Below are 57,671 nucleotides of genomic sequence, written 5' to 3' on the forward strand. Positions count from 1 at the left end.
AACCACATCTAATTCTAACAACATGAGCTGTTCGCTGGAATCCAGGTCTCTAGATACATCCCATAATCGATAGATTGCCAGTGAAGCGATATCAGCAGCCAAAGGCTCCAGTTTCGTGCTTTCCAGCAAATCACTATATTGCGAGACCAACTCTTCCGAAGCTGCAAACAAGAGAATTTCCTTACCTTCCGAATTATCCTGGAGGGATACCGTATCGAAAATCGGATCCTCAAACGGTAAATGAATGCTTGTGCCCAGCTCCAAATATAAAAATCCTTCGATTTCATCTTCTTTTATTTCTTCTGGAATCATCATTTTTCGAATCACGACAAACGGGTCCGGCACTAAAAAGCGCACTTGTCTTTTCAAAAGACCCCACTCTTCAACACATTGCTCTACAATCATCTGCAACGTTTCATAATCGAGGATTCTCCCTTCTTTAATGATGCCAGGAGGCAGATAACGTTCACCATAAGCATGCACGATAGGTGGATCCACTTGCTTTAGCTCTACATACCGGATTACATAATCTTTGAAGATCAAATTCACTATTCGGTTTTTTCCGCTAAAAAAAGAGAAAGCCATAGATAGATACCCCTTACTTTAAAGTCATCTTAAAAAGTGCAAATACCACTGTAAAATAGAATCGCCCCAAAAATAGGCAGTTAATGTGCCGAAAACAATATACGGTCCAAACGGAATGGCCGTTTTCTTCTTAATCATACCTGTCAGAATCCCGATGATACCAAGAAACGCACCATAGAAGGTGGCAAATAAAAATGATAACAGCACCAGTTTCAACCCTAGTGCAAAACCCAGTACGCCAAAAAGCTTGATATCGCCGCCACCCATGCCACCTTTACTTGCAACGGCAATCAAAAGCAGCAGGCCAAAGCCAACGACCGCGCCTAGAATGGAATCCCACCATGGAGATAGTGGATAAAATACTCGCAAAAATAAAAAAACCACTGCAAAAAAAAGCAGGATCTTATCTGGTATAAGCATATAAGCCATATCGGAAACGAAGATAATCATCAATAAAGAAATCAATGCCCAGGCCATCCATAATTCACTTGTCCATCCTAGGAATAAAGGAGCGACAGCGAACAAAATGCCTGTCAGTAATTCAACAACCGGATAAAGCGGGGAAATCCGGGCTTCACAGCCACGGCATTTCCCGCCTTGTATTACATAAGAAACGACCGGTATTAACTCGAACGGCGACAAGGTTCGTCCACAAGAAGGACAAGCCGAACGCCGATTCGTAAATGATTTGTTTGCCGGTACACTTAAACCGACTACGTTATAGAATGAACCTAGGATTAGACCTAGGATGAAGAGTAAGAGATAGGTAGTCATTTTTATAAGTTAATATCTTCTCTTTTTAATTCACTTGGGGTTTTGGTTCTTTCATCTGATTTAACGTAATTATGGCTGTCTTTTATCAAAGTAACTACATAGGTAAGATTTCCCGTATCAGAATCTTTTGTAATAGTTACTTTTGTTTCGTCATCATCATATTTATCTCCACTAGGATTATCTACATCTTCTATATACCCTTTAGCTTTTAAATCTTCTAGTGTAATTTCTCCTGTTATTGTTGTCGTACCACTAAACTCTATATCATTCCCCGCAACAGCTGTCCGCGCACCACTAACCATCTGCTGTGCATTGGCAATATGTGCATCTTTCTTCGAGTTATTGATCAATCCCCCGATGCTTGGGATGGCGATGGCTGCGATGATTCCCAAGATAACGACAACGGCCAATAGCTCGATCAAGGTAAGACCACGTTCGTTTTTAAGATGTTTTTTAATAAAATTCATATAAATCCTCCTCTTCTTAATTTCCATTTCGTTACTTTACTGCTACTTTTCTATTAGATTACTATATATTTCTAAAAAAATACAGCGTTTAGGGGTAATTATTCTTACATTTTTTACATATTATCCACTTGGTTGAAGATTTCAAACATCGGCACCATGATCGAGATGACGATCGTGCCGACAATTCCCGCAAGGAGGACGATCATAAGCGGCTCGATAAGCGATTTCAAGCGGTCTGTGCTTGCTTCTACTTCCTTCTCGTAAAAGTCCGCCACTTTCCCGAGCATCGCATCCAGGGCCCCTGTTTTTTCGCCAATCGATATCATCTGGGTGATCAATGGTGGGAACGCCCAATGTTTTTTCATCGGGTCCGTGATCGACTGTCCCCGCTCCAAGGAATCATGTGATTCCCGGATGACTCGGCCGACCACTTCATTTTCAACCACCTGTTCGACGATTTTCATCGCCTGTAAAATCGGTACCGAGCTACTGAACAGGGAACTGAGGGTCCGCGTCATTCTTGCCAATACTGCTTTTTGCATCATCTTTCCGAATAGGGGCATTCTCAGCATTGCAAAATCATAATAGTATTTCGTCTTCGGATTTTTCTTCACAGACATAATCGCAAAGAAAATCAAGAGTACACCCAAGATGACAAGGTACCAGGCTTTTTGCATGAACCCGCTCGCCCCTAAAACAAAGCGGGTTATAGCCGGTAATTCGCCACCAAAATCGCTGAACATATCAGCAAACGTTGGCACAACGGACGTTAATAAAAAGATGACCACGAAAAATGCTACAAAAGCGACGACAACTGGATAGGCCATGGCTGATGTGATTTTCTGCCTCGTTGCCTGTTGCTTTTCAAAATGATCGGCCAGCCGGTCCAGGGTGCTGTCCAAATTACCACCAGCCTCTCCAGCCTTGACCATATTGATATACATCGTCGAAAAGATTTTTTTATGCTTGGCACTTGCTTCAGAGAGTGCCTTCCCTTCCTGTAAATCCTGTTCGATGCTTTCTAGCGCTTTGCTTAAAGACTTACTCTCCGTCTGTTGAGATAAAATGCTCGTTGCGTCAACGACTGTGACGCCTGATTGCAATAATGTAGAAAATTGGCGGATAAAGATAACAAAATGCTGTAGTTTCACTGGGTTTCCGATGGAAAGGTCCCTTGTTAAAAATGTTTCGGGTATCATCGTCATTTCGATGACCCGAATGCCTTCCAGCTTTAACTTTTCCATGGCCTCACGCTTTGTATCGGCTATGACGACTCCCGCTTTTTTTCCTGATTTATTCCGACCTGAATATTTAAACCTAGCCATTTACTCCACCTTGTCCTGTAAAAATGCATGGGCGCTTTCTTTGGATATGAGGCCTTCTGCCAATAGTTCCTTAATGCTGCTTTCAAGGGTATGCATGCCTTGTGCCTTGGAAGTTTGCATAACATTGACGATTTGATGGATTTTTTCATTTCTGATCAAATTGGCCACAGCTGCATTATTGACTAGAATCTCGGTTGCTGCTTTCCTGCCTTTTTTATCGACGGTCGGAATCAAGCGTTGCGAGATGATGGAAACAAGGACGTTAGCAAGCTGGATTCGAACCTGAGGTTGCTGTGCCGGTTCAAAGACATCTATGATCCGGTCGATTGTCGTCGGGGCACTCGATGTATGTAATGTCCCAAACACCAAATGACCCGTTTCGGCTGCTGTAATCGCCGTCTGGATGGTCTCTAAATCTCGCATTTCCCCTACTAGAATCGTATCGGGATCCTGCCTTAGAGCGGCTCTCAGCCCATTTGCGAAATTATTCGTGTCGAAACCCACTTCACGTTGGTCAATGATGCAATTTTGATGCTTATGCAAATATTCGATGGGATCTTCCAAGGTTATGATATGCTTACGCATCGTCTGATTCATATATTGAATCATGGACGCGAGTGTTGTTGACTTTCCGCTTCCCGTTGGTCCCGTCAAAAGGACAAGGCCTTGGGGTTTTTCGACGATTTTCTTTAAAATGGACGGTAACTGCAGTTCATCTAAAGTAGGAATTCTTGTCGGCACGATTCGGACGGCCAACGCCACGCAGGACCTTTGCATATACGTGTTGATTCGAAATCTGGAAATCCCAGGAATGCCGTAAGAAAAATCCAGTTCACCATGTTCTTTAAATTGCTCCCACATCTCTTCGGGGATAATCGCTTTAGCCATCCCTTCCGTATCGGATGGAAGCAACAGTTCTTTTCCGTATTTCTTCAACTCACCATTCAAGCGCATAACTGGTGGCACACCCACCGTTATATGAATGTCAGATGCCTTTAGTTCAAAGCCAGCCATTAGTAAACTATCAATTTTAGCTCTCAAACTGACACCCCTATTCCAGAACTGCTACTCGAAGAATTTCCTCGGTAGTGGTCAGTCCTTGTTTGACTTTCAATAAGCCGTCATCCATTAAGAAAATCGTTTTATATTTCATGGCCACTTCACGGAGCTTGTTAAGCGGCTCGCCATTCATGATCAGTTTTCTCATCTCATCATTGATGACCAATATTTCTTGAAGGGCAATCCTTCCTTTATACCCAGTCATATTACAAGACGTACACCCGCGCCCCCGGTTAATGCTTTCGATTTTCATGCCTCGTTTTGCAAAAATATCGATTTCCCGCTTACTCGGCTCCTGTTTTTCGACACAATCCCGGCACACTTTTCTTACTAATCGCTGCGCCATGATTCCGCTCAAGGAAGAAGCGACCAAAAAAGGTTCGACGCCCATATCTATCAATCTAGTGATCGTTCCTAGTGAATCATTCGTATGGATCGTGCTTAATACTAGATGTCCTGTCAAGGATGCACGGATGGCCACCTCTACCGTGTCCTTATCCCTGATTTCCCCCACCATGATGATGTTTGGATCTTGTCGTAGGATGGAACGTAGACCGGTTGCAAACGTCATGCCGACATTCGTATTGACTTGAATCTGGTTCACACCTTCAAGCTGAAACTCAACAGGATCTTCAATCGTAATGATATTGACTTCCTCGGTATTCAGCTGATTTAAGGCCGCATATAAGGTCGAAGATTTCCCTGATCCAGTCGGACCTGTAATCAGGACAATTCCATTTGGCTGGGCAATCATGGATTCAAATCGCTGTAGGTTCAATTTATTGAATCCAAGTTGTTTCAAATCATTCAACTTATTGCCTAAATCAAGAATCCGCAAGACGATTTTTTCCCCAAAGACTGTGGGAAGAGTCGACACCCGTAGATCGACAGGATGATGGCCGAGGTTCACTTTAATCCGGCCATCTTGTGGAACTCTATGTTCGGTAATGTCCAATTTCGCCATGATTTTGATTCTGGCAATTAAAACGTTTTGCATATTCTTGGGTAACACCTTTTCCAACCGTAATACACCATCCACGCGATACCTGACGACCAATTTCTTTTCCTGGGGATCAATATGAATATCACTTGCCTTATGCGTCACGGCATTCGAAAGCAACTGATTGACAAGTCGTACGACCGGTGAATCCTGATCGACTGTTTCCTCTTGATTATTTACATCGCGATTAAGGGTAACCATCAATTCTTCTAGTCCGTCTTCATCCGTGTAATGTTTAGCAATCGCACGCAAAATATCATCTTTTGTCGCTATGGCTGGTTCGATTTGAAAACCGGTTGAGAGCCGTAGATCATCGATGGCATAAAAGTCCATCGGGTCAGCCATGGCGACATATAGTTTTTCGCCTTCTTTTTTCAAAGGAATCATTAAGTTCCGCTTAGCCATATCCTCCGAAATCAAACTGAAGATATTCGAATCGAACGGGTACCGATATAAGCTCACATGGGGGATACCTAATTGAAATTCCAATACTTCAATCAACTGTTGCTCCGTGATATACCCTTTTTGCAGCAATACATCACCAAGCTTTTGTGACTTACTTTTTTCTTCCAAGGCAATTTGCAGCTGGTCCTCAGAGATCAAACCAGCTTCCACCAATAAGTCTCCAAGCCTTTTTCGGGTTTGAGCCATATTTATCCCTGCTTTACCTTATTTTTGGGGAACGTTGGGATCTTCCACATATTTGGGGTATCCACCCGCTTCCTGGATACTATCACCCTTAACTTGATCACCATCTTGTTTACCTTTTTCGATGTCCTTATTGTTTTCTTTCCTATCGCTATTCCCACTGGCATCTTCGGGCGATTCATTCTCTGTTTCCCCCTGATCCTGCTCAGTGTCTTCGTCAATCCCTTGATCGTCTTTTTCCGTGCTCTCATCCTCCGCATCAGAGGTATCTTCATTATTAGAATCAGAAGGAGGTGGAATGACTTTGAGTTCCAATCCATATACTTCAATTCGATGAATCGGTGCATAGAAATCTTCAGATACGGTTTCCGTCTCCAGAAGATCTCCCGCGGAGGACTCGATGCGACGAAGAACCTTGACTGTTATACCGTCTTTGCCATCCTTTTTCACCTGCATGGCAGCAGGGGCCAACTCATCACTATATTGTTTAATCGTTTTCGGCGTGTATCTTTTTTCATCGGTCGTCTTTACCTCATAGGAATTCAGGAAGGATTGCCCCTTTAATGTGGCCTTTAATTTCTCACCTTCTACCTGAAGTTCAACCCGGTAAGCATGATCATTCGTATTGGCAAAAACCAGATCATGGCCCATTTCAGAATCGATGTGTGCCTCAAATCCCAATTTGGCATAACCAGGAAGTTGATCACTGATATTCCGCTCAAGAATCGTAAAGTTAGTCGGCAGGATCACACCATAAATCGCTGTCGCCAACCGGCTCAATGTGTCTGAGTTATATTTCTTTCCTTCAAGCTCCGACATTTTCTGCAAAAGAGAAAATTGAGTTTCCCCTTTCACTTCCAACGGCTGTATCAAGGGAATCAATTCCTTAATGGCAGTTGCAGCGTCTCCTACATTCACCGTAGCCTCAGCAATTACCTCGTCCTCGCCCACATCTCCATCGATGTAGTTTTCCAGCTCAAGGGTTTTGGTCCCTTCCGTTAAGAACTCCGCACTTACCGCCAGGTCATTGGCAAGTCTATCTATGTCCAACGTAGTAGATGCAAGTGATAAGGACATGTCATATAAATCTTCTAGCAAAGAATCTTTGTCGACCGAGACGACTGCTTTATTTTTCTTGCCTGAAAGCAAAGAAACAACCGTCTTTTCCCTTTGAAAATTGAAAATCCCATTATCTACGGTCATTTGACCTTCCTTATAAGTAATGCCCAAGACCATATTCTGCGTCCACTTTTCAGTTGCCTCGCTCAGTAGCGTACTTACTTCCCGCTTACTTTGACCCTCTATATCCAGGCTCCCAATCGTCGTGTTTTCACCAAATTGTGCTGAATCTTTGAAAATCTGATTATAAGCCGACGCTCCAAAATGCGAAAAACTAAAAATATATGCGGTTGATAAAATAAAGACCAGAAAAATTTTCAGCATTTGTGGATTCTTCACATAAAGGCAACTCCTTTTTATGCTTCAACATTCATGGAAAGCCCGACCAATACACTCGGACCCGCCGATTGTGCGTTAATAATATCCTCTTTCGAAAGAACGCGACCTTCCGAGAAAAGGACTTTTCCGTCTAGGCCCGTTACATTATTCACCAATCGCTTTCCTTGAAGCAATTCAATTTGCTTATTCCTTAAATCAGCTTCCCCATTGGGGTTTTCTTCGCCGGCAGCCACTTCTGCCTCAGGGACTTGTTCACCCATCAACTGTTCCGCCTGCTCGAGGAAGCGGGATGAAGCATCCTCCGTCACGATCAAAATGTCCTTGCCAAAAGTCAAAACAGTTTCAGATGGGAGAATCACTTCATGATCCCCGACTTTCACCTGCATCCCGATGACTTGACCGTTATCTTCATCCGTAAAATACTCGCGGACGCTTCCTAATAATTCACCTTTTCGGGTCATCACTTTGGCATCGGTAATCTTGATCTTTTTATTCACGAGCTGATTTGCAATCGGGATTTCATTTAAATCGATGACAGAGTTTTCGGTTTCGATCGTTAAAGCGTATTCCCCAATCCCTATTACCTTTTTGAAGGGAATGGCCCTTACACTAACCTGCCAATCTTCATGTTCGATTGTGATAAAATCTAGTGAACCTTTTTCAGGATTGATCACTAATGATTTCACCTTTCCAATTTCCATACCTTCTGAAATGCTGATAATGGGCAAGCCTAAAATTTCTGTACTTTTTTTCATATTTTCACCATACCTATCTTCTGATTTTTCATCTTAACAAAAACGGTTTTCCATGAATGCTAACTCTTCTAGAAGAATTGGGTGCGCGCTGAACTTTTCCTTTAACTGCACGATCAATTCACGAAGCTTTTCCGTCTTTTTCGCTGTGATATACGTTTGAATTAAAAATGATGCAAATATGTAATACTGTTGATCCGGTATTTCCGGATGCAAATGGCTCATAACCAGTTGCTCGAACTCGCTATCATTCAACTGATGCTGTGCGATTTGAATATGGGAAACCATCGTTTGAAACATCTGTTGTTGCAATTCGCTGACATGTTCTGTTGGACTCTCAAGAGTTGTTTCTTCAGGCTTAGCAATGACTGACGACGACTCTTGCTCTTCTTTTGCTTTATCTATTTCTAGGACAAGCGCTTCAGGAATCTCTAGAAGGCTTTCCGGTTCTAAAGAATCTTCTAACTGAATATCTGGTTCTTCCACATTCATTTCCTGACTATCTTCACTACCTGTTTCATCGGACGTATTTTCAAGAGTTCCAGGCTCTTCGGGATTTTCCCCTAAACCATTTGATTCTAAGTAACCATGGAAATCCAGTTTCTCTTCCGCAGTATTCACTTCGATAGTTTCTGTGTCATTTTCCGGCTCTATTACTTCCGTTACCCACTCGCGTTCTTCAGGTAATACAGCCAGTTCTTCCATCTCTTCTAGATGAATAGGGTCACTCTCTTCGTCAATCTCCAGCTCCACATACTCATCATCAAGTAGCTTTTCAATCTCGCTTAAATCGTTTTTCATAGGCATTTCTATTTCTGGGATACTTTCTGTTTCTTCAGTTACCGGCTCCATGAAGTCTTCTTCTAGTAATCTTTCAATATCACTTATTTCACCTTTTACCGGCATTTCAATTTCTGGGATACTTTGTGTTTCTTCGGTCACCGGCTCCATAAAGTCTTCTTCTAATAATTTTTCAATATCACTTATTTCCCTTTTTGCCGGTACTTCTATTTCTGGAATACTTTCTGTTTCTTCGGTCACCGGCTCCATGAAGTCTTCTTCTAGTAATCTTTCAATATCATTTATTTCACTTTTTACCGGGACTTCTATTTCTGGGATACTTTCTGTTTCTTCAGTCACCGGCTCCATGAAGTCTTCTTCTAGTAATTTTTCAATATCACTTATTTCACTTTTTACCGGGACTTCTATTTCTGAAATACTTTCAACTTCTTCTAAGTCATTCGTTCTCGTATCCAAAAACTCTGCCTCAAAAACAACGATCTCATCATCAGCGAATTCTTGCTCTTCCTCCGTTTCTTGAACGCGTTCCTTAGATACCGCAACATGATGCTCGCTGCTCTCATATCCCATTTTTTCTTTCTGTTCCGCCTCTGACTCTTCTATTTTGGATAACGAAGCACGATCTCTCGACGTTTCAATCAAAACGGCAGAATCGTTATACCGTTCATAGAAGTCCGACGCTTCTTCTTGATTCGAGAGCATTAATGGCTCGATTTTTTTACCGATAAGGAATAAAGCGAAAAATAACAGCAAAGTCATAAGTAATAAAGCCTGCCAAAGAGGATAGTTATTTGCCACAACTAGACCCGCCAGTGAAACGGCAACAGCACCCCCGATTATGACCAGCTTTCCCTTGAAAGTAAGGGACAATGGTAAAACATAAACAATCGGAATCAATAAAACGAGGGATATTCCAGCAAATACGATCGTCTCCAATAAATCACTCCTATACTATTTTATTATATATTTTCCGTTTTTCGAAAATAGCTCCTTAATTTGGGTAATAAATCCTAAAAATATTGTATAATACTTATAGATATTTTGAAAGAAGGGAAAAGTATGGAAGAAAATATTTTTTCGAAAAATCAAAAGGGATTCACCCTCGTTGAAGTACTTGCTTCTATCGCTATATTAGGAATTATTACCATAACGGTAATGACCTTCTTTACACAATCCTATGATTATACAAAAAGGAACCAGAGTAAGACAGTCGGAATAAATGTTGCGAGAAATGTGATCAATTACTTTGACCAACTTGAGTTTAATGAACTTTATAAACAATATGGAATCGCCTCACTAGACTCAGAAGGCATTAAAATATCTCTACCAGACTGCAACACTCGCCCTTCCCTCTATACAACAAGCTGTTCCGAAATCTTGCAACCTACCATAAATAATTACAAATATGATACAGAAATTACCCTTAAAAAATATGAAAATGTAGCAGTGAAGGATACAGGCTATGATCTTAATAAGAATTTGATTAGAATCGAGGTGAAGGTGGTTTGGGAAGACAAAGAAACAGCTGTCACCGGCCTTTTGAAAAAGTAAAAAAATCTCTCTCGAACGAGAAGGGCCTGAGCCTGATTGAGATATTACTTGCTGTAACCATTACAACCTTCATCACAGGCGTTATCTATTCACTATTCATCACCGGCCTTAGCCTCTATCAAAAAATCCAAATTGAAGGCCAGCTTAGAGAAGATGCGGATTATATTGCCACCATGATTATGAATGAACTGACAACCAACCAGCCTAAATATGTTACCCCTCTTAATGAAGATGGAAAAAACGGCGTTACGTTGAACGTACAAGAAGAGAAAACGGTAGATGGATTCATCATAGAAGATAGCAAGGGAACGGAACCAGTGGATATTTATTTTAAAGATAGCCAGTTCATCATCGATAATAAAGGCGTGTTGACCACTCTTGATCTTTCCACTTCTTCTTTTATTGATATAAACGAAGGTACACAAACGGAAAAGAAAACGGGCATTAGACTCGATACGGATAGTTCTGACTGCACGAGGGACCCCTCAGGGACCTTATGTACGCATAGTACGATTCATGTCACGATGGTCATTGAAAATAATATTCATGCCAAAGGGTTCTTTGTTACTACTGAACCACTTGTATTAGAAAGCTCGTTTGGATTTTAAGGAGTGAAATTCATGAAATGGAATAACGAAGAAGGATATACCCTTTTATCCGTGTTGCTTTCTTTTTTGATTCTGACCACGCTTGGCATGGTACTTCTTGCTGCGAGCATTAATGGAGCAAAGAGAACGGAAATAAGGGAGACAGAGATTGTGGACGATATCGATGATATTAGTGCCGTAAAAGAGGGGGTTTCGATTATTGAGGATCATGTGGATACAATGGAAACACCTCTCCTTTCTGGTAGTAAGTCAGAATACAATAACGATTTAGCAACATTCATAAACGAGGAAAACTTGAAAGGTATTTTCACAATAGAAGATTTAACGAAAAATTATCCAACGATTGATGACCAACATGATAACACAAGAGTCTTTGAGGTAAGCAGCGGCAAATATCATCAAAAGGTCTACATTACGGCGATGCCAAGCTTTCTAAAGTATGCTCTTGGTGCCGGGAAAGATTTGACCATTAATGGTTCTCCCTTTATTGATGGAAATATCTACGCGAAAGAGCAATTTAATATCAGTAACCAAGCTTTATATATGTATAAATCTTCGCTTCTTTCAAGGAAGACAGAATTGCCAGCGGTCCAAGATTATAGTGAGTTGCATGCGAATCGACAAGGGATGAACATGTGTATATCCGCCCCCTCGTGCTACGGTGGTGCAGGACATGACAAGGAAGAGCTGAGATGGCAGCGATTGACTGTTCCTACCCTGAAAGACGCTTTTTTTTCTGGAAATATCCTTTTCAATGATGTCGACGATACATTCAATGATATTGATATAAAAGAAACGTTTATTGATAAACTATCATCTAGTAGTATTGGGATTCCCGGTCTAAATAAGGATATGTCGATTGAAGCCTTGAATCAATCCATTAATCAAAAAGATTCCCCTACAAATACAGAAGTCAGATTCGATGATTTATCGCAGTATGGTACAATATCGCCGATTATTCATCCAGGTGACGCCTATATAGATAGCTTCGATATCGAGCTTGGGGACAAGCAATGGCTAGTCATTTCCGGTAATGCAACGATTGAAAACTCTTTATTGGAATCTATGGATGTTAAAGGCAATATCTTAATTACGGGTGACTTGACGATTAAAGGGAAAGTAAGTTTTGATTCCGTCATCTATGTACTTGGTTCTACTACCCTAAATAATGCAGATATTCCTTGTTACAAAAACAAATGTGGAAATCAACCAGATGATTCGTCTTTAATCATAATGACACAAGGTAAGCTTAGCATTGCACGGATAAATAAATTTCAAAATGAAACCAATACAATCAATGGTTATTTTTATACAGAAAGTAAATCCTCCTGTGACTATCGCTTTGTTTCTGAATGTGGTTCCAAAGAGGTTTCGAATATAGAAGACCCGACGTCTTCTGAGATTTTTGCAGTGGGATCCATTCTGAATATTAATGGTGGGGTCTTTTCTAAGAGTTATTTAACTGTCAATAGTTATCGTGGAGACGTAGAAGATGATAAGGGTGATGGCGATTTAAGCTTTCCTGCAGTAAAAGAAGACGCCGAGTCAAGGTTGACCATAAAAAACAACAAAAGGCTTTTTCTAAATAAGACGCATGCCCTTCCAAAGGTGGAAGGATTGGATGTCATACCCGATAAGCTGAATAAAGAAAAATAAAACAGGGAGCTCCCTGTTTTATTTTTTCAATAGTTTAATAATCCCTTTATGGTCCCACTCTTTAGCGTAATCATAGGCAGTCTTTCCCTCTTTGCTTTTTATTGATTTATCCGCTTTGGCGTCGAGTAATAACTGGACTTGTTCTTTCTCTCCGAACTCGCTGGCATACATAAGGGCTGTCTTACCCAGCTCATTTTTGCTATCAACCGGAATCAATCCCGTACGAGTAAGCAACTTCACTATATCCGTTCTACCACCAATCACCGCTATAGTTAGTAAAGTATTCTTTTCATGATCCTGTATCTTTGTTAGTTCTTTATCGCTTTCTATCAACGCTTGACTAGCTTCGACATTCCCTTCCTGAACGGCAAGCATGAGCGGCGTTTCTCCTGCTTTATTTTTGGTTCCAGGGTTAGCCCCATACTTGATAAAAAGTCGTGCTAGTACATCATCCCCTTTTAGGGAAACGATATGGAGGGCCGTGTTTCCTTGTTCATCCTTTTCTTTTAGCTTTGCTTCAGCTTTTTTCAGCGCCATTTTAAACATCTCATTTTTAACTTTCTGCTTTTCTTCGACTTGCATCTGCTGGTAATGATCTAAAGAATAAGCAAGCTGAATGAATAGAGGGTTATCCGCTTTTGGACTCACATCTGCCCCTTGTTCTAAAAGTGTCCTAGATAAAGAATAAAGTTGCATGTGTAAGGCGTATTCCAATGGGGTCTCCCCTTCTTCCGATTCTTTATTGATGAATGCCTTCGTCTTATTCTTCTTTAACAGCTTTTCCGCTTTTTCTTCTTCGCCTGATTTTATATAGAAAAGCAACGATTCGTACTGTTCTTTCTTCTCCGCTTTAGCAGTCTTGTATTGATACACTCCACCAGCCACAATTAATATAGTTAAAACCATTGAACTGATGAGTATGATTCTTTTTTTCATAAGATGTCCTTTCCCGTTTAATATAAACGAAAACCGGGTTGCCCCGGCTTGATAAACGATCAGTATTTATCTTGATTGTCATTTGAACCTTCTTCTTTTTTTTGTGTAACGGTAACCTTAACGATAGCGTTATACTTTTTCCCAGTATCATCAGCCACCGTAACAGTAATTTCAGTTTTCCCTACCCTCACTCCATGAACGACTCCATTAGATATGGTTATATAATCATTCTTTAAAGGAGAGAAATCCGTTCTATCCACGTTTGTCGCATCTGCTGGACTATGGTGAACGATAATGGGTTGTGAAGTACCTTTTTGTAGCGTTATCTCTGGCACCCTAATTCCCTCAAGAGGTTGGCCTACTTGAACCTTAATTGTTGCCTTTACCTCAGGATTTGATTTTGAAGTAATTTCTATGTTTGCAGTCCCGGTACTGACCCCTTTTATTTTCCCATTTTCCACCACTTCAACAATACTCTCATCAAGTGATTTCCACTCTACTGTTTTATCGGTTGCGTTACTTGGAACGATAATTACTCGAATATCATTAACTACATCAAATTTATTCATGGTAACCGAGGACCGATCCACTTCAATACCTGTTACGGGTACCTTTCTCACCGTAATAATCGAAGTATGTTCTACTAGATTACCATTTGAATCAATTCCCGTAACAGTCATAAGGGTTTCACCAGTCGTTAACCCTGTTATGGTGAAGTCTTCTTTATTAACACGAGCTATGTCATTGTTACCCAATACAATCTCTAAGCTAGACTTGCCATCCTTTGGTGATATATTACTAACGGGTAATGGTAGTGTCTCGCCAACATGTAATGTTAGGTCCGTTAAAGTAAACGAATTGACCGGAATTCTTACTGTCACAGGAACTCTCTTTTCAAAAACATTCCCGAAATTGTCCGTAACTTTCACTTTTAAGAATGTATTTCCTTCTTTTATTACTTTAGCCGTTCCTGAAGCAGGATTTAAATCCAAAATATTTCCTCTGCTTTCTTCACTCCATGAAATACTCCTGACTCCTGCATCTGCGGGCAACTTTTTCAAGTCAATCGAAAAGTTTTTTTCTGTACCCTTACTGAGTACGTAAGAATCAGGAAAATCAATCCCAGTTAAGGCGAAATCCGCATTGAACGTTAATGTATTAAACGTTAACTCCTTTTGGATATTAGTTAAATCCTTATATCTCAATATAGAATTAGCCAATATATACTGTTTTTTTGCAGTTGGCGTGACATGGACACTGAACGTCAAAGGACTAGCAACGAAGTCATTGCCCACTTTTTTGTAGACAATACTCAATGTCTTTTCTAGGGATATACCAGTTGATGCTGTCCCACTTTTCGTACCGTCACTAGTGACCTCCAAATCTGCCGGAAAACTTTCTCTCAATGCCATGGCTTCTAGAGTGACGGAATTGCCAGAAATGGCTTGAGCTTCTATTCCAGTGATTTTTTTCGGTGTTACCGTATATTCGATTTCTACAGGTTGTCCGACTTCCACTAAGTTATTTGATTTCAAAATCCTGCTTACTTCAAGATTGGCATTTATTTTTTGTACTTTTACTTTCACTTCTTTTTCACTGACTGCGCCAGATTGGTCTGTTGCTTGGACCTTGATCGTCACAACTTTACTATCCTGTAAATTATGAGGTAGAGACATATTGATTGTCGATCCATTTATCACATCTTTTTCTTCCGATACTTCTTTCTCGTCCATAAACACTTTAGTGGATAGATTTTTATCTTTTAAATCATAATCTTGTAGTGTGTAAGATAATTCGATGTTCTGGTTTAAAGGGATGACCTGATTTTCTGTTGGAGTATGAATGGTAATTTCAGGTGCATGATTCGACCCTAGGAACGCTCTGTACATCGTGTTAACGAATAACTTTTGCTCATCATCAGGGAAGCTATCACTCCCCCCCTTATGACCTGTTCCAGAGTACGTAATGTTCCCTTTCGAGTAGGTATAATAATGATTCCAGCTATCATTTTCATCCCGACTGTTTCCAGTGATATTATACCAAGGAATTATTTCTGGATCCTCCAAGTCAAGCGTGTAATACTGATTATGGGTTAATGCCACTGATAATTCATTTTTCAATGCATATGGATAGGTTGTCATTAAACCATCATTGATTTTTTTCGTCGTTCTCGAAGTATTGGGTGCACCATATCCAAGATTCGTCTGAGGACTGATTTGACCTGTATCATTCATGAAATTATTTACCCAATTATTATTATTTTCGAAAATGGTATCGTGGGTAAACATGATGCTTTGTTTAGAAGCAATAAACCTTTTCAATGAAGCCACTGCATTTGTATTTATATTCGCCGATCTATTATAAGAATCGGCAAATCCAAAGATGACCATGTCATATTTTCCATTGATGACCTCATGCGAATAACTCGTTTCTTCTTTTTTTGACTTATTAAAAGTGTCCATGCTCGTTGCGTCAATTGAGATACTATATTCGTTACTATTTAAATAGGATTGATTCATATTATTCGGGTTGCTATTCCTTTTTAACGAACTTTTTTCATTGGTGTAGACTTGGAGCACTTTTACTTCCACTTTTTTGTCAACGAACTTAATCATCCCTTTTTCATAACTCTTTAAGTTATTACCGGAATCCACAAGCTCCATTTTCCAATAACGTACCCCTGAATAACCTTTTGGTAGTTTGAAAGAGAGGTTCATTGATTTCGAAGTAACATTCTCTTCCAATACAATTTCATCTGTCGTATATTTGTCGTCAAAGTTGGAATCGATATAAAGCTTGGCTTTTAAGCTCCTCGAGTTGAAATCTGAAGGAGCGACTACATTCATCGTGAATTCCATGTTTTCATTTGGCTGATAAATCTTCTCTTTATCAGGAGATTTAGTTAATGTAAAGCGTGGGGACTGCTTGTACTTATCTCCTTTAAGGAAATTATTAAAAGCCTTTTCCATATTATCTTTATCTGTTTGTGTACTTTCATTATTATTTTTCCCACTTCCATACCAGAATTCGTTCCAGCGATCCCAAAAGCTTCCGCTTGAATTAGTACTAGTACTATCATAGTTGATGACATTACTTTTACTTAATAGATTTTGATCGTTAAACTTCGCTTTTAATTTTGAACCGGTCGCTAGACTTTTGGTATTCAGGATAACCGGTTGCCCTTTATTAATGAAGTCATTAATGATCTCATTCGCCTTTAGATTCGTAATATCATTCATGACCGCTGATGTATTATGTTCTTTATTTTTAACCGGATCAGAAGTATAATTCCCCTCCATAATCGCAATAACATCATATTTGCCATCCAGCTCTTCCCGCTGCGCGACAAACTTCTTCATCGTTATCAATGTATACTCATATGAATTCTCACCTAGGATCCCCCTTAACTGCGAATTTCCTGATGCTACAATCTCAAGGATTCTCAGTTTAGGACCAGACGTTTGAACAGCTGCTTCTAAAGGTTTAGGTAGAAATAGAAACGAAAATAGTAATACCAATGATAAGACTAACCCCACTGATTTTTTCATAATTTACACATCACTCTCATTTATAATTTATCTCTCCTCTGCCTTATACGAAGCAGTTCAGTTCCTGGTAATGTAAGTCTATATGTTTCTCTCTATCGATTGCTTATACCATTATTAGTTATATAGTCTTATTACTTAAGCATATTTTATCAAAAAATGCACAAGAATGGGCAATAAATCCATTAATTTTTAATATTGGTAAAATCACCCTTATAAAAAAGACAAGACTCCAAGGAATCCTGCCTTTTTACCCTCCATATACTGCCACTTTATTTCTCCCAGCTTGTTTTGCGCCTGTATACATGGCACGGTCAGCGTGCCTGATTATCGATTGGGCATCTTCGGCATCGACCGGTGCTGTTGCGACCCCGATGCTTGCTGTAATGGAAATGGACTCTTCCCGTCTATTTTCATTTAAATCCGAATGGACGGTGAAGGGTTTGTTGGCAATCGAGAGTCTGATGAATTCTGCGAATTGATAGACTTCTTCTTTTCCAACATTGGGTAAGAGGATAACGAATTCCTCTCCACCGTACCTTGCTGTTACCCCTAAATGACCAACAATGCCCTCTAGACGCTCCGCCAATTCACAAAGGATTTCATTACCGCTTTGATGCCCATATGTATCGTTAACCGATTTAAAATGGTCAATATCAAGAAGGATCAGCGACAAATGATTGAGTGATTGGTTTTGTAAACGTTCGAATTCCTTATGTAACACACATTCAAAATACCGAAAGTTATATAAATGAGTTAATGCGCATCGTTCACTACTATATTTGGTTTTTTGATAATGGCGAGCATTTTCAAGAGCCACCCATAGGTAGGAGGAGAGAATGTCCATAATCTTCGTTTGATGCGTACCATACGCCCTCTTCTTGGAAGATGTAACAATGATTACTCCTGCCACAACGGAGTTTCGAAGAATGGGAATGGCCATGATGCTTTCCACGTCTTCTGGAAAATTCCCATAATTGGACAGATGCTTCCATTCCTTTTTAGAATGAAAGACCTTGGCTTTTTTCAATTGAAAAAGGGTTGCATAGATTCCTTCTTTTATGGAAACAGGTTGAATCCTTTTTTCTATTTGTACGCCATTTTCTGCATAACGTAATATCTGGGCGTTTTCTTTTTCATCGAATATTTCGAAGACCAGCGTGTACTTAGAAAGGATGATTGCTGAACTACCATCAATAAATAGATCCAGTACCTCGTTCGCCTGTAGCCTTTGAGTCAACTGATGACCAAATTCACTTACCTTTTTTAAATGCCTGTTTATTTCCTTAGTAAAATAGTATTGTTTCATGATATAAGCCAAACTGATCAAAGCCGCCCCTACGAGCAAAATGGCCAAGGTCCCCATTTCGATATATAAAATAAATAAAATAATCCCGATTGGCATGGTCATGAGGCTTAAGAAACCGTCCCATAAAGCATCCTTTGTTTTCATCTCCATCTTTTTCCCATATAACAATGAATGGGAGACGGTGACAGCTAAATGATTGAATAAAAAATAAGAACACAGATAAACGACAATCAACAGAATGTCGAAAATATCAATACCGGAAGTGAAATCATGATCTCCACCTAAGCCATAATAGACCAGTCCACTCAATAGGCAAAATATAAATGACGTGATGGAATTAAGCGGAAACCGATACCAATCCTTTTTGGCTAATCGAAGCCTGACTATAATGAACATGAAGGTAACCTGTGTGACCAGAATTTCGATAGCTAATCCGAACACAAGAAAAACCGCGAGCGAAACGCCCTGTACGACTGTGATCGGGATATTGTTAATCATAATCGGCATCAAGGTCAATACACTTATGAGTACGAGAAAAGCAACAATGTCCCCCGTATTCCCACTCGTGATTGGCGGAAATACTTGAAAAGTCCCGACTAAACCAGCGGGTATAATAAGAAACCACATCACATAGACAGCCATTCTTTTTTTTCTAGAAATAATCATTTATTCTCCCCATCCCCATGAGTATCTTGACACATTAATCATACCAGTAATCAGTTACTTTAGCACTATACCCAAATTAAAAAACTTTAAAACTAATAGGTTAAAAGTCTTTGTTTCTTTGTTTTTGGAACCTAAAAAAACCCTTCTGTCTTAAAAGACAAAAGGGTATAAAGCTAAATATGATAGAAAAAATGGCTGCAATAAGTGGCACATGCTGATGATCACTCAGCACTGTATACAAATTTCCGGACAAGAGAAAGGAAATAGAGGGAACCCGTGATGACCAGTACTTCTCGTGCGTTTGTTCTTTGTTTGCCGATTATGATTGCTTTCTGCCAATCCTTCTCCAATTCCCGTTTCTCCTTAGAACAATGTTCATAAAGCGCTTCCGCGTTCGCTGCCCGTTCATGCTTGAATTCAGTAACGGTTATTTGGCTTGCTTCCGTGTCGAGTAGATGAAGCATTGTAGCATAATCCTTATCACGAAACGAACTGAATATAAACCGATAACTATGATCCGGATAGCGTGTCTTTAACGTGTCAAGTAGCACCTCAATACCGGCTGGATTATGCGCCCCATCAATGATGATCAACGGTTCATCGGAAATTATCTCAAAACGGCCATTCCACTGTGCTTCCCCTATCCCCTTCCGAATGCTTTGTTCATGGATGTCCTCTCTTACAATTGTAGCAGCTGCGATGGCCAGTGCCGCATTATTGATTTGATGGCGCCCTAGCATCTTTACCGCTATATTTTCGATGGTGGTATCCTTGAATGAAAAAGAGAAGCTTTGACCGAGTTCATCCTGCTTAATGGCATGTACATGAACGTCTTTATCGATTTGATAATAGGGAACGTCCATGGAACGTGCTTTATCTTCTATCACCTTTGCTGGCTCTTCGGTTGTCACTCCACTGATGATCGGTGCCCCTTTTTTAATGATCCCTGCCTTCTCAAAAGCAATTTCCCCTAGCGTATTACCGAGGATATTCGTATGCTCCAAAGAAATGGAGGTGATGATGGAAAGAAGTGGCTTGACGACATTGGTGGTATCGAGCCTTCCCCCAAGTCCCGTTTCCAGTAAAACCAAATCCGTGCCTTTTTTGCTAAAATAAGAAAAAGCCATCGCTGTCAGGATTTCAAATTGAGTGGGTCCATTTCCTTCACCATCCATCTCTTGTACGATTGGCCACAGTTCTTGAAATCCAGAGACAAAGTCCTCATCGCTGATTTCCTCCCGGTTTATCTTTACCTGCTCATTCAGTCGAATTAAGTATGGGGATGTGAAAGAAGCCACCCGTAGCCCTTCAGCTAAAAGGATTTCCTTTATGAATTGGAGCGTAGAACCTTTGCCATTGGACCCTGCAATATGTATATATTTAAGCCCTACATGGGGGTTTCCTAATTTAGCTAATAATGTTTCCATTCGTGACAAGCCAAAGTTCATACCTAATTGGACCTGTCTTTCTTCAAAAAATCGGTTGATTTCATTCATGTCCGTTACCATTTATCGATAAGCCTCCTCTTTCTTTATACCGCTCTTATGCGTTAAAATTATTTTATCAATATATTAACGATTTACCTAGATGAAAGGTAGTGATTGACCATGAAATCTTCTTCACTCCATTGTTGGATTGTCGTCAACGGCTATTTGCAACATGAAAAGTTTTCTAGCTTGGCTTTATTCATACAAGAGTCCGCTGAAAGAAAAGGGATATCGGCAACACTTGTCCGAAATTCCGACCTGGTTTCCGTTATTGAAAAGGGAACCCCGTATCTAAAAGGAACTGATGGAAAATTACCAGATTTCGTCCTGTTTATGGATAAGGATATTCATTTGGCACGCCATCTGGAACTGCTCGGCCTCCCCGTATATAACAGCAGCTCGGCCATCGATATATGCGATAGCAAGGCCAAAACGCATCAAGCTTTAGCGGGTCACGGCATCCCGATGCCAAAAACCCTGTTTCCCCCGTTTACTTATGAAGGAATAGAAAGAAAGAACCTGGATGCATTCAAAAAAATCGGCAATGAGCTTGGCTACCCCCTCGTTGTAAAAGAAGCATACGGTTCATTCGGGGAACAGGTGTATTTAATTCCTACGGAGGATGAATTTATGGAAACGGTGAAAAAGCTTGGGCACCGGCCTTTTATTATGCAGGAATTCATTGAGCATAGTAAAGGCCGGGATATCCGTGTCAATGTCGTCGGCAATCAAGTCATCGCTTCCATGCAACGGAAGTCCGAGCATGATTTCCGAGCAAACATGACAGCTGGTGGAACAGCCTTCCCCTACACACCCACCAAGGCAGAAAGTGATCTTGCCATCCGTTGCGCTACTCTATTGGGTGCGGATTTTGCCGGGGTAGATTTGCTGTTCGGAGAAGATGGCCCGCTATTATGTGAAGTGAACTCGAACTCGCACTTGCTTAATATTTACGAATGTACGGGCATTAATATTGCTGACAGCATGTTTGATTATGTGGTGGATGTATTCGAAAGAAAGGGATTCCAATGAAAAAGCATACAGGCTGGCTGATTTATAACCAAGAAGATGCCGCAAAAAACAGGGGATACATAGATTGGATGCTGGAAGAGGCCAAAAATCTCGACCTAGATTTGCGTTTATATTATCGCGACCACCTACAAATCGGTCACCGTTCGAATCAATTGTATGTCGTACATAAGCTCGAACCGATAGATTTGCCTGATTTTGCGATAGTCCGGACCATCGATCCTTTCTTCACCAAACAATTGGAAAGGCTACATATCACATGCTTCAACTCTTCTTTCATCTCGGAAATCGTGAATGACAAAGCAAAGACGCATCAATATGTGACTTCTATCGGCATTCCAATGTCAGATACAGTTTATTGCTATGGTAATCCCTCAACAAGCGATATGGAATTACCATTCATTGCGAAAGACGTTCATGGACGTGGTGGAAAACAGGTTTACTTGATTGAACATGAAAAAGACTTGAGAGAACTGCCTAACGCAAAATGGATCGTTCAAAAACCGGGTGTATTCGGAAAGGATATCCGTGTCTTTGTCATTGGGAACAGAATCATTGCAGCTGTCCTTAGAGAGTCCTCTTCTAACTTCAAGGCCAATTACACGTTAGGCGGATCTGCTTCGTTATATGAGCTGTCAGCTGCCGAACGGACACTTGTAGAACGGGTAATCGCTGCCTTTGACTTTGGCATGGTCGGGATCGATTTCATTTTCGCCGAAGATGGCAGCCTCATGCTCAATGAAATTGAAGATGTAGTGGGAAGCAGAACGTTAAGTGCGCTCAGTAATCTTAATATTGTAAAAGAGTATCTATTGTTTATAAAAGAGAAACTATCGGTTAAGTAACAAATAAAAGGATGAACCAGCTTCTTACATAGCCGGTTCATCCTTTTTTGTTTTTTTAAAGCTGTTTCAATTCATTGATTCTATGAATAACAGAATCACGTTTCTCACTATAGTCTTTTTCTTTGGCACGTTCTTCTTCAATGACACTTGCTGGCGCTTTTTTGACGAAGCCTTCGTTGCCTAGTTTTTTCTGTACGCGTTCTACTTCTTTATTAAGTTTGTCGAGTTCCTTTTCAAGACGTTTCACTTCTTCGTCGATATTGATCAGTCCTGTTAGTGGAAGGATCAGTTCAACACCCGTAACCACAGCTGTCATGGCTTGTGCTGGTTCTTCGACATCGATGCCGATTGTCAATTGTTCAGGATTACAGAAGCGCTCGATATAGCTGCTGTTTTTTTCTAATGTTTCTAAAATGGACTCATCTTTTGCTTTTAGAATCAAGTTGATTTTTTTGCTTAAAGGCGTGTTGACTTCAGAACGGATATTCCGGACTGAACGGATGATTTCAACAAGCAGTTTCATTTCCTCCGCTGCAGCTGTATCCGTTAACTCTTCCTTCACTTCAGGCCATGCAGCAACCGTGATTGATTCGCCTTGGTGCGGAAGGTTTTGCCAAATTTCTTCCGTTATGAACGGCATGAATGGGTGAAGCAATCTCATCGTGTTATCTAGCACGTATGCAAGAATCGAACGAGTCGTTTTCTTCGCCGCTTCGTCTTCGCCATATAGCGGAAGTTTAGCCATTTCAATATACCAGTCACAGAAATCATCCCAAATGAAATTATAAAGCACGCGACCCACTTCACCGAATTCATAACGGTCCGCAAGTCTTGTCACGTTTGAAATCGTTTCATTCAATCGAGTAAGGATCCATTTATCAGCAACGGACTTTTCACCGCTTAAATCGATTTCATCATAGGTCATGCCATTCATGTTCATTAAGGCAAAACGGGAGGCATTCCAGATCTTATTGGAGAAATTCCATACCGCTTCCACTTTTTCCGTGCTGTAACGAAGATCTTGCCCTGGTGAGCTTCCTGTTGAAAGGAAGTAACGTAGCGAATCTGCACCATATTGGTCGATGACATCCATTGGATCGACACCATTGCCAAGCGATTTACTCATCTTGCGTCCCTGTTCATCACGAACAAGACCATGGATCAGAACGTCTTCGAATGGGCGCTCTCCCGTAAATTCAAGCGCTTGGAAAATCATCCGTGATACCCAGAAGAAAATGATATCATATCCTGTTACAAGTGCTCCGGTCGGATAGTAACGTTTGAAATCGATGCTTTCCTTGTCCGGCCAGCCCATAGTCGAGAACGGCCATAGTGCGGAGCTGAACCACGTGTCCAGGACGTCTGTATCCTGTTCCCAGTTCTGTGCATCAGCAGGTGCTTCCTGTCCCACGTATACCTCGCCTGTCTCTTTATGGTACCAGGCCGGGATGCGGTGACCCCACCAAAGTTGACGGGAAATACACCAATCGCGGATATTTTCCATCCAGTGCAGATATGTTTTCTCGAAACGATCCGGAACGAAGTTGACCTTTTCATCCTCGGATTTCTTTTGAAGGTCAACCGATGCATCAGCAAGAGGCTGCATTTTAACGAACCATTGAGTAGAAAGATATGGTTCTACAACTGCTCCGCTACGCTCTGAATGGCCAACAGAGTGAAGGTGGTCTTCAATTTTGAAGAGTACTCCAGCTTCTTGCAAGTCTTTGACGATTTGCTTACGGCATTCGAAACGGTCCATTCCTTCATATTTACCGGCCTTCTCATTCATCGAACCATCTTCATGCATGACAAGGATGCGTTCTAGATTATGACGGTTTCCGATTTCAAAGTCATTAGGGTCATGAGCCGGTGTAATTTTAACGGCACCCGAACCGAAATCCATATCCACATAATCATCGCCAACGATCGGAATTTCACGACCTGTGATTGGCAGACGAACCATTTTCCCGATTAAATGCTTGTAACGGTCATCTTTAGGATGTACCGCAACTGCCGTATCACCAAGCATCGTTTCTGGACGGGTTGTCGCAATTTCAATTTCTCCCGATCCGTCAACTAGCGGGTATTTCATATGATAGAATGCACCTTGAATATCTTTGTAGATTACTTCGATATCAGAAATGGCCGTTTTCGTCGATGGGTCCCAGTTAATGATATATTCGCCACGATAAATCAATCCTTTTTTATAAAGGGTAACGAATACTTCATTGACCGCTTTAGAAAGACCTTCATCTAGCGTGAAGCGTTCGCGGGTATAGTCAAGGCCAAGACCAAGTTTTGCCCATTGTTCACGGATATGGCTTGCATATTCCTCTTTCCATTTCCATGTTTCTTCCACGAATTTCTCACGACCTAGGTCATAGCGGCTAACGCCTTCAGCACGAAGCTTTTGTTCCACTTTCGCCTGTGTTGCGATACCGGCATGGTCCATACCAGGAAGCCATAGCACGTCATATCCTTGCATACGCTTCATACGTGTCAAGATATCTTGTAGTGTTGTATCCCAAGCATGACCAAGATGTAGCTTACCTGTTACGTTTGGTGGAGGGATGACGATTGTATACGGTTCTTTTTTATCATCACCTGTTGTTTCAAAGTACTTCCCATCAAGCCACCATTTATAACGGCCTTTCTCTATCGTTTGCGGATCATATTTTGTTGGCATCGAAATTTGGTTTTCTTCCATGTTGTTTTCCTCCTTTTGGGCATAAAAAAAACTTCCATCATCATAAAAGGACGAAGGAAGTTGTTCGCGGTGCCACCTTTTTTCCGAAAAAGAAAGAAATCTTTTCTCGGCTCTCAAATCGGATAACGGCTCTTCACCGGCCTTCGCTACTAACTATTCACGAAGACTGCTCGCGGACGACTTCTGATGCTGCCTGCTTAGAAACCTCGCACCAATGGTTTCCTCTCTGAAAAGGGCATTTCATCTTACTATTTCCGGTCTTTACATTCATTTATATTCATATGTAAAATCATTAATTGCATATAGTATATAGTACAAAAAAAAGGGGGGTCGAGTCAATCATCTTTTCGTTTACTTTCGTAAGTATGGCCCTATTCACTAAGGGAGGCTCACAAGAACAGAGCGATCTTCCTATTATACCATCAACGTTTCATGATGTTCCGCATTTCTCACATGTTTCGCAGCCCTCCCATACAATAAAAGAAGTCCTACAAAGGAAGGTGCAATCTTGAGACGAAAATACTCACCTTATACGTTGCCACCTTGGATGAAAAAGTTCCGCGGTGTTTGTCAGCAATTCATTGTCCCCTTCATTGTTTTTCAAGGAATACGTACGTTAATATTTCCAACTTTCTTCGATATGCTCCTGTTGGTCGCCTTTATTTTCTTAGCCATGTCTTTATATTTAGAATGGATATAATTATTCCCCTACAACAAAAAAATATACATGATTGGATATTCATCCATTCATGTATATTTAGCTTGGGGGCGATTGTTCCTCTTTGGCCGCCTCGGCAGCCGCTTTTTTCTGTTTTTCGACTTCCTCGACCTTCATCACCATATATTCCACATTCTTCAAAAGCCAGAATTGTCGTTGCAACTTCGTGACATTATCCAGTTCCGTCCTTAGACCTTTACCCTCGGAATAGTTCTTCACCACATCCAGTGCTGATCCCGGGAAAGCCAAATAACTTTGCATCAGCAGCATTTCCTCTTCTTTCAAAGGAAAGAAACGAAGATAATTATAAAGCCAATCGACGCAATCATCACATTGGACTGGATAGGTCCTCGCCGTTTTGACGAGAAAAGGTAGTAAGTCAAAATGGGGAGGGGCCGTATTCGAATTCTCGAAATTGATAAAGTAACCATATCCTCGTTCATCATATACAAAGTGCTTCAATGAAACCTTTCCGTGGGTGAGGACGGTCCTTACTTTTTCACTTTCCTTTGTCTTTTCGAACCATGTTTCAAACTTTTTGATAGAGTAGTTCAATGCCTGGGTGATATCCGTAAAAAAGGTGCAGACCGACATCTCAAATGGAGACATATACCACTTTCTTTCACAGGTGACAATGTACTCCTCCATAAAGTCCTTCTGCGTATTCCACTCACTCAGCGTTCTTTCATAATGAGCTTCCCGCTCCTCTGTATCCACCTCTGTTTCTTTCACAGACAGTGTATGCATCCGTGCAAGTTCTCTGAACATTTGCTTATGTTTCTCATCACGTTCGCCATTTTCTTCATTATTCAACCAAGGCATCAGGTAATATAATCGGCCATTATGAAGCACAGCATAGCGCTGGTCCATCGTTTGGTAAATAGGCACAATTCGGTTATATCCCCGGTGATACAATGTTTGGATATTTCGGATAAAGTCCATTCCATTGTGGGGCGTAATCGATTTCAAGGCAAAGGTACCACGGTCGCTATACACTTTTTTCACTCGTCCAAAGTCCTCGATATATTGTACATAAAGCGCGTATTCTTTTAAGACATAGGCTGAATCACTATCCTGAATATTCTTTTGTTGATTCTCGTTTTCCCTCACGAGACTCACTCACTTTCTTTTTAAAAAAGCTCGCCAATCGTTTGAAATGCAAGATAAAGCAGGAGCAGAGCCAAGGCCCTGCTTTCTGCTTGTGATTAGTTTTTGTAAGCAATGGACTTTGGAATGTAAATGACTTGCCCTTCGGTAACGCTCTGATTGCCTTCTAGTTCATTACTAAGAAGCAAGGATTGTACCGTGACGCCATAACGCTGGGCCAGATCATCTATCGTTTCCCCCTGCTGTACAATACAGACCTTCATCCTGACCAATTCTTCTTCCTGCTTTCTTCCGAAAAGATCCATGATGGTGTGTTGCTTATCCGTATTATCCTGGTTTTCTTTTTCACCTTGTTCGGCATTTTGCTTTTTTCTGCCTTTATAATTTTTCATTTCTTTTGCCTGTTTTTCTGGTTTTTCTCTTCTTTTGAATAGATCGGTCAAAGATGAAAGGGATTCCGGATCCTTTTCGAGGCTTGAGGATTCATTCTCATCACTAAGATTGTCATCTTGCCTATTGACGATGACATCCTGTTCTTGATGAGGCGAACCCGGAATTTTAACCACTGGCACATTTTCCACATCGGTCAAATAAACGGAGCCTTCCTTTTCTTCTTCTATTTCAGCGACTTTTCTTTTCACTTCGGTTTCAATACGTTTTCCTTTTTTATCTTCTATCTCAGCCACTCTTCTTTTGACCTGTTCCTCGATGTTCCCTTTGTTCTCTGCATCTTTTTTTGCCTCGATTTCATCCACTCGCCTATTGACCTGTTCCTCGATACTTTCTCCTTTTCCTCCCTCTATCTCATCCACCCTTCTTTTAACCTGCTCTTCAATTCTTCCTCCTTTTTCTGTCTCAAACGATGCTGGCCACTTTTCCTTGGAAACAGGAGTCTCATTTTTCTCTTCCTCAATTTCAATTACTCTTCTTTTCACTTGCGTCTCTATGTCGTTATCCTGTCTGTTGACCTCGGCTTCCCACTGCATCTCCTCAGGAAATGGGGATACAGGAATTTCAAAAACAGGGGCGTTATGTTGATGGTTGCTTAGGTATACCGGTTCCTCTTCTTCATCCTCTTTTGCTTCCGCGACTCGTTTTGCTTCTGCGGAAAATGGCGTATATAGATCACTTTGCTCGTCATTGCGGAAGACATGATGGAAATCAGGGACGGGTGGTTCTGCAGCCGCATATGGAACGTATGATTCATTTTCGTCATCTGATTCCTCAAGAAACTCAGTCTCCTCGGTCTCTTGCTCTACTTCCATGCGCTCTTCCACATAGGAATCATTGTAAATACCGGTTATCAACAAATCCGCCTGTAATTTTAGGCAGTTATGTTCAGGCAGGGCATAGTCAAAACTCTGAATCGTGATATCGATTTCCTCCAATGAGGAGATTCGGTTATTCGGTATCGTTATATCAACCGGAAATCGGTGTGTGAATTCATTGAGACCATCTGGATGCCTCTCAACCTTTTGAACGGCTTTCGGCAAAAAGCTTTGAGGAAATTCCTCATAATCACCGTTTTGCGAGTCTTTGTATTCACCACTTAAATCTAATGAACCCCGGATAAACACATATTGATCGCTTTCCTGGATCGTCACATTTGGATCGAGGGATATGGAATAGAGCTCAGCCACTTCCTGTCCCTTATGAAACCAAACGGACTCTTCCAAAGAAAATCGCAAATACGATTCGTTTTCTTGCGACAAGACAACTCCTCCTTTCAGCTTCAGAAAAACAGTACCTATACCAATAACAATCTATGAGGAAAGGGAAATGATTATTCCTTTAATCAATGGGAAAAATGGATGAATGAATCGAACAAACGGTTGAACGGAGGGGGGAAATCATCACAAATAAAAAAGGGCTTCCCCGGAATGGGGAAACCCTTACGATTATTTTTTCAATGTAGCGAAAGCTTTTTCAGCTGCTGCGATTGTTTTTTCAATGTCTTCATCGCTATGAGCCGTTGATAGGAATAAGCCTTCGTATTGAGAAGGCGGAAGATAAATCCCTTGGTTCGCCATTTCCCGGTAGTACGATGCAAAAAACTCTAAATCAGATGTTTTGGCTGTATCATAGTTCACTACATCTTCATTTGTAAAGAAAAGTCCGATCATGGAACCGGCACGGTTAAATGTATAGGGAATGCCATATTGTTTCGCCGCTTCTCCGATTCCTTTTTCAAGCATATCGCCTTTACGGGTAAACTCATCATACGATTCAGGTGTCAATTGACTCAGGGTTTCAAGTCCTGCTGTCATTGCAAGCGGGTTACCAGATAATGTACCTGCTTGATAAATATTACCGCTTGGCGCTACTTGCTCCATGATTTTACGTTTGCCGCCGAAAGCTCCGACAGGTAAACCGCCGCCGATCACTTTACCTAGGCAAGTCAAGTCCGGATCAACCCCGAAATAGCCTTGAGCACAGTTATAACCTACTCGGAAGCCTGTCATGACTTCATCAAAGATCAATAAGGATCCGTATTGGGTCGTCAAGTCACGTAGTCCTTCAAGGAAACCAGGTTGTGGCGGTACGACTCCCATATTCCCTGCAACCGGCTCGACGATTATACAGGCGATATCTTCACCAAACTGTTCGAACGCGTATTTAGTGGCTGCAAGATCATTATATGGTACCGTGATGGTATTCTTTGCAATTCCTTCAGGCACTCCTGGACTATCAGGTAAGCCGAGCGTAGCCACACCAGAGCCGGCCTTAATCAGCAAGGAATCACCATGTCCATGATAAGACCCTTCAAATTTCAGGATTTTATCGCGGCCTGTATAGCCACGCGCCAATCTCAATGCACTCATCGTAGCTTCTGTTCCTGAAGAAACCATTCGGATCATTTCGATTGAAGGGACCCTCTCGATGACTAGCTTAGCCAGTTCATTTTCAATCAGTGTAGAAGTACCGAAGCTTGTACCTGATTCAGCTACCTTTTTCAATGCCTCAACTACACGGTCATTCGTGTGACCAAGAATAAGTGGCCCCCATGAAAGAACGTAGTCAATATATTCGTTGCCATCAATATCATAGAGTTTGGATCCTTTCCCCCGTTCCATGAAAATGGGATCCATATCCACTGACTTGAAGGCACGGACAGGACTGTTTACGCCCCCTGGCATCAGGTCTTTAGCTTCGGCAAACGCCTTTTTTGAGTTTTCGTATGAACGCATGTATCCGTCCCCTTTTCTCTAATAAACTATATTATTTTTTCCTCACTTATTATCTTCATCGATCCAACGGGCTACATCTTTTGAAAAATAAGTAATGATCAAGTCAGAACCTGCTCGTTTGAAGCCTGTCATCATTTCCATTACGATTGATTTTTCATCGATCCAGCCGTTTTGGGCGGCAGCCTTCACCATTGAATATTCCCCACTTACGTTATAAGCCACAATCGGAAGTGTGAAGGTATTTTTCATGTCCCTGATGACATCCATGTAGGAAAGAGCTGGTTTCACGATTAAGAAGTCGGCTCCTTCTTCTACATCGGATTCTGCTTCACGGAAAGCTTCTAGACGGTTAGCCGGGTCCATTTGGTACGTTTTCCGGTCGCCGAACTGAGGAGCCCCATTCGCCGCATCACGGAAAGGACCATAAAAAGCGGACGAATATTTCACAGCATAAGACATGATCGGGATATCTTCGTAACCCGCTTCATCTAGTCCTGCACGGATGGCCGCAACAAATCCATCCATCATATTAGAAGGGGCAATGATATCTGCACCTGCTTCTGCTTGGCTGATGGCCGTTTTGGCAAGAAGGTCAAGTGACGCATCATTTAAGATTTTGTCTCCCTCAACTACTCCACAGTGACCATGGCTTGTGTATTCACATAAGCATGTGTCGGCAATGACCATGACTTCAGGGTATTGTTTTTTGATGAGTCGGGTCGCTTGTTGGACAAGTCCATTATGATGAAAGGCTCCAGTGCCTTGTTCATCCTTATCATGTTCAAATGGAACACCGAATAAAATGACTGATTTAATGCCAAGACCCACGACCTCATCCATCTCTGCCGCTAGATTATCCATCGAAAGCTGGTAAATTCCTGGCATGGAGGCGATTTCCGTCTTTATGTTCTCGCCGTCGATGATGAAAATCGGGTAGATTAAATCCTCTTTATGTACGTATGTTTCACGGACCAAAGCCCTCATGCCGGCACTTACACGCAGGCGGCGGTGACGATTGAATAAAATATCTTTCATTTTATGGTTCCTCCTTTAGGATTCTTTTTAACAATATATCGTACTACTTCCTCAACCATCGCTTCTGTTGTATAGACATCAGGACAGACAGAAACATGTAAACCATTTCTCGATGCCGTCCTGGCACAAATCGGTCCGATACAAGCAATGACAAGATCTTTTATGTATGTATTCAATTCATATTGTTCAATGATCTGTATAAAGTGATTCACCGTGGAAGAGCTTGTAAAGGTGATGATATCCACTTTCCCGTTCAAGATTAATTGGACCAGTTGTCTTTCGCTTTCTTGTGGAAGTATGGTGTGATAGATAATCATTTCATCACACGATGCACTCGTTTCATTAATGGCCTCCGCTATGACCGTCCTTGCGAGGTTCCCTTTCGCAAGGAGGACACGTTCACCGGGTTCGAGGTGAGTAATAAACTCCGAAACAAAACTTTCTGCAACATATTCGGATGGAACAAAATCCGCTTCATATCCATACACGTTCAAAGCCTCTTCCGTTTTGGATCCAATGACGGCTATTTTCGGAAGCACCACATGTTGTTGCTTGCCGAGCAGCCTGAACAAAAAATCCACACCATTCTTGCTCGTTAATATGACCCAGTCATAGCTGCTCAATCGATTCAACCGTTCTTGAACCTCTTCCAGATTTTCTGGAAGGGTAAACTCAAGCAACGGCACCATCAGAGGAGTTCCCCCATTTTTTTTCACTAAGGTTTGCAAACCCTCAGCTTGCCCTTTCCCTCTGGTGATTAAAACCTGATAATCTTTAAGAGGCAAAAACGGCTTCATTACTGATCAAGCTCCTCTTTTACACGATCAATCAACTCTTTGCCACCGAATTCACTAATCAATCTAGCAGCTTCAAGGCCAACAGCTTCAGGATTTGGGCCCTCAGCCATTTCTTTATAAATCACTTTACCATCCGGGGAAGCGACTAAAGCTGTTAAGGAAACATCTCCATTGTCTTTTGCAACTGCCAATCCTGCAATCGGCACCTGGCAGCCACCTTCCATTTTATCTAAAAAGGCACGTTCAGCTTCTACGGTCTTTTTCGTATTTTCACACGTGAATTTAGCAAGCTCAGACAATAAATCATGATCATCTGCACGGCACTCAATGGAAAGAGCTCCTTGGCCAACAGCCGGTAAACAAATGTCTTCATCTAAAAATTCCGTTACGACGTCTTTCTTCCAACCCATTCTAGCAAGACCTGCAGCAGCTAGAATGATGGCGTCATACTCTTCATTTTTTAGTTTATCCAAACGGGTATCAATATTCCCGCGAATCCATTTAATTTCAAGATCCGGTCTTCTTGACAAGATTTGGGCACTGCGACGCAAACTGCTTGTTCCAACAATAGAGCCCGGTTTCAATTCAGAAAGCTTTTCATGATTCTTTGAAATCAATGCATCACGGTGATCTTCTCTTGGTGGAATGCAGCCAATCGTCAATCCTTCTGGAAGCACCGCTGGCATATCCTTCATGCTATGTACAGCCATATCAATTTCCTTATTCAGCATGGCCTGTTCGATTTCTTTAACAAATAGTCCCTTACCGCCTACTTTCGAAAGCGTCACATCTAGGATTTGGTCACCTTTCGTGACTATTTCCTTCACTTCGAACTCGTAGGGAAGGCCAAGTTCCTTAAGTTGATTAATCACCCAATTCGTTTGGGTAATCGCTAGTTTACTACGTCTAGAACCGACAATGATTTTTCTCATAGTTTCCTCCTATGTATTCCAAACATGGAATGATGAAAGACTTCCAAAAAGGAAAAAGTTAATTAATACAATCATGAAGAATCCAATATTCAAAAAGGCCAAAGCCCTGCCATAAACCTGTTTTCGGATTTTCAAGTATAAATAAACACTGTATCCTATCAATATAACAAACGAACCGATAATTTTCATATCCAACCAAGAAACACCTGGTAATTTAAGATTGGCCCACTGAATGCCCAGTATCAAAGATACCCCCAATAACGGAACGCCGATTACAGCGAGAACATACGACAGATTTTCAAGCTTCGTCAAATCACCCAGTCGAAGCAACCGCTTACCCCATTTCTTTCGCTTCAATAAGTCATATTGAATCAAGTAGAGTAAGGAAAACACGAATGAAAGAGTAAAAGCACTATAAGATAGTAAGGCAAACGTGATATGAATAAATAAAAGCTCAGAAACCAGCTGTTGTGCAAGGACTTCCGATTCTATCTGGACAGGGGCAAACGTATGGATGGCCATCACCATGAACCCAAGTAGATTAGTAAAGAATACGATAAAATCGACACGTAACAACCGGTTAATGATCAATGATAATGAAACGAGGAGCCAAGCATAAAAATATAGCCCTTCGAAAATCGTCAAGATTGGAAATCTTCCCGTTTTCATTACATAAAGAAATAAAAAAATTGTTTGCAGTACCCAAACAATAGAAAGCAACCAGAAGGCGATTTTATTAGCCTTCTGGTTATTATTTAGAAAATCGAAGAAATATAAAAGCATACTGACGGCATATAACAATACAGTACCTTCATGTAACCTTGTCATTAGTAATTCCATATCTACCTCATTAATGGACAGGAACTGGATTTAGTAGAGAAGACTTCGCATGTGCCTTTTCAGTTTCATTGTCCTCTACCATCTTTTCTTCAACCAATTCCTCTAAATGAAAGATTTTCACAAAATTATTCAATTGTTCTTTTGCATTTGGTTCCTCTGCCAGTTCTTTGGCATATAAAATCGGATCCCTCAGCATTTGATTAATGATGCTCTTCGTATGTTTGTTCAATACTTTTATATCACGTTCACTCAAGTGTGGGAGCTTTCTTTCAATGCTCTCCATCGTTTCCTTTTGAATCGATAACGATTTTTCCCGTAGGGACGAAATGACTGGAACCACACCAAGCAAATTCATCCACTGATTAAATTCAACAATCTCGAATTCAATCATTAAGCCAATCTTTTCAGCAGCTTTCTTACGTTCTTCGATATTCGCTTGTACGATTCCTTCAAGGTCATCGATGTCGTATAGGAATACGTTTTCCAGTTCAGCCAACGTTGGATCCAAGTCACGTGGAACAGCGATATCCACCATGAAGATAGGACGGCCTTTGCGAAGCTTGTTCACAAATGTCATCATTTCTTTTGTGACGAGAAGGTCTTTCGATCCAGTGGACGTGATTAAGATATCCGCTTCCACCAATGCACATTGCAGTTCCTGAAGCTGTTTTGCATCTCCATTAAATCTCTCAGCTAAATCAACCGCCTTCTGATAAGTACGATTGATGACAGTAATGTTATCCGCACCATTACTGTGAAGATTTTGAATCGCCAATTCACCCATTTTACCTGCTCCGAGAATCAGCACATTCTTGCCACTTAAGCTTCCAAAGATTTTCTTCGCCAATTCAACGGCCGCATAGCTCACGGAAACTGCATTCGTATTGATTTCCGTTTCCGAATGGGCTTTCTTGGCCAGTGTAAGGGCTTGCTTGAAAAGATGATTAGAAACCGTTCCTATTGTATCTTCCTTCTGTCCCAACATATAACTCGAGCGAACTTGTCCCAAAATCTGCGTTTCCCCAAGAATCATGGAGTTCAGGCCACATGTAACTGAAAATAAATGCTCAACAGCAGCGTCCCCTTCATAGAAAAACAGATATTTAGAAAACTCCTCTTTATCGATGTGAAACCACTCAGAAAGGAATTCCTTAATATAGTATCGGCTAGTATGAAGTTGATCACCTACCGCATATATTTCCGTTCTATTGCATGTGGAAATAATGACATTCTCCAAAATACTTTTTTTATTTTTAAGAGCTTTCATTGCCTCGGCAAGTTCGGCTTCATTAAACGACAATTTTTCCCGAATTTCTACAGGGGCAGTTTTGTAATTGATACCAACCGCTAGAATATGCATCTTTTCTTTTGCACCCCCAAAATTTTTCATGTACCTTCATTATACCATGTACAAAAACTGAAACAAAAAAATATATGAACAGTTTATGAACGTATGCTACCATAATAAGAAAGCTTGTTCACCAACTAATATAGTGAATGTATAAGCCGTATTTTTATATTAAATACATATTTCGACATTGTGTACAAAAGAACCATATCAAAAATACCAATAAACTTCAAGTAATCGAATTGATAGGAGGATAAAATGAAAAAGCAACGAATTTTTCCCGGAATCATTTTAATCGGTTTCGGACTTTATTTTTTTCTTGAACATTCACGAATTGAAATTTTCCCAGGTTTCTTTAGCTGGCCTACACTATTATGTATTGTCGGTATTGCCTTTTTAATCCAGGCCTACAGTGGGAGTGAGTATGAATCCATACTTCCCGGTGTCATCCTGCTCGGATTCGGCGCCCATTTCCATATCGCCAATAACCTCGAGATTTGGCCGGATAGCCTTGGTATCTTTATTTTAATCATTTCTCTAGGTTTTATTCTTAGGACACGTAAAACGAATACAGGCATGATGCACGGGATGATTTTATTCTTCATAGCGATCCTCACTTTGTTTTATGACAAAATCACCTCATCTTTCGGAATACTGGAAACAGGAACCTATAATATAGAAAAATTTTGGCCATTTGTTTTAATCGCAATTGGTGTGTATATCTTACTTCGAAGAAAATGAAAAAGGCCTCCCCGATGGGAGACCTTTTTTCATTAAGAAGAGAAGGGCATTCCACTTAGGGAATGTCCTTTAGCTCTTACATGTATTTCTTCAAAACGCCCCAGACTTGTTCTTTACCTTCTCCGGTTTCACCTGAGAAAAGAAGCAATTCATCTTCTTTTTCCAGATTAAGCGTTTGGCGTGTGATTTTAAGATGTTTTTGCCATTTCCCTTTTGGGATTTTGTCCGCTTTCGTCGCTATCACGATTCTTGGCAAATCGTAATGCTTCAGGAACTCATACATGGCTATATCATCTTTAGTCGGCGGATGGCGTAAATCAACAACCAGTATCGCTGCACGAAGCTGTTCACGGGAGGTGAAATATGTTTCAATCATTCTCCCCCACGCATCACGTTCGCTTTTAGAAACCTTTGCATACCCGTAACCAGGTACATCCACAAAATGCATGGCTTCATTTATGATATAGAAATTCAGCGTTTGCGTCTTTCCTGGCTTGGAAGAAGTCCGCGCTAAATTTTTTCGATTGATCAATTTATTGATGAAACTTGATTTCCCGACATTGGAACGACCGGCTAAGGCAAATTCCGGAATGGGGGTGTTAGGATATTGTTCAGGCTTAACGGCACTGATGACAATATCTGAACTTGTTACTTTCATTCATCCACACCTACCAATGCATGTTCTAGGACTTCATCAACATGTGAAACTGGAACAAATATTAATTCTTTACGGACACTTTCCGGGATATCATCAATATCCTTTTCGTTATCTTGCGGGATGATGATTTTCGTAAGTCCTGCCCGATGAGCCGCTAAGGATTTTTCCTTAAGGCCACCAATTGGGAGAACCCGTCCGCGTAATGTAATTTCGCCTGTCATGCCTACCTCTTTTCTGATCGGCCTATTAGTTAGAGCCGATATTAACGCTGTTGCAATCGTGATGCCTGCAGATGGACCATCCTTAGGAACGGCTCCTTCCGGAACATGGATATGGATATCGTACTTTTCATGGAAGTTCGTATCGATGTGGAGTTTCTCGGTCTTCGAACGTACATAACTGAAAGCAGCCTGAGCTGATTCTTTCATGACGTCGCCAAGTTTCCCAGTCAAAATGAGCTTTCCTTTTCCTGGTGATAAAGATACTTCGATCTGTAACGTATCCCCTCCGACGGAAGTGTATGCCAATCCATTAGCGACACCGATTTGGTTTTCTATCTCCGCTTGTCCATAATGGAACATCGTTTTCCCTAAAAACTCCTCGACATTCTTATCAGAAATCACGACTCGTTTTTTCTCACCGGAAACGATGATCTTCGCCGTTTTCCTGCAAATACTGGCAAGCTGCCGTTCTAGACTACGGACACCGGCTTCCCGAGTATAATAACGAATGATCTTAGTAAGGGCTTCTTCACGGATTTGCAGTTGTGTCTTCAATAGACCATGATTCTCCAACTGTCTAGGCAGTAGGTGATCCTTGGCGATATGAAGCTTCTCTATTTCAGTATAACCTGCAATCGAAATGATTTCCATACGATCACGAAGCGGTCCTGGAATTGTTGAAAGATTATTGGCTGTCGCAACGAACATAACTTTAGAAAGATTATACGTCTCTTCAATATAATGGTCACTGAAGTTATGGTTTTGTTCCGGGTCAAGCACTTCTAACATCGCGGCCGATGGGTCTCCCCTAAAGTCATTGGACATCTTATCCACTTCATCCAGTAAAAATACCGGATTAATCGTGCCCGCCTTTTTCATCCCTTGGATGATTCTACCTGGCATGGCCCCTACATATGTGCGGCGGTGTCCCCGGATTTCCGATTCATCACGCACGCCACCTAGGGAAATTCGAACAAACTTCCGGTTCAATGATGAGGCAATCGACTTAGCCAAGCTTGTTTTTCCGACGCCTGGAGGACCTACCAAACAAAGAATCGGTCCCTTTAACGAATTAGTCAGCTGCTGGACAGCCAAGTATTCAAGCACCCGTTCTTTGACCTTTTCCAATCCATAATGGTCACGGTTAAGGATTTTTTCCGCTTTATGAATATTAAGATCATCTTTCGTGGCATTCGACCATGGAAGCGATATTAACCATTCGATGTAATTGCGGATAACGGAGCTTTCAGCTGAACTGGATGGTACTTTTTCATACCGGTCGAGTTCTTTTAAAGCCGTTTCTTTAATATGCGCTGGCATATCAGCTTCTTCTATTTTTTCAGTAAGAACGGCGATTTCTCCTGTCTTACCTTCTTTATCCCCTAGTTCCTTCTGGATGGCCTTCATTTGTTCACGTAGATAATATTCTTTTTGTGTCCGTTCCATGGATCGCTTGACACGCTGACCGATCTTTTTCTCCAGGAAAAGGACTTCCTTTTCGTTATTGATGATTTCAATCACCCGGCTTAAGCGCTCTTTCATATCAATGGTCTCAAGCACTTCTTGCTTCTCTTTCAATTTAAGAGGCAAATGGGAGGCGATGATATCAGCCAATCTACCCGGTTCTTCAATATCTGAAGTGGAAGAGAACGTTTCACCGGTTATTTTTTTGGACATCTTTATGTATTGTTCAAAATAATCCAGCAAGGTGCGCATTAACGCTTGATGTTCCGCATCTTTTTCATCGCTGTCTTCATATATTTTAACCTTCGCACCATAGTGTGTCTCATAATCATAAAATTCACTAACCTCTGCCCGGTTTAAACCTTCCACTAAAACACGGATGGTACCATTTGGAAGTTTCAGCATCTGTTTTACTTTTGTTAATGTACCCATGGTAAATAAATCTTCTTCACCAGGTTCATCCAACGTCACATCTTTCTGTGTCGTCAAAAATATAAGATGGTCTTCCACCATTGCTTTCTCAAGGGCTTGTACCGATTTATCTCGGCCCACATCTAAATGAAGTACCATTGTTGGATATACAAGCAGTCCTCTTAGCGGCAGGAGGGGAACGATGATTTCTTGATCAGTCATTTCCTGACACCTCCAAATTTAGTATCGTCGTTGTAAACTAATTACCCAAGTTATCAACCTTTTAACAATTCTATCCTATTTATATAGAAGTGTCTATTTGTTTACCTTAACAGGTATAATTGCTTTTATTATCTCCAATTTCCGAGGAAAAAGCACGCCTGAATTCATGATTATTTTTTTCGGCCAGAAAACGCCCCGGTCTTTTTCAAACCGGGGTTCTCCTGTTATACGCTTTCTTTTTTCGAAGGGTCCAAGGAGGCTAATATCTGATCGGATATTATCTCTTTCTTCAGCGCCCTATCCAATACTTCTTTTACATTCGTAACAGGAATGATCTCGATATCTTTAATTTCCAACAGCAACGGTTGCATGTTTTCAGCTGGAATAATGACAGTCTTTGCCCCAGCCAGTTTTGCGGCCTTTATCTTCGGAATGACGCCTCCGATTGGTTTAACGCCACCATGAATACTAATTTCTCCCGTCATCGCTACCGTATGATCCACAGGCATTTTATAGATGGCCGAGTATATGCCCGTTGCCATCGCTATACCCGCTGATGGACCGTCCACAGGGCTCCCGCCTGGGAAGTTAACATGGATATCGAATTGGTCGGCTGGAACGCCCATGGAACGCAGGACCGTGATGACATTTTCAATCGACCCCTTGGCCATGCTCTTGCGACGAATGGATTTCCCATTTCCACCACCAATGCTTTCTTCTTCGACTATCCCTGTAATATTGATTGAACCTTTATCATCGTTAGCAGCCATCACAGTCACTTCGATTTCCAACAAAGCCCCACTGTTAGGACCATAAACGGCAAGACCATTAACCAGTCCTATTTTTGGACTTGACTCTATTTTCCGGTCCATCCTCTGTGTAAGTTGGCTGCTATGAGCCATCCAATCAATATCTTCTTCCCTGATGTAGCTTCGATTTTCATTAATGGAGATACCGGCCAATGTTTGAATCATATTGACAGCTTCCCTACCATTTCGGGCGTAATCCGAAATCGACTGAAGTCCCTTTTCACTAATAGTGATACCTACCTTATCGGAAGCATTTTTGGCAACGGATACGATTTCCTCACGGTCCAGTTCACGGAAAAACACTTCAATGCACCTTGAACGAATGGCTGGGGCAATTTCATTAGGCGTTCTTGTTGTAGCCCCAATCAAGCGAAAGTCGGCAGGAAGTCCATTTTTAAATATATCATGGATATGGGTCGGAATATTTTGATTTTCCTCTTGATAATAAGCACTTTCGAGAAACACTTTCCGGTCTTCCAGCACCTTTAACAACTTGTTCATTTGAATGGGATGGAGTTCCCCAATTTCATCTATAAACAGTACGCCGCCATGAGCATTACTGACAGCCCCTTGTTTGGGTTGCGGGATACCCGCCTGGCCCATGGCCCCGGCGCCTTGATATATCGGGTCGTGCACTGAACCTATTAACGGATCGGCTATTCCCCGTTCATCGAATCTAGCAGTCGTTGCATCCAGTTCGATAAAGACTGCCGACTTCTTGAAAGGAGACTTCCCATTTTTCTTGGCTTCTTCTAGAACGATCCTTGCAGCTGCGGTTTTCCCCACTCCTGGAGGGCCATAAATGATCACATGCTGAGGATTCGGACCGCATAAAGCTGCTTTTAGAGATTTGATGCCGTCCTCCTGACCGATGATATCCTTAAATGTAATCGGCCTCACCTTTTCCGACAATGGCTCTGTTAGGGAGATGGACCTCATCCTTTGTAGCTGATCCATTTCCTTTCGTGAATCACGGTTAATCGAAACTTTTTGTGTCCGTTGGCCTTTTAATAAATTCAAAAAATACAAACCAATCACAATACCAAAAAACAGCTGAATAAATAACGCTATTCCTGTCCAGTTCATCGTTTTCCCTCCTGCTACTGCCTTGTCATTTCTGATAGTATCTCCTAGGGGAGGGCGAAATAATCCAATAAATATGGGATGTAAATTTTGGTGTTTTGAGATATAAACTTAGAAGCACTGAGGTAATGAAAAAGAACATAAAAAAACTGCCAGAAGAACTGGCAGTTTTTTCACTAATCGGATTAAGCTGATGTCTTCTTCCCTTGTCCCTGAATGGTTGTACCATCTTTCAGGACAAGCTTTGGTGTTTCGTTTTTCGCGATTGTGCTTCCTGTAATTACACATTTGGCAACATCATCACGTGATGGAAGATCGAACATCACTTCAAGGATAATTCCTTCAATGATGGAACGGAGTCCACGCGCACCTGTTTTACGTTCAATCGCCTTTTTAGCAATTTCACTAAGTGCTTCCTGTTCGAATTCCAATTCCACGTCGTCAAGCTCAAGCAATTTTTGATATTGCTTCACAAGAGCATTTTTCGGTTTTGTAAGGATTTCAATCAAAGCGGCTTCGTCCAATTGCTCTAGTGTAGCAATGACAGGAAGACGACCGATGAATTCCGGAATTAGACCGAAACGCAGTAAATCTTCTGGAAGAACTTTAGAAAGCAATTCTTTTTCTGCGATATCATCTTTTTTAACATCAGAACCAAAGCCAATGACTTTTTGGCCTAAACGGCGTTTGATGATTGGTTCAATGCCGTCAAAAGCACCACCACAGATGAATAAGATATTAGTCGTATCGATTTGGATGAATTCTTGATGAGGATGTTTACGTCCTCCTTGTGGCGGAACGCTTGCCACGGTACCTTCAAGAATTTTCAATAAGGCCTGCTGTACACCTTCACCGGATACATCGCGTGTAATCGATGGGTTCTCTGATTTACGGGCCACTTTATCGATTTCATCGATATAAATGATGCCTTTTTCCGCTTTTTCCACATCATAATCAGCCGCTTGAATCAGCTTAAGAAGGATGTTCTCTACATCTTCCCCAACATAACCAGCTTCCGTTAATGAAGTTGCGTCAGCAATGGCAAAAGGTACATTCAATAGACGCGCCAATGTTTGGGCAAGTAGCGTTTTCCCGCTTCCTGTCGGTCCAATAAGAGCGATATTACTCTTGGATAACTCGACGTCATCAACTTTGCTATTGGAATTGATGCGTTTATAATGATTATAAACAGCGACGGCCAAAGACTTTTTAGCCTGTTCTTGTCCAATTACGTATTCGTCTAGTATCGCACGAATTTCCTTAGGTTTAGGTACATCTCTAAATTCTACTTCTTCATCAGTACCTAGCTCTTCTTCAACGATTTCAGTACAAAGTTCGATACACTCGTCACAAATATATACACCTGGACCAGCTACCAGTTTGCGGACCTGTTCTTGAGTTTTTCCGCAAAAAGAACATTTTAATTGTCCTTTTTCATCATTAAATTTAAACATGAACGTTCACCCCTTTAAATACTCTTCCAACTCTAGTGATGTAAAGGTGTCAAATCCACTATAGGAAAGACACACAAATACTTTAGCGTTCCAAAATTCCTAGTATGTTTTGCATTCTATCACGTTCTTGGAAATTTTGTAACAAAAACGCTCACCCACAAGTTGTCCAATAAGTACAAATTTTCATTTCATATGTATGTTTCCATTTACCAGTATGTCCAAACTTTTCGGTTTTTAAAATAAGGTTTTTCTGTATAAATATGTATATGCAGCATTAGAATTAATCTACACTGAAATGAAAAAAAAATCAATCAGAAACTATCCGATAGTTAAAATTACCAACAAATTCTTAATATGTATAAAACAAGGCACGATTACTCGCGCCTTGTTTCTTTGAAGAAAATATTAGTAAACACTTACTTAAAATAAATTATTTTGCTTCAACAGTTTTGCTGTTTTCCACTAAGAAGTCAATTGCTTTCTTAATTTTAAGATCGCCTTTGATGCTTTCTAAGTTTCCAAGAGCTTGTTTGATTGCTTCAACTTCCATGTTGTACATTGTAGCCATTTCTGCAAGTTCAGCTTCAACGTCTTCATCAGTTGCTTCAATTTTTTCAGCTTCAGCGATAGCTTCAAGAGTCAAGCTTGTACGAACTTGTCCTTCAGCTTCTTCTTTCATTTGTGCTTTTAATGCTTCTTCGTCTTGACCTGAGAATTGGTAGTAAAGTTCTAAGTTTAGGCCTTGAGATTGAATGCGTTGAGAGAACTCATTCATCATGCGGTCTACTTCGTTAGAAATCATAGCTTCAGGAATGTCCATTTCTGCACCTTCAACAGCTTTACCGATTACAGTGTTTTGTACGAAGTTTTCTTCTTCGTGTTTTTTGTCATGCTCTAATTTATGTTTTGTTTTTTCTTTAAGTTCAGCTAACGTTTCAACTTCTTCGTCAACGTCTTTCGCGAATTCATCATCCAACTCAGGAAGTTGTTTTGTTTTGATTTCGTGAATTTTCACTTTGAATACAGCTGGTTTACCTGCAAGTTCAGCAGCATGGTATTCTTCAGGGAATGTAACTTCGATATCTTTTTCAGCGCCTGTTTCAAGACCAACAAGTTGCTCTTCGAAACCAGGGATGAATGAGTTAGAACCGATTTCTAGTGAATGGTTTTCTGAAGCTCCGCCTTCGAATGCTTCACCATCAACGAATCCTTCAAAATCAAGAACGACTGTATCGCCTTCTGCAGCTTGTCCTTCTTCTTTAACGACAAGTTCAGCTTGACGTTCTTGCATTGATTTCAATTCGTTATCAACGTCTTCGTCAGTTACTTCAGTATTGAATTTTTCCACTTCAACACCTTTGTAATCTCCTAATTTAACTTCAGGCTTAACTGTTACAGTAGCCGTGAAGATTAGGTTTTCACCTTTTTCCATTTTCTCGATGTCGATTTCTGGACGATCTACAGGCTGAATTCCAGCTTCTTCGACAGCATTTGCATATGCATCAGGAAGGATGAAATCAAGAGCATCTTGATATAATGATTCTACGCCGAATTTCTTTTCGAACATTTGACGTGGCATTTTACCTTTACGGAAGCCAGGTACGTTTACTTGTTTAACTACTTTTTTGAATGCTGCGTCTAAACCTTCGTTTACTTTTACAGCTTCTACTTCGATTGTTAATACGCCTTGATTACCTTCTTGTTTTTCCCATTTTACAGACATGTGTTTCCCTCCAAAAAGATCTATATACTTCAATAATAAGCATTGGATGAATATGCTTTGCAAGTGTTAACAAGTCATCCTTCAAATATACCCAAGAAAAAAATTGGGAATTCGTCAAAATTAGACGATTATACATTACAACCACTACATTATAACACAGGTTCAAACCGTTACAACAGCAATAGGTTAAATAATGGGATAAGAAATTTCTTCGATTTCTTTTATAGTGGCTAGAATATTCGTAACCGCTTCCCCATCAACGGAATAACTATTCGCTATTTCTTGGATCCTATCTTCCCCTGTCATGTACTCTTCGGCTAACGCATGATAGGCAGCCGCCCATGCCGGTATCATATCTGATTCTGGTTCGAATGGATACAATAAAAAGGAATGCCGCTCAATTAGGCTGTGCACCATTTCAAATAAACTCGGATTTTTATGACTGATTTCCTCTTCTGTCAGGTTCGTGATCGTTTTATGGAAGCTTGTTTCCTTCAAGGTCACCAGCTCTTTTGGATTGACAATCTTGGACTGCGTGAACTTCCAAACGGTTACTTCTTCATTATACTCCTGGTCTATAAGGATGTTTAATAGCATCGTTTTAAAAAATGGGTGTCCATCACGGTCTTGAAGAAACTGCTCGATTTGGGGGACAAAAGGTCGAATATTAAGATTCGTAAGTTTAGAAATCACAAGTAGCATTTCTTTATCCGATTTCCCTGCGAATAACTCTTCCTTCTGTAATTCTTCTTCCCGCAGCTGTAATTCCCTTTCGGTTTCCTCTTTTTTATCTTCAAGGGCCCGCTTGCTGAAGTGAAGCATCTTTTCAAAATGCTCCTCTTTGTCGAAGGGGATCTGGTTTTCATCAAATAAAAGTTCAATTGTCGTAATCATTTCCTGATGTTCATTCAATTGGAGTAGCACCATTAAATAGATGTTAATCAATTGGAAATAGTCACCGATTCCTTTATTAAGCATCTCTTGGCACAATTCTTTGGACTCTTCATAATACTCGAGCTCAACCAGGGAAACGACAAGGCCCATACATACTTCATCATTATCCGGCTCAAATTCCCGTGCTTGACTGAAGAGCCGGGCTGCGTCTTTAAAGTTCCTTTTTCCAAGCTCGTCGAGGCCCTTTATGATTAACCTTTCCCCTAGATTAGGAAATGGGACGACCTTCGAATCCTCTGTGCTCTTTCCATGTTTCCCAACCATCATTATTCACCTCGCCGTTCGCTTTTGGAAAATAGTTTAGCATGTAATAGAATGAAATTCAAAAAACAGTCACCTTCCAAGGTATCCATTCCACTTATATGTAATTTAAAACTCCACAAAAAAGAGCTTCCTATTTTAATGGATAGGAAGCCTTTTTTTGAATTCATTACGCATTAGAAACTGCATCTTTTTGCTTTTCATAAGCTGCTATTTTCTCATCATATTGAAGGGTGATCGATATTTCGTCCCAGCCTTTGACGAGCATTTCCTTCCAATATGGATGAATCTCGAAGCTTGCTTCAAACCCTTGGCCATCTTTCACCGTTTGATTCGGTAAATCGACAGTCAGTTCATAATCAGGGGAAGCGGCCCTCTCCATCAGGTACTGGACTTGCTCATGGTTTAATGCGATGGGAACCATTCCGTTCTTCATGCAGTTGCTTTTGAATATGTCGGCATAAGATGGTGCGATGACAATATCGAAACCATAATCTTTCAACGACCATGGTGCATGCTCCCTTGATGACCCGCAGCCAAAGTTTTCACCCGCAATCAAAATCGAGGTATCACGATTTTGAAGCTGATTCAATTCAAAATCAGGGCGTTCATTTCCTTCTTCATCAAAGCGCCAGTTATAGAACAGGAATTCGCCAAAGCCGCTTCGTTCAATCCGTTTTAAAAACTGCTTTGGAATGATTTGATCGGTATCCACATTTTTCCGATTTAGTGCCGCCGCTCTTCCTTTATATATAGTAATGGGTTCCATTTCCATTGTGCACCTCCTATTAATTTGTATTTACTGAACTCTCTCAGCTTTTTTCAAGTTTCTTATATCAACGAACTTCCCGTATATGGCCGCAGCCGCTGCCATGGCTGGACTTACTAAATGGGTCCTGGCCCCTGCCCCTTGTCGGCCCTCGAAATTCCTGTTACTCGTGGAGGCACAGTGTTCACCAGGAGGCACCGCATCCGGGTTCATGCTCAAGCACATGCTACAACCTGATTCCCGCCATTCAAAGCCTGACGATTTAAAAATTTCATCCAATCCTTCATCTTCCGCTTGCTTCTTGACACTTTGTGAGCCTGGTACCACCATTGCTCGAACACCTTTATGAACCGTCCTGCCTTCAATCATTTCAGCAGCCTGACGTAAATCTTCAATTCTGGAATTGGTACAAGAACCGATAAATACATGTTGAACCGGAATATCCGTAATCGCCATTCCTTCTTGAAGTCCCATATATTCAAGCGCGCGGCCGAGTTCCTTCGAATTAGTGATATCCTCTGCAAAAGTCGGTACCCGTTCATCCACTCCACTAGCCATGCCCGGATTTGTTCCCCAGCTGACCATTGGCGAAATCAAACTGCCATCAAGGACGATTTCCCGGTCATAAACCGCATCTGCGTCACTAACAAGTGCCTTCCAGTCCTGAACGCAACGCTCAAACTCTTCACCTTTTGAAACATATTTCCGACCTTTCAAATAGGAGAAGGTTGTTTCATCTGGTGCCACTAGCCCAGCACGAGCACCGCCTTCGATTGACATATTACATACGGTCATTCTTTCTTCCATTGACATGGCATCGAAAACTTCCCCACAATATTCAATGATATGTCCTGTCCCAAAGTCAACACCGAATTTGGATATAACATATAAAATGACATCTTTCGCCATGACTCCATGACCGAGTTTCCCATTAACCTCAAGCTTGAGCGTTTTTGGTTTAGTCTGCCATAGGGATTGAGTGGCCAAAACATGCTCCACTTCACTTGTTCCGATTCCGAAAGCAATCGATCCGAACGCCCCATGCGTAGATGTATGGCTGTCCCCGCAAACAATCGTCATACCAGGTTGTGTAAGACCTAATTCCGGACCGATGACATGAACGATTCCTTGTTCTGGGCTGTCTAGGTCAGCAAGACGGATACCGAATTCCTTACAGTTTTTATCAAGTGCCTCCAACTGTTTTCTTGCAATATCATCCGAAATGAAATGGCGATTTATAGTAGGCACATTATGGTCCATTGTTGCGAAAGTCCGGTCGGGCCTTCTTACTTTACGCCCTTTCAATCTCAAACCTTCGAATGCTTGAGGGGATGTTACTTCATGAATATATTGAAGATCTATATACAATAAATCCGGTTTATTTTCCTCTTCATATATAATATGGCGATCCCATATTTTTTCAATTATAGATTTACCCACTTATATCCACCTCGATCAATTTTATATTTTTTAAAAAACACGGCCTAGATTTAGGCCGTGAAAGAAGGTTATGCATAAGCTCCCATGATGTTGGAGATGGCTTCCTGGTCTAATAGAGTTGCTTTTATTTGGGCAATCATTTCTGTCGTCGTCGTGATTGGTGATTGACCATTAGCAATATCACCTGTTCTTAATCCATAGTTCAGTACCGTTTCCACCGCTTGCTCGACCGCGTCGGCCTCATTTTCCAATCCGAATGATAGGCGTAACAACGATGCTGCCGATAAAATCGTCCCAATAGGATTTGCTAGATTTTTTCCTGCAATATCAGGGGCAGATCCGTGGATCGGTTCATATAAATTGGGACCTTCCGTAGAGATCGAAGCGGAAGGCAACATGCCAAGTGAACCAGTCAAGACGGATGCTTCATCGCTTAAAATGTCACCAAACATATTTTCCGTCACAATAACGTCAAATTGTTTCGGATTCTTTATGAGCTGCATCGCAGCATTATCAACAAGCATGTGTTCAAGTTCCACTTCTGGATAATCTTTGGCGATTTCTTCAGCCGTTTCACGCCACATCCGACTGGATTCCAGGACATTGGCTTTGTCGACCGATGTCACTTTTTTCTTGCGGTCAGAGGCTAATTTAAATGCAAGTTCAATGATGCGCTTCATTTCATCTTTCTGATAAAAAAGGGTATCGACGACCGCATCCTTCCCCTCTCGTTCCACCCGCTCACTCGGCTTCCCGAAATAAAGGCCACCCGTCAGCTCGCGTACAATAACGAAATCGACATCTTCAATGAATTCCTTTTTAAGAGGTGAAGACTCCGACAAGCTGGAATAATAGCTAATTGGCCGGATGTTAGCATAGAGATTCAGGTCTTTGCGGATTTTCAATAAACCACGCTCTGGCCTTAGGTGCGCAGGTTGAGTGTCCCACTTCGGTCCCCCGACCGCCCCTAATAATACCGCGTCGCTATTCTTGCAAATCTCTACTGTCCCGTCCGGTAGTGGCGATCCCGTGTTATCGATAGCGCTACCACCAATTTCGCCATATTGAAATTCAAAATCATGCCCGTACCGTTGAGCAACGGCTTCAAGAATTTCTACAGCGCCTCTAGTCACTTCTTTACCGATGCCATCTCCTTGAAGCACCGCAATATTCCTTTTCATCGAAATCTCCCCTTCCTACTGCATGACTGCTTTTTCTTCTAATTCCTTCATGATGACTACACGGTTCACCGCGTTTAAATAAGCTTTTGCCGAGGCTTCCAATACATCCTGGTCCAGTCCACGTCCACTCGTTTCCACACCGTTGTAATCGATTTTTACGAAAACTTGTGCTAAGGCATCCATCCCAGCTCCCACAGATTGGATTCTGTAATCCTGGAGGTTGATTTGACTACCCAAACATCTTTCAAGCGTGTTATAGAGGGCCTCAACACTACCAGCACCCGTTGCCGCTTCCTGTATTTCTTCACTATCGCCTTTTTTCAACGTAACCGTTGCCGTGGCAACTTGATGGGTACCATGAGATATTTGAAAGGAAATCAGGTCATAAAAACTGATATCCGTCGCTTTTTCTTCAAGGACAAGAGCTACGATATCTTCGTCCGTCATGGTTTTCTTGTTATCCGCCAATTCTTTGAACTGGACAAATAAAGAATTCATTTCTTCATCCGTTACAGAGAAATTCAATTCTTGTAATCTCTCTTTGAAAGCATGCCGTCCAGAATGCTTACCTAGAACAAGCGAATTGGCAGACACACCGACCAGTTCCGGTGAGATAATTTCATACGTCGTTTTTTCTTTCAACATGCCATCTTGGTGAATCCCGGATTCATGCGCATAGGCATTGGCCCCGATAATGGCTTTATTTGCAGGTACCTGCATTCCCGTTAAACGACTAACCAGATCACTAGCTCTTTTGATTTCATTCAAGACAAGACCCGTCTCCGCCTGATAGAAATCCTTTCGGATATAAAGAGCCATCGCCACTTCTTCAAGGGCCACATTGCCGGCACGTTCGCCAATTCCATTTATCGTTCCCTCGACTTGGGTAGCCCCACCTTCAATGGCAGCCAATGAGTTAGCTGTTGCCATTCCAAGATCATCATGGCAGTGAGCCGATAGGCTCACCTTATCGATGGAAGGAACATTTTCACGTAGGTAACGGAAGATGTTTCCGTATTCAATCGGGGCGGCATATCCCACTGTATCCGGAATGTTGATAACCTTCGCCCCCGCCTGAATGACCGCTTCGACTATTTCAGCCAGATAGTCAAGTTCAGTTCGACTGGCATCTTCGGCAGACCATTGTACGATTGGGAAACGCTCTGCCCCATACTTGACCATGGCAACTGATTTTTCAATCACTTGTTCTTTTGACATTTTCAACTTGTATTGACGGTGGATCGGAGACGTGGCGATGAATGTATGCAACCTTGGTTCTGCTCCGACTTTCAATGAGTCCCACGCAGCGTCAATGTCTCCCTTTACAGCGCGCGCCAGCCCTGTAACAGAGCTGTTTCTGATTTTGCGCGCGATTTCCTGTACGGAATTGAAGTCCCCTTTGGATGCTGCCGGAAAACCGGCTTCGATGATATCCACACCAAGCCTTTCAAGCTGATAAGCAATTTCCAGCTTTTCGGTAAAATTCAAGTTCACACCGGCCGATTGCTCCCCATCACGAAGTGTTGTTTCAAAAATATTAATTTTTCGCAACGGCTACCACTTCTTTCTCTGTTTGTTGAGGTTTGACGAATGGCATCATTTTTCTTAATTCACGACCTACCACTTCGATTTGGTGTTTGTTTTCACGGTTATTGATAGCATTGAAGACTGGACGATTCGCTTGGTTTTCTAGGATCCATCCTTTTGCGAATTCCCCGTCTTGGATGTCTTTTAAAATGGCTTTCATCGCTTCTTTTGTCGTCTCTGTCACAACGCGTGGTCCTGAAACGAAATCTCCCCATTGAGCCGTATCAGAGATGGAATAACGCATATTTTCCATACCGCCTTCATACATAAGGTCGATGATTAATTTCAATTCATGTAAACACTCGAAGTATGCAACTTCCGGTTGGTATCCAGCTTCCGTCAATGTTTCAAACCCAGCTTTTACAAGGGAAGTCAATCCGCCACAAAGCACTGCCTGTTCTCCAAAAAGATCTGTTTCTGTTTCTTCTTGGAATGTCGTTTCCAATCCACCCGCTCTTAGTGCTCCGATTCCTCTAGCGTAAGCAAGTGCCAATTCTCTTGCTTCACCCGTCACATCTTGGTAGATTGCGAATAATGCCGGTACCCCTGCACCTTGTTCATATGTACGGCGAACAAGATGTCCTGGACCTTTTGGAGCCACTAATAATACATCCACGTCGGCTGGTGGGACAATTTGGTTAAAGTGAACGTTGAATCCGTGTGCGAACATTAATGCTTGACCTGCATGCAACACAGGTTTGATTTCTTCTTGGTATACTTTTGGTTGCGTTTCATCTGGTAAAAGGTTCATGATTACATCTGCTTGTTCTGCCGCTTCTTTAACTGTATATACATTGAATCCATCTTCTACAGCTTTATCGAATGATTTACCTTTTCTGATTCCGATGATTACATCCACACCGCTATCACGTAAGTTTTGAGCATGTGCGTGTCCTTGTGAACCGTATCCGATTACCGCTACCTTTTTATTGTTGAAAAAATTCTCGTTTGCTTCTGCGTTATAATATACTTTTGCCATTATTAATACATCTCCCTTTTCATATCCATAGTTTTTTTTTGGTTGTTTTTATACGATTGTTGCGCTTTTTGCATGTGACAACTGCATTCCGCGAGGGAAGGCCGCCGTCCCGGTTCTTGCCAACTCTTTGATGCCATACGGTTTGATCAGTTCAATGAAGGCTTCGATTTTGTCTGATTCCCCAGTGATTTGAACCGTCAGGCTATCTTTACTTACATCTATAACAGAGGCCCGGAAAGGCTCAATTACCGAATAGATTTCAGGTCGGGTCTGGCTTGTCACCAATATCTTGATGAGCGCCAGTTCCCTGGCTACAATCGATTGATTCGTGATATCAATCACTTTAAGCACTTCTATCTGCTTATTTAATTGCTTTGTGATTTGCTCAATGACCGTTTCGTCATCAACATCGACCACGAAGGTCATCCTTGAAATGCCCTCCTGCTCGGATTGCCCGACTGTCATGCTTTCAATGTTATAATTCCTTTTCGTGAACAGGTTCGTGATCCGGTTAAGGACGCCTGGTCTATTGTTCACGGTAAGGCTAAGAATTCCCCTCATTGCTTAAACTCCTTCCATTTCATCCAGCCCTTTTCCTGATGCTACCATCGGAAAGACATTTTCCATTTGTTTGACACGGAAATCGATCAAAACCGGTCCATCTATCGTGAATGCTTCATCGAGGCATGCATTGGCTTCTTCCTCGGTAGTCGCTTTAAACCCTGGAATTCCATATGCTTCAGCCAATTTAACGAAATTGGGTTGAGACTGGAAAACACTGTGTGAAAAGCGATTGTCATGGAAGAGTTCCTGCCATTGCCTTACCATTCCAAGCGCACCGTTATTAATGATGATGATCTTAATCGGCAGATTCATTTCCGCAATGACCGAAAGTTCTTGAAGGCACATCTGAAAACCACCATCGCCAGATATCGAAAGAACTGTCGCTTTTGGATTGGCCATTTGTGCTCCAAGTGCGGACGGTAAGCCAAAGCCCATCGTACCTAGGCCACCGGATGTGACCCATGAATTAGGCTTGTTAAATGGATAGTACTGGGCCGCCCACATTTGATGCTGACCAACATCCGTCGTGACAATGGCTTCCCCCTTCGTTTTTTCATGGAGCATTTGAATGACACGTTGAGGTTTCAGCACCCCTTCTTCTTGGGTATAACGTAATGGGAATTCTGCATTCCACTCATTCAACTGTTCAGTCCATTCCGTAATGTCAGGCTTTTTACCACTTTGGGCAATCAACTCCGTTAAAGCTTCTTTCGCGCTGCCGACTACAGGAATCTTGGTTGGTACATTCTTTCCGATTTCCGCTGGATCAATATCGATATGGGCAACAGTTGCATATTGTGCAAATTTGGCTAAGTTTCCGGTCAAGCGATCATCGAACCTTGCCCCCACATTAATCAACAGATCACATTTCGATAACGCCATGTTTGCCGCAAAACTACCATGCATGCCACCCATTCCAATAAATTGCGGATGCTCGGCTGGGAAACCGCCAAGGCCAAGGAGGGTGTGAACTACTGGTATGCCTTGTTGTTCGGCATATTCCTTCAAGAGATGAGATGCCTTTGCATGAAGGACACCTGCTCCAGCAAGGATGACGGGCCTTTTCGCACCACTTACCGCTTCAACAAGCTTTCTTATTTGCAAGTAATTCGGCTTTGTCGTTGGCTGATAGCCTGGCAGGTCCATCACTGGATCCTCTTCCGTCGCTACCCCTTCCAAGATTGCCATGTCTTTAGGAATATCTATTAAAACAGGTCCCGGTCGTCCGCTTGAAGCGATATAAAATGCTTCTTTGATGATACGTGGGAGGTCTTCCGGCTTTCTCACTTGATAGTTATGTTTTGTAATTGGGGTTGTAATTCCGAGTACATCTGCCTCCTGAAAGGCATCCGAACCAATTACGCTAGTAGCTACCTGACCCGAAATAACAACAAGTGGAAGAGAATCAATCATTGCGTCCGCTAGGCCGGTTACAATGTTCGTTGCTCCAGGACCGGACGTGACGATGACCACTCCCGGTTTGCCAGTAATCCTGGCGTACCCTTCTGCTGCGTGGATTGCACCCTGCTCATGTCGTGTCAAGATATGAAAAAGCTTTGAACTATAAAGCTTGTCATATATCGGCAATACAGAACCACCAGGGTACCCAAAGATGACTTCAACATTTTCCTTTTTCAATGCTTCCATCAAAAATTCGGCACCACTATAATGTGTCTTTCCACTTTTTCGATCAGCCACTACTGCTTTTTGTGTCATTCGTAAAGACCTCCTCCGCTTTCTCACTCGATTAAATTCATAATATTCGGATTTTTAGGCATACAAAAAAGCCTTTTCACCCCAAATGTACTTGCACTTAGCAAGTTAAAGGGGTGAAAAGACTTAATCAGCCGCTCCACGGTACCACCCTTTTTCGCATGAACTTCCATGCGCACTTTGAATAGTATACAACTATTCTCTGTTTTGGTAACGGGTACTGGTACGCACCCGTTCAGCCCTACTAGTATAACGTTCAAGCTGAAACTCCAAGGTGAGTTCATCTTTTGGGACAATACCGGTTCTCAGCAACCCGGCTCTCTGTGAATGTCTTGAAAAAAGACTACTTATCCTTTTCAATGTTTTCTCATTATTCATATTTTTTTGAAACGCTAATGTTTGATGTCTTGTATTTGAGATTATCTTACTCGCATTTTGGAGTGTAGTCAACAGGTATTCAATGAATTTTTAGACAATTCTAAATTATAAGTTTTATTGTATGCGCTTTCATCCCTACCATTATCCTATTTTCACATTTTAAAAAAATATTTTTTTAGTTTGAAAATAATGAAAAAAGATACAAACTAAAGCATAATGCATTCCATATTCTTACCAAACATCCAATTTGCCTGCAACCGATGTTTATTTTGAAAGGCTGTTTCTGCATTTTATTGGTAATTACAAGAAGTGGTGTCCCCTTGGCCCCCTCCCCCAGACACTTTATAAAAAACAAAGGGAAAAGGCTGAATACACAGGAAAAGGAATGGTAATCCATTCCTTTTCCTAGAGTCCAGCCCTATATCGTTACTTAGCCAATACATCTTCATATGCTTCATTTTTTTCAAATTGCTTTTGAACGAATGTACATTCCGGAACGATTTTAAGATTTTCATTACGCGCTAGTTCAATCACTTTTTCAACAAGCGCATTCCCAACCTTCTGTCCGCGTAGTTTGTCGGATACAACCGTATGATCCACCGTGATTTCGTGATCACCTGATTTAAAGAACGTAATTTCAGCCAGCTTTTCACCAGAGTCCTTGACAAAAAATGACCCTTCACCTTTTTGGATATCTACCATCTTGATGACCTCCTTTTATATCCCTTATCATATATCATAATCTGGTTACTAAACAAATAATTGGAATTCACATAGACTTTATAAATCTGAGTGAGCCCTCCCCTTACTTCTAACCTATACTAGAGGATTGTAAACAGAAAAAAGTTTTCGTAAAGAAAATAACCCGCAACACCCCATAAAAAAAAGCCCTAACAAATAGGGACAAATGGTTATAGTTTGATAAAAAGAAAATATAAAATGACCATCAATAGTAAGATGAGCATAAAGACTGCAATGAGAATGACTTGGGCCGAGGAAGGCTTGAAGGTCTCCTCATTAATTTGCTTCTTCTTCTGAAGATAACTAACCGTTGCCAATATGGTGATCACTAGACCCAAAAAGCAGGTGAACATCCCAAGCACGATACTGATTAAATCGATTCGGGCATCTCGGTACACACCTATCGTAAAATGCAAACTTGTTGTTAGAAAGCCCACCCCCACAATTGCAATCACGGTTCGGATCCACGCCAAAAAGGTTCGTTCATTGGCCAAATGCTGTTGTGCATATTTCAATTGGTTCTTGTCCATTTTTCATCACCTAATTTTTTAAAAAATCTCCCCTAAAAAAAAGGCTGATATTTAGGAGACTCCCCAATTGTACATAGAGTCACCCCACTATATCAACCCAACCGGTCATTATTCGCTTCTCTTAAGAAGGGAAAAGGCCCTAAACATAGATCCAACGAACATAAGACCCGATCCTCCGAGCAGTAAATATATGCAAACTGTTTTACTGATAACATTCAAGGGATAAAGCAGGGCAAACAATGCGATCAAAACCCCTATTCCCGTTACAAACCAACCAAACTGTTTCATGAGCAACTCCTATAAAATGATTATTTATTAAGCTCTTAGCCTCCATTTTACTATATTCAAAAGACAAATGGTCCAAAATCTTGATAAAGTCAAAGTTTCAACTTTTATTATCGAGCCAAATTAAATAAAGAAGCCAATATAGCCTCCTTAGTTACAAGTATTTATTAAAGGTCCTTATTATCTTTTTTCATATATTCTTTAATTTTTCTTTCTTCCCATTGCGACCCGAAGTTCCCGCTCGCAAACGTTGTTAAACCATGTATAAGGATTCCGATTCCCCAGCCGCCAAGGGGATAGAGAAACCACAAATAACTAGCATCGGTCAATAAGTTTATCATTATAAGCAAAAGATTCACCAAGATGTAAACGATTAAATGGATATAAAAACCCTTTAATTTCTCCACCCTTTTTTTTGCTTTCAAATAGCTTTCATCCTTTTCCATCGCTACGCCTCCTTCATCAAAACTCAAACTCAAACTCACTTTTTCATTATACTTTTAATTTACTTTATTTACCATTATTGAAATCAGATCTATATAACCGACGCCTTCCCGTTACTCACTCAAGAAAGGATTTCATCCCTTTCACACCCTCTTGATGAAATTAGCAGCTGGCCTAATAATATCCTCCTATAATATTTTATTCTGCATGAAATCCAAATTGAGTTTAATTCCCCATGAAAAAAACATGTCTTCCATGTATAATTACCATATCTCAATAATAAGCTATGTATATTCACATCAAGCTTTAGAGGAGGATATATTATTGAACTCTGATTCCGGAAAGGTTGTTTCTTCTATCCAGAACCCTGAAATACATAAAGCCCTACAAGGCGTTTCGGAAAAATTCAATATATCAATGCTTCAGTTACGCGATACCATTGATATATTATTGAAAGATCAATCTAATCTCACACCATTTGAAAATGAACAAGATGTCATCCGAACACCGCTTGAAGAAATAAATACCGCCATAATCAAAAACCGTGAAATCATCAATAAAAACCGCGAAACGTTAAATAAGAATTGAATGAATCAGACACAGAAAAAAGCATCCAACTCGTTGGATGCTTTTTTCCTCTTCCTAACTGAACCGATGGTATTAACTAGGAATGAATTTAAGGATGCCTTCAAGGTAAACGCCTTGATTTTGCGACTTACACTCTCTTAGTTTGATTCTGCCTTCTTGTTCTAACTCCTTGGCCATTTGAACTACTTTGGTTCCATCTTGGGCTATCTCTACTGAAAAGAAATTCCCCCGCGTGGAAGTTTGAATGAATTTAAATAAGCTATCTTTATTCATCTAAACATCTCCCTTATTCTTATACAGTTCGACATAAAAGAGAATCCACCTTCTCTAAAAATAGAAATATAAACAAGTTAGAAAAGAAACTAAAAGGCAATAGATCTATGGCCTCAAATCATTGTCTCCATGATCAACAGTATTCTTCATCCATATCCTCTAGTGAAATGTTCCCCTCTTGAATCCTATGGGAATAATGATAGGGGAAACAAACATATCATTATAAAATGCCATGACAAACCTTTATATAACGAAAAAACAACCAAACCCTTCAAAAGGTCTTGGCTGTTTTTGATAGTGTCCCAGGAGAGATTCGAACTCCCGACCGACGCCTTAGAAGGGCGTTGCTCTATCCAGCTGAGCTACTGAGACATTGTGTACACGTATGTATGAAAATATTAGTCGTTTAAGACAACTCTTATTATAGTGAAATATAATAAGAAAGTCAACATTTTTTTATTTTCACCAGAAGATTTATATTCAATAAAAAAACAGACAAACCCTAAAAGGATTTGACTGTTTGGTAGTGTCCCAGGAGAGATTCGAACTCCCGACCGACGCCTTAGAAGGGCGTTGCTCTATCCAGCTGAGCTACTGAGACATTTTATGATATAAGTTGCGGTAACACTTATGTATTAACCTTACTTAAGATCCCTTAGGACAATTCTTATTATATTAGCATATTAAAAGAAAGTCAATGGTTTTAATATTTTTTTTTGCAGACAGGAAGCACAGAATGCTTCCTGTTCATTATACCTTAAGTCAGTTGGTTTTATAAGCTTTATTTAGTTCCTCGACCGTGTTTCCTTCAAGATCGTAATACGTGATTTCAAGTACGTTTTCTTCAATAGACAAAATTACATACGTTTTTTCTTTTCGCCCCCGAGGCTGGCGAATACTGCCAGGATTGATGAATAACCTTCCATCGATTCGTTCAGATCCCGCTGCGTGAGAATGCCCAAAACAAACGATATCAGCACCGGATTCTTCACTTTTATATGATAAGTTCATCAGTGTCATCTTAA

General features: G+C 41.2%; 49 protein-coding genes, 2 tRNA genes and 2 other annotated features (2 of these 53 running past the window's edge). Of the genes, 8 read left to right on the forward strand and 43 right to left on the reverse strand.

The genetic code is table 11. From position 1 onward, the window contains the following. The 9 genes from pilM to ACIQXU_RS02150 form a co-directional block, all read right to left on the reverse strand. Positions 1-585, reverse strand: partial view of a type IV pilus biogenesis protein PilM gene (gene pilM, locus ACIQXU_RS02110; protein WP_402986450.1) — the 5' portion only. The gene continues 414 nt to the left of window position 1, outside the view; 585 of the gene's 999 nt are visible here — the first part of the coding sequence; its start codon is at positions 583-585; its stop codon lies beyond the left edge, outside the window. Between the two features lie 24 nt (positions 586-609). Further along, the gene (locus ACIQXU_RS02115; protein ID WP_402986452.1) at positions 610-1,359 is read right to left on the reverse strand and encodes a prepilin peptidase; all 750 of its coding nucleotides are present in this window, start codon (positions 1,357-1,359) and stop codon (positions 610-612) included. A 2-nt stretch (positions 1,360-1,361) separates the two neighbouring features. Then, positions 1,362-1,826: a prepilin-type N-terminal cleavage/methylation domain-containing protein gene (locus tag ACIQXU_RS02120; RefSeq protein ID WP_402986455.1), complete on the reverse strand. Its 465-nt coding sequence runs from the start codon at positions 1,824-1,826 to the stop codon at positions 1,362-1,364. Between the two features lie 113 nt (positions 1,827-1,939). Continuing rightward, positions 1,940-3,151, reverse strand: coding sequence for a type II secretion system F family protein (locus tag ACIQXU_RS02125; protein ID WP_402986457.1), 1,212 nt, complete (start codon positions 3,149-3,151; stop codon positions 1,940-1,942). Further along, the gene (locus ACIQXU_RS02130) at positions 3,152-4,192 is read right to left on the reverse strand and encodes a type IV pilus twitching motility protein PilT (RefSeq protein WP_402986460.1); all 1,041 of its coding nucleotides are present in this window, start codon (positions 4,190-4,192) and stop codon (positions 3,152-3,154) included. 10 nt (positions 4,193-4,202) lie between these two features. Then, positions 4,203-5,861 carry a GspE/PulE family protein gene (locus tag ACIQXU_RS02135; protein ID WP_402986462.1) on the reverse strand — a complete coding sequence of 553 codons (1,659 nt, stop codon included), beginning with the start codon at positions 5,859-5,861 and terminating at the stop codon, positions 4,203-4,205. A gap of 18 nt (positions 5,862-5,879) precedes the next feature. After that, positions 5,880-7,316: a VanW family protein gene (locus ACIQXU_RS02140; RefSeq protein WP_402986463.1), complete on the reverse strand. Its 1,437-nt coding sequence runs from the start codon at positions 7,314-7,316 to the stop codon at positions 5,880-5,882. Between the two features lie 17 nt (positions 7,317-7,333). Then, positions 7,334-8,071: a PRC-barrel domain-containing protein gene (locus ACIQXU_RS02145; RefSeq protein WP_402875820.1), complete on the reverse strand. Its 738-nt coding sequence runs from the start codon at positions 8,069-8,071 to the stop codon at positions 7,334-7,336. 33 nt (positions 8,072-8,104) lie between these two features. Further along, a complete protein-coding gene (locus ACIQXU_RS02150) occupies positions 8,105-9,805 on the reverse strand; it encodes a hypothetical protein (protein WP_402986465.1) in 1,701 nt (566 codons plus the stop codon). Between the two features lie 123 nt (positions 9,806-9,928). Between ACIQXU_RS02150 and ACIQXU_RS02155 the strand changes: the two genes are divergently transcribed. Genes ACIQXU_RS02155 through ACIQXU_RS02165 form a run of 3 tightly spaced genes read left to right on the forward strand, consistent with a single transcriptional unit; the run spans position 9,929 to position 12,684 of the window. Further along, the gene (locus ACIQXU_RS02155; protein ID WP_402986467.1) at positions 9,929-10,420 is read left to right on the forward strand and encodes a type II secretion system protein; all 492 of its coding nucleotides are present in this window, start codon (positions 9,929-9,931) and stop codon (positions 10,418-10,420) included. Further along, positions 10,375-11,028, forward strand: a complete 654-nt coding sequence (locus tag ACIQXU_RS02160) for a PilW family protein (protein ID WP_402986469.1) — start codon at positions 10,375-10,377, stop codon at positions 11,026-11,028. The genes ACIQXU_RS02155 and ACIQXU_RS02160 overlap by 46 nt, the downstream gene beginning before the upstream one ends. 12 nt (positions 11,029-11,040) lie before the next feature. Further along, entirely contained in the window at positions 11,041-12,684 is a 1,644-nt protein-coding gene (locus tag ACIQXU_RS02165; protein ID WP_402986471.1) for a hypothetical protein, read from the forward strand. An 18-nt stretch (positions 12,685-12,702) separates the two neighbouring features. Here ACIQXU_RS02165 and ACIQXU_RS02170 read toward each other — a convergent pair whose 3' ends face one another. The 4 genes from ACIQXU_RS02170 to ACIQXU_RS02185 all read right to left on the reverse strand — a co-directional run bounded on the left by ACIQXU_RS02170 (position 12,703) and on the right by ACIQXU_RS02185 (position 20,648). Beyond that, a complete protein-coding gene (locus ACIQXU_RS02170) occupies positions 12,703-13,620 on the reverse strand; it encodes an ankyrin repeat domain-containing protein (RefSeq protein WP_402986473.1) in 918 nt (305 codons plus the stop codon). Between the two features lie 59 nt (positions 13,621-13,679). After that, complete coding sequence (locus ACIQXU_RS02175) at positions 13,680-17,168, reverse strand: DUF5057 domain-containing protein (RefSeq protein ID WP_402986475.1); 3,489 nt, start codon at positions 17,166-17,168, stop codon at positions 13,680-13,682. A gap of 247 nt (positions 17,169-17,415) precedes the next feature. Then, complete coding sequence (locus ACIQXU_RS02180) at positions 17,416-19,140, reverse strand: sensor domain-containing diguanylate cyclase (RefSeq protein ID WP_402986477.1); 1,725 nt, start codon at positions 19,138-19,140, stop codon at positions 17,416-17,418. Between the two features lie 221 nt (positions 19,141-19,361). Continuing rightward, positions 19,362-20,648, reverse strand: coding sequence for a bifunctional folylpolyglutamate synthase/dihydrofolate synthase (locus ACIQXU_RS02185; RefSeq protein WP_402986479.1), 1,287 nt, complete (start codon positions 20,646-20,648; stop codon positions 19,362-19,364). A 99-nt stretch (positions 20,649-20,747) separates the two neighbouring features. Here ACIQXU_RS02185 and ACIQXU_RS02190 point away from each other — a divergent pair, with 99 nt between their 5' ends. After that, positions 20,748-21,659, forward strand: coding sequence for an ATP-grasp domain-containing protein (locus tag ACIQXU_RS02190; RefSeq protein ID WP_402986480.1), 912 nt, complete (start codon positions 20,748-20,750; stop codon positions 21,657-21,659). Then, on the forward strand, positions 21,656-22,501 hold the full coding sequence (locus ACIQXU_RS02195; protein WP_402986483.1) for an ATP-grasp domain-containing protein: 846 nt from the start codon (positions 21,656-21,658) through the stop codon (positions 22,499-22,501). Before ACIQXU_RS02190 ends, ACIQXU_RS02195 begins: the two co-directional genes overlap by 4 nt. Before the next feature lie 55 nt (positions 22,502-22,556). Here ACIQXU_RS02195 and ACIQXU_RS02200 read toward each other — a convergent pair whose 3' ends face one another. Continuing rightward, on the reverse strand, positions 22,557-25,208 hold the full coding sequence (locus tag ACIQXU_RS02200; RefSeq protein ID WP_402958145.1) for a valine--tRNA ligase: 2,652 nt from the start codon (positions 25,206-25,208) through the stop codon (positions 22,557-22,559). Between the two features lie 43 nt (positions 25,209-25,251). Beyond that, positions 25,252-25,479, reverse strand: a binding site (T-box leader). A 276-nt stretch (positions 25,480-25,755) separates the two neighbouring features. Here ACIQXU_RS02200 and ACIQXU_RS02205 point away from each other — a divergent pair. Further along, positions 25,756-25,908, forward strand: coding sequence for a hypothetical protein (locus ACIQXU_RS02205; RefSeq protein WP_402875862.1), 153 nt, complete (start codon positions 25,756-25,758; stop codon positions 25,906-25,908). Between the two features lie 57 nt (positions 25,909-25,965). On the opposite strand, the gene ysxE is transcribed toward ACIQXU_RS02205, so the two are convergent. The 8 genes from ysxE to hemA all read right to left on the reverse strand — a co-directional run bounded on the left by ysxE (position 25,966) and on the right by hemA (position 35,185). Continuing rightward, complete coding sequence (gene ysxE, locus ACIQXU_RS02210; protein ID WP_402958140.1) at positions 25,966-27,036, reverse strand: spore coat protein YsxE; 1,071 nt, start codon at positions 27,034-27,036, stop codon at positions 25,966-25,968. A gap of 95 nt (positions 27,037-27,131) precedes the next feature. Beyond that, the gene (locus ACIQXU_RS02215) at positions 27,132-28,745 is read right to left on the reverse strand and encodes a LysM peptidoglycan-binding domain-containing protein (RefSeq protein WP_402986486.1); all 1,614 of its coding nucleotides are present in this window, start codon (positions 28,743-28,745) and stop codon (positions 27,132-27,134) included. Positions 28,746-28,931: 186 nt separating this feature from the next. After that, on the reverse strand, positions 28,932-30,221 hold the full coding sequence (gene hemL, locus ACIQXU_RS02220) for a glutamate-1-semialdehyde 2,1-aminomutase (protein ID WP_402875844.1): 1,290 nt from the start codon (positions 30,219-30,221) through the stop codon (positions 28,932-28,934). Positions 30,222-30,263: 42 nt separating this feature from the next. Beyond that, positions 30,264-31,256 carry a porphobilinogen synthase gene (gene hemB, locus ACIQXU_RS02225; protein WP_402986488.1) on the reverse strand — a complete coding sequence of 331 codons (993 nt, stop codon included), beginning with the start codon at positions 31,254-31,256 and terminating at the stop codon, positions 30,264-30,266. Then, positions 31,253-32,053: a uroporphyrinogen-III synthase gene (locus tag ACIQXU_RS02230; protein WP_402986491.1), complete on the reverse strand. Its 801-nt coding sequence runs from the start codon at positions 32,051-32,053 to the stop codon at positions 31,253-31,255. Before ACIQXU_RS02230 ends, hemB begins: the two co-directional genes overlap by 4 nt. Next, a complete protein-coding gene (gene hemC, locus ACIQXU_RS02235; protein ID WP_402875850.1) occupies positions 32,053-32,985 on the reverse strand; it encodes a hydroxymethylbilane synthase in 933 nt (310 codons plus the stop codon). The genes ACIQXU_RS02230 and hemC overlap by 1 nt, the downstream gene beginning before the upstream one ends. Positions 32,986-32,994: 9 nt before the next feature. After that, the gene (locus ACIQXU_RS02240; protein WP_402986494.1) at positions 32,995-33,825 is read right to left on the reverse strand and encodes a cytochrome C assembly family protein; all 831 of its coding nucleotides are present in this window, start codon (positions 33,823-33,825) and stop codon (positions 32,995-32,997) included. Between the two features lie 10 nt (positions 33,826-33,835). Continuing rightward, positions 33,836-35,185, reverse strand: a complete 1,350-nt coding sequence (gene hemA / locus ACIQXU_RS02245; RefSeq protein ID WP_402987351.1) for a glutamyl-tRNA reductase — start codon at positions 35,183-35,185, stop codon at positions 33,836-33,838. Positions 35,186-35,431: 246 nt separating this feature from the next. On the opposite strand from hemA, the gene ACIQXU_RS02250 reads away from it, so the two are divergent. Continuing rightward, entirely contained in the window at positions 35,432-35,914 is a 483-nt protein-coding gene (locus tag ACIQXU_RS02250; protein ID WP_402875857.1) for a LiaI-LiaF-like domain-containing protein, read from the forward strand. A gap of 76 nt (positions 35,915-35,990) precedes the next feature. On the opposite strand, the gene yihA is transcribed toward ACIQXU_RS02250, so the two are convergent. From yihA to ACIQXU_RS02335, 17 genes are all read right to left on the reverse strand, one after another. Beyond that, positions 35,991-36,572 (reverse strand): ribosome biogenesis GTP-binding protein YihA/YsxC, encoded by a 582-nt coding sequence (gene yihA / locus ACIQXU_RS02255; RefSeq protein WP_402874633.1) that lies wholly within the window; start codon positions 36,570-36,572, stop codon positions 35,991-35,993. After that, the gene (gene lon, locus ACIQXU_RS02260; protein WP_402986497.1) at positions 36,569-38,890 is read right to left on the reverse strand and encodes an endopeptidase La; all 2,322 of its coding nucleotides are present in this window, start codon (positions 38,888-38,890) and stop codon (positions 36,569-36,571) included. Before lon ends, yihA begins: the two co-directional genes overlap by 4 nt. A gap of 224 nt (positions 38,891-39,114) precedes the next feature. After that, positions 39,115-40,785 carry an ATP-dependent protease LonB gene (gene lonB, locus ACIQXU_RS02265; RefSeq protein ID WP_402874629.1) on the reverse strand — a complete coding sequence of 557 codons (1,671 nt, stop codon included), beginning with the start codon at positions 40,783-40,785 and terminating at the stop codon, positions 39,115-39,117. A gap of 182 nt (positions 40,786-40,967) precedes the next feature. After that, positions 40,968-42,236, reverse strand: coding sequence for an ATP-dependent protease ATP-binding subunit ClpX (gene clpX, locus ACIQXU_RS02270; protein ID WP_402874628.1), 1,269 nt, complete (start codon positions 42,234-42,236; stop codon positions 40,968-40,970). 430 nt (positions 42,237-42,666) lie between these two features. Next, positions 42,667-43,959 carry a trigger factor gene (gene tig / locus ACIQXU_RS02275; RefSeq protein WP_402958127.1) on the reverse strand — a complete coding sequence of 431 codons (1,293 nt, stop codon included), beginning with the start codon at positions 43,957-43,959 and terminating at the stop codon, positions 42,667-42,669. A gap of 186 nt (positions 43,960-44,145) precedes the next feature. Further along, entirely contained in the window at positions 44,146-45,180 is a 1,035-nt protein-coding gene (locus ACIQXU_RS02280) for a tetratricopeptide repeat protein (RefSeq protein WP_402986499.1), read from the reverse strand. Positions 45,181-45,343: 163 nt separating this feature from the next. Then, positions 45,344-45,943, reverse strand: a complete 600-nt coding sequence (leuD, locus tag ACIQXU_RS02285) for a 3-isopropylmalate dehydratase small subunit (RefSeq protein ID WP_402987354.1) — start codon at positions 45,941-45,943, stop codon at positions 45,344-45,346. A 30-nt stretch (positions 45,944-45,973) separates the two neighbouring features. Continuing rightward, positions 45,974-47,383, reverse strand: coding sequence for a 3-isopropylmalate dehydratase large subunit (gene leuC / locus ACIQXU_RS02290; RefSeq protein ID WP_402958123.1), 1,410 nt, complete (start codon positions 47,381-47,383; stop codon positions 45,974-45,976). A gap of 68 nt (positions 47,384-47,451) precedes the next feature. Continuing rightward, positions 47,452-48,564, reverse strand: a complete 1,113-nt coding sequence (gene leuB / locus ACIQXU_RS02295) for a 3-isopropylmalate dehydrogenase (RefSeq protein ID WP_402986502.1) — start codon at positions 48,562-48,564, stop codon at positions 47,452-47,454. A gap of 15 nt (positions 48,565-48,579) precedes the next feature. After that, a complete protein-coding gene (locus tag ACIQXU_RS02300; protein WP_402986505.1) occupies positions 48,580-50,115 on the reverse strand; it encodes a 2-isopropylmalate synthase in 1,536 nt (511 codons plus the stop codon). After that, entirely contained in the window at positions 50,102-51,130 is a 1,029-nt protein-coding gene (gene ilvC / locus ACIQXU_RS02305) for a ketol-acid reductoisomerase (RefSeq protein ID WP_402874610.1), read from the reverse strand. The genes ACIQXU_RS02300 and ilvC overlap by 14 nt, the downstream gene beginning before the upstream one ends. A 48-nt stretch (positions 51,131-51,178) precedes the next feature. Further along, entirely contained in the window at positions 51,179-51,691 is a 513-nt protein-coding gene (gene ilvN, locus ACIQXU_RS02310) for an acetolactate synthase small subunit (RefSeq protein ID WP_402874607.1), read from the reverse strand. Positions 51,692-51,694: 3 nt separating this feature from the next. Continuing rightward, the gene (ilvB, locus tag ACIQXU_RS02315) at positions 51,695-53,410 is read right to left on the reverse strand and encodes an acetolactate synthase large subunit (protein ID WP_402874605.1); all 1,716 of its coding nucleotides are present in this window, start codon (positions 53,408-53,410) and stop codon (positions 51,695-51,697) included. Between the two features lie 106 nt (positions 53,411-53,516). Continuing rightward, positions 53,517-53,776 (reverse strand) — a binding site (T-box leader). Positions 53,777-54,211: 435 nt separating this feature from the next. Then, positions 54,212-54,487: a GNAT family N-acetyltransferase gene (locus ACIQXU_RS02320; RefSeq protein ID WP_402874602.1), complete on the reverse strand. Its 276-nt coding sequence runs from the start codon at positions 54,485-54,487 to the stop codon at positions 54,212-54,214. 209 nt (positions 54,488-54,696) lie between these two features. Then, positions 54,697-55,056 carry a YidH family protein gene (locus ACIQXU_RS02325; RefSeq protein WP_402874599.1) on the reverse strand — a complete coding sequence of 120 codons (360 nt, stop codon included), beginning with the start codon at positions 55,054-55,056 and terminating at the stop codon, positions 54,697-54,699. Positions 55,057-55,164: 108 nt separating this feature from the next. Next, positions 55,165-55,344 (reverse strand): hypothetical protein, encoded by a 180-nt coding sequence (locus tag ACIQXU_RS02330; protein ID WP_402874596.1) that lies wholly within the window; start codon positions 55,342-55,344, stop codon positions 55,165-55,167. 164 nt (positions 55,345-55,508) lie between these two features. Continuing rightward, positions 55,509-55,787 (reverse strand): 2TM domain-containing protein, encoded by a 279-nt coding sequence (locus ACIQXU_RS02335; RefSeq protein ID WP_402874593.1) that lies wholly within the window; start codon positions 55,785-55,787, stop codon positions 55,509-55,511. A 322-nt stretch (positions 55,788-56,109) separates the two neighbouring features. On the opposite strand from ACIQXU_RS02335, the gene ACIQXU_RS02340 reads away from it, so the two are divergent. Beyond that, complete coding sequence (locus ACIQXU_RS02340; protein ID WP_402874590.1) at positions 56,110-56,373, forward strand: hypothetical protein; 264 nt, start codon at positions 56,110-56,112, stop codon at positions 56,371-56,373. A gap of 72 nt (positions 56,374-56,445) precedes the next feature. Here the strand turns inward: ACIQXU_RS02340 and ACIQXU_RS02345 are convergent, their stop codons facing one another. The 4 genes from ACIQXU_RS02345 to ACIQXU_RS02360 form a co-directional block, all read right to left on the reverse strand. Beyond that, positions 56,446-56,646, reverse strand: coding sequence for a hypothetical protein (locus tag ACIQXU_RS02345; RefSeq protein ID WP_402874587.1), 201 nt, complete (start codon positions 56,644-56,646; stop codon positions 56,446-56,448). Between the two features lie 298 nt (positions 56,647-56,944). Further along, a tRNA-Arg gene (locus ACIQXU_RS02350) sits at positions 56,945-57,018 on the reverse strand. Between the two features lie 155 nt (positions 57,019-57,173). Then, positions 57,174-57,247, reverse strand: a tRNA-Arg gene (locus ACIQXU_RS02355). A 161-nt stretch (positions 57,248-57,408) separates the two neighbouring features. Further along, positions 57,409-57,671: the 3' portion of a metallophosphoesterase family protein gene (locus ACIQXU_RS02360; protein ID WP_402986509.1), read on the reverse strand. It continues 250 nt past the right edge of the window; the window shows 263 of its 513 coding nt (coding positions 251-513); its start codon lies off the right edge, out of view; it ends in the stop codon at positions 57,409-57,411.

This window comes from Peribacillus sp. NPDC097284 (assembly GCF_044761765.1).
GTDB lineage: Bacteria > Bacillota > Bacilli > Bacillales > DSM-1321 > Peribacillus.

Excerpts from the sequence above, each read along its gene's own strand:
- ACIQXU_RS02115 (WP_402986452.1), bottom strand. The coding sequence starts at position 1,359 with ATGACTACCTATCTCTTACTCTTCATCCTAGGTCTAATCCTAGGTTCA.
- ACIQXU_RS02120 (WP_402986455.1), bottom strand. The coding sequence starts at position 1,826 with ATGAATTTTATTAAAAAACATCTTAAAAACGAACGTGGTCTTACCTTG.
- ACIQXU_RS02125 (WP_402986457.1), bottom strand. The coding sequence starts at position 3,151 with ATGGCTAGGTTTAAATATTCAGGTCGGAATAAATCAGGAAAAAAAGCG.
- ACIQXU_RS02135 (WP_402986462.1), bottom strand. The coding sequence starts at position 5,861 with ATGGCTCAAACCCGAAAAAGGCTTGGAGACTTATTGGTGGAAGCTGGT.
- ACIQXU_RS02145 (WP_402875820.1), bottom strand. The coding sequence starts at position 8,071 with ATGAAAAAAAGTACAGAAATTTTAGGCTTGCCCATTATCAGCATTTCA.
- ACIQXU_RS02155 (WP_402986467.1), top strand. The coding sequence starts at position 9,929 with ATGGAAGAAAATATTTTTTCGAAAAATCAAAAGGGATTCACCCTCGTT.
- ACIQXU_RS02165 (WP_402986471.1), top strand. The coding sequence starts at position 11,041 with ATGAAATGGAATAACGAAGAAGGATATACCCTTTTATCCGTGTTGCTT.
- ACIQXU_RS02170 (WP_402986473.1), bottom strand. The coding sequence starts at position 13,620 with ATGAAAAAAAGAATCATACTCATCAGTTCAATGGTTTTAACTATATTA.
- ACIQXU_RS02175 (WP_402986475.1), bottom strand. The coding sequence starts at position 17,168 with ATGAAAAAATCAGTGGGGTTAGTCTTATCATTGGTATTACTATTTTCG.
- ACIQXU_RS02180 (WP_402986477.1), bottom strand. The coding sequence starts at position 19,140 with ATGATTATTTCTAGAAAAAAAAGAATGGCTGTCTATGTGATGTGGTTT.
- ACIQXU_RS02185 (WP_402986479.1), bottom strand. The coding sequence starts at position 20,648 with ATGGTAACGGACATGAATGAAATCAACCGATTTTTTGAAGAAAGACAG.
- ACIQXU_RS02190 (WP_402986480.1), top strand. The coding sequence starts at position 20,748 with ATGAAATCTTCTTCACTCCATTGTTGGATTGTCGTCAACGGCTATTTG.
- ACIQXU_RS02195 (WP_402986483.1), top strand. The coding sequence starts at position 21,656 with ATGAAAAAGCATACAGGCTGGCTGATTTATAACCAAGAAGATGCCGCA.
- ACIQXU_RS02200 (WP_402958145.1), bottom strand. The coding sequence starts at position 25,208 with ATGGAAGAAAACCAAATTTCGATGCCAACAAAATATGATCCGCAAACG.
- ACIQXU_RS02205 (WP_402875862.1), top strand. The coding sequence starts at position 25,756 with ATGAAAAAGTTCCGCGGTGTTTGTCAGCAATTCATTGTCCCCTTCATT.
- hemL (WP_402875844.1), bottom strand. The coding sequence starts at position 30,221 with ATGCGTTCATACGAAAACTCAAAAAAGGCGTTTGCCGAAGCTAAAGAC.
- hemB (WP_402986488.1), bottom strand. The coding sequence starts at position 31,256 with ATGAAAGATATTTTATTCAATCGTCACCGCCGCCTGCGTGTAAGTGCC.
- ACIQXU_RS02230 (WP_402986491.1), bottom strand. The coding sequence starts at position 32,053 with ATGAAGCCGTTTTTGCCTCTTAAAGATTATCAGGTTTTAATCACCAGA.
- hemC (WP_402875850.1), bottom strand. The coding sequence starts at position 32,985 with ATGAGAAAAATCATTGTCGGTTCTAGACGTAGTAAACTAGCGATTACC.
- ACIQXU_RS02240 (WP_402986494.1), bottom strand. The coding sequence starts at position 33,825 with ATGGAATTACTAATGACAAGGTTACATGAAGGTACTGTATTGTTATAT.
- hemA (WP_402987351.1), bottom strand. The coding sequence starts at position 35,185 with ATGCATATTCTAGCGGTTGGTATCAATTACAAAACTGCCCCTGTAGAA.
- ACIQXU_RS02250 (WP_402875857.1), top strand. The coding sequence starts at position 35,432 with ATGAAAAAGCAACGAATTTTTCCCGGAATCATTTTAATCGGTTTCGGA.
- yihA (WP_402874633.1), bottom strand. The coding sequence starts at position 36,572 with ATGAAAGTAACAAGTTCAGATATTGTCATCAGTGCCGTTAAGCCTGAA.
- lon (WP_402986497.1), bottom strand. The coding sequence starts at position 38,890 with ATGACTGATCAAGAAATCATCGTTCCCCTCCTGCCGCTAAGAGGACTG.
- lonB (WP_402874629.1), bottom strand. The coding sequence starts at position 40,785 with ATGAACTGGACAGGAATAGCGTTATTTATTCAGCTGTTTTTTGGTATT.
- clpX (WP_402874628.1), bottom strand. The coding sequence starts at position 42,236 with ATGTTTAAATTTAATGATGAAAAAGGACAATTAAAATGTTCTTTTTGC.
- tig (WP_402958127.1), bottom strand. The coding sequence starts at position 43,959 with ATGTCTGTAAAATGGGAAAAACAAGAAGGTAATCAAGGCGTATTAACA.
- ACIQXU_RS02280 (WP_402986499.1), bottom strand. The coding sequence starts at position 45,180 with ATGATGGTTGGGAAACATGGAAAGAGCACAGAGGATTCGAAGGTCGTC.
- leuD (WP_402987354.1), bottom strand. The coding sequence starts at position 45,943 with ATGGAACCCATTACTATATATAAAGGAAGAGCGGCGGCACTAAATCGG.
- leuB (WP_402986502.1), bottom strand. The coding sequence starts at position 48,564 with ATGAAAAGGAATATTGCGGTGCTTCAAGGAGATGGCATCGGTAAAGAA.
- ilvC (WP_402874610.1), bottom strand. The coding sequence starts at position 51,130 with ATGGCAAAAGTATATTATAACGCAGAAGCAAACGAGAATTTTTTCAAC.
- ilvN (WP_402874607.1), bottom strand. The coding sequence starts at position 51,691 with ATGAGGGGAATTCTTAGCCTTACCGTGAACAATAGACCAGGCGTCCTT.
- ilvB (WP_402874605.1), bottom strand. The coding sequence starts at position 53,410 with ATGACACAAAAAGCAGTAGTGGCTGATCGAAAAAGTGGAAAGACACAT.
- ACIQXU_RS02320 (WP_402874602.1), bottom strand. The coding sequence starts at position 54,487 with ATGGTAGATATCCAAAAAGGTGAAGGGTCATTTTTTGTCAAGGACTCT.
- ACIQXU_RS02325 (WP_402874599.1), bottom strand. The coding sequence starts at position 55,056 with ATGGACAAGAACCAATTGAAATATGCACAACAGCATTTGGCCAATGAA.
- ACIQXU_RS02330 (WP_402874596.1), bottom strand. The coding sequence starts at position 55,344 with ATGAAACAGTTTGGTTGGTTTGTAACGGGAATAGGGGTTTTGATCGCA.
- ACIQXU_RS02335 (WP_402874593.1), bottom strand. The coding sequence starts at position 55,787 with ATGGAAAAGGATGAAAGCTATTTGAAAGCAAAAAAAAGGGTGGAGAAA.
- ACIQXU_RS02345 (WP_402874587.1), bottom strand. The coding sequence starts at position 56,646 with ATGAATAAAGATAGCTTATTTAAATTCATTCAAACTTCCACGCGGGGG.